This is a genomic window from Ensifer sp. Root278, from assembly GCF_001429285.1.
Taxonomy (GTDB): Bacteria; Pseudomonadota; Alphaproteobacteria; order Rhizobiales; family Rhizobiaceae; genus Ensifer.
On the sequence record NZ_LMJJ01000043.1, the window covers coordinates 1 to 57,174 of the forward strand.

51 protein-coding genes and 3 pseudogenes are annotated in these 57,174 nt (G+C 59.6%); 20 read left to right on the plus strand and 34 right to left on the minus strand.

Annotation, left to right across the window (positions count from 1 at the left end):
• A partial coding sequence (locus ASE60_RS29240) for a hypothetical protein (protein WP_057255113.1) occupies positions 1-358 on the minus strand: 358 nt, incomplete at its 3' end.
• Between the two features lie 140 nt (positions 359-498).
• A pseudogene (locus ASE60_RS35885) lies at positions 499-600 on the minus strand (biotin/lipoyl-binding protein); the annotation flags it as partial.
• A 330-nt stretch (positions 601-930) separates the two neighbouring features.
• On the opposite strand from ASE60_RS35885, the gene ASE60_RS29245 reads away from it, so the two are divergent.
• The 3 genes from ASE60_RS29245 to ASE60_RS29255 all read left to right on the plus strand — a co-directional run bounded on the left by ASE60_RS29245 (position 931) and on the right by ASE60_RS29255 (position 5,440).
• A complete protein-coding gene (locus tag ASE60_RS29245; RefSeq protein WP_057255114.1) occupies positions 931-2,268 on the plus strand; it encodes a sorbosone dehydrogenase family protein in 1,338 nt (445 codons plus the stop codon).
• 244 nt (positions 2,269-2,512) lie between these two features.
• Positions 2,513-2,869 carry a hypothetical protein gene (locus ASE60_RS29250; protein ID WP_244495726.1) on the plus strand — a complete coding sequence of 119 codons (357 nt, stop codon included), beginning with the start codon at positions 2,513-2,515 and terminating at the stop codon, positions 2,867-2,869.
• 384 nt (positions 2,870-3,253) lie between these two features.
• Positions 3,254-5,440, plus strand: coding sequence for an adenylate/guanylate cyclase domain-containing protein (locus tag ASE60_RS29255; RefSeq protein ID WP_057255116.1), 2,187 nt, complete (start codon positions 3,254-3,256; stop codon positions 5,438-5,440).
• A 20-nt stretch (positions 5,441-5,460) separates the two neighbouring features.
• Here ASE60_RS29255 and ASE60_RS29260 read toward each other — a convergent pair whose 3' ends face one another.
• Positions 5,461-5,973, minus strand: coding sequence for a YHS domain-containing (seleno)protein (locus ASE60_RS29260; protein ID WP_112994301.1), 513 nt, complete (start codon positions 5,971-5,973; stop codon positions 5,461-5,463).
• A 13-nt stretch (positions 5,974-5,986) separates the two neighbouring features.
• Entirely contained in the window at positions 5,987-6,580 is a 594-nt protein-coding gene (locus ASE60_RS29265) for an ankyrin repeat domain-containing protein (protein ID WP_057255118.1), read from the minus strand.
• Between the two features lie 396 nt (positions 6,581-6,976).
• On the opposite strand from ASE60_RS29265, the pseudogene ASE60_RS35890 reads away from it, so the two are divergent.
• A pseudogene (locus ASE60_RS35890) lies at positions 6,977-7,212 on the plus strand (LysR family transcriptional regulator); the annotation flags it as partial.
• Between the two features lie 92 nt (positions 7,213-7,304).
• Here ASE60_RS35890 and ASE60_RS29270 read toward each other — a convergent pair.
• Positions 7,305-7,967 (minus strand): FMN-dependent NADH-azoreductase, encoded by a 663-nt coding sequence (locus ASE60_RS29270; RefSeq protein WP_057255119.1) that lies wholly within the window; start codon positions 7,965-7,967, stop codon positions 7,305-7,307.
• A 322-nt stretch (positions 7,968-8,289) separates the two neighbouring features.
• Here ASE60_RS29270 and ASE60_RS29275 point away from each other — a divergent pair, with 322 nt between their 5' ends.
• Positions 8,290-8,898 carry a TetR/AcrR family transcriptional regulator gene (locus ASE60_RS29275; RefSeq protein WP_057255120.1) on the plus strand — a complete coding sequence of 203 codons (609 nt, stop codon included), beginning with the start codon at positions 8,290-8,292 and terminating at the stop codon, positions 8,896-8,898.
• A gap of 113 nt (positions 8,899-9,011) precedes the next feature.
• On the opposite strand, the gene ASE60_RS29280 is transcribed toward ASE60_RS29275, so the two are convergent.
• On the minus strand, positions 9,012-9,716 hold the full coding sequence (locus tag ASE60_RS29280; protein ID WP_244495727.1) for a TetR/AcrR family transcriptional regulator: 705 nt from the start codon (positions 9,714-9,716) through the stop codon (positions 9,012-9,014).
• 337 nt (positions 9,717-10,053) lie between these two features.
• Between ASE60_RS29280 and ASE60_RS34945 the strand changes: the two genes are divergently transcribed.
• Together ASE60_RS34945 and ASE60_RS29285 are read left to right on the plus strand one after the other, a co-directional pair.
• On the plus strand, positions 10,054-10,254 hold the full coding sequence (locus ASE60_RS34945) for a hypothetical protein (RefSeq protein WP_156414745.1): 201 nt from the start codon (positions 10,054-10,056) through the stop codon (positions 10,252-10,254).
• A 12-nt stretch (positions 10,255-10,266) separates the two neighbouring features.
• Positions 10,267-10,860, plus strand: a complete 594-nt coding sequence (locus ASE60_RS29285; protein ID WP_057255122.1) for a hypothetical protein — start codon at positions 10,267-10,269, stop codon at positions 10,858-10,860.
• A gap of 116 nt (positions 10,861-10,976) precedes the next feature.
• Here the strand turns inward: ASE60_RS29285 and ASE60_RS29290 are convergent, their stop codons facing one another.
• The gene (locus tag ASE60_RS29290; protein ID WP_057255123.1) at positions 10,977-11,606 is read right to left on the minus strand and encodes a TetR/AcrR family transcriptional regulator; all 630 of its coding nucleotides are present in this window, start codon (positions 11,604-11,606) and stop codon (positions 10,977-10,979) included.
• 203 nt (positions 11,607-11,809) lie between these two features.
• Between ASE60_RS29290 and ASE60_RS29295 the strand changes: the two genes are divergently transcribed.
• Genes ASE60_RS29295 through ASE60_RS29310 form a run of 4 tightly spaced genes read left to right on the plus strand, consistent with a single transcriptional unit; the run spans position 11,810 to position 18,320 of the window.
• Entirely contained in the window at positions 11,810-12,874 is a 1,065-nt protein-coding gene (locus ASE60_RS29295; protein WP_057255124.1) for an efflux RND transporter periplasmic adaptor subunit, read from the plus strand.
• 1 nt (position 12,875) lies between these two features.
• A complete protein-coding gene (locus tag ASE60_RS29300; protein WP_057255125.1) occupies positions 12,876-13,973 on the plus strand; it encodes an efflux RND transporter periplasmic adaptor subunit in 1,098 nt (365 codons plus the stop codon).
• Positions 13,970-17,020, plus strand: a complete 3,051-nt coding sequence (locus ASE60_RS29305) for an efflux RND transporter permease subunit (RefSeq protein ID WP_057255126.1) — start codon at positions 13,970-13,972, stop codon at positions 17,018-17,020. Before ASE60_RS29300 ends, ASE60_RS29305 begins: the two co-directional genes overlap by 4 nt.
• A gap of 1 nt (position 17,021) precedes the next feature.
• A complete protein-coding gene (locus tag ASE60_RS29310) occupies positions 17,022-18,320 on the plus strand; it encodes an alpha/beta hydrolase (protein ID WP_244495728.1) in 1,299 nt (432 codons plus the stop codon).
• Between the two features lie 173 nt (positions 18,321-18,493).
• Here ASE60_RS29310 and ASE60_RS29315 read toward each other — a convergent pair whose 3' ends face one another.
• The 10 genes from ASE60_RS29315 to ASE60_RS29365 all read right to left on the minus strand — a co-directional run bounded on the left by ASE60_RS29315 (position 18,494) and on the right by ASE60_RS29365 (position 31,420).
• Positions 18,494-19,558: an outer membrane protein transport protein gene (locus ASE60_RS29315; RefSeq protein ID WP_057255127.1), complete on the minus strand. Its 1,065-nt coding sequence runs from the start codon at positions 19,556-19,558 to the stop codon at positions 18,494-18,496.
• Positions 19,559-19,761: 203 nt separating this feature from the next.
• Positions 19,762-20,772 (minus strand): fumarylacetoacetate hydrolase family protein, encoded by a 1,011-nt coding sequence (locus ASE60_RS29320; RefSeq protein ID WP_244495729.1) that lies wholly within the window; start codon positions 20,770-20,772, stop codon positions 19,762-19,764.
• 24 nt (positions 20,773-20,796) lie between these two features.
• On the minus strand, positions 20,797-21,474 hold the full coding sequence (locus tag ASE60_RS29325) for a VOC family protein (protein ID WP_057255129.1): 678 nt from the start codon (positions 21,472-21,474) through the stop codon (positions 20,797-20,799).
• Entirely contained in the window at positions 21,471-21,905 is a 435-nt protein-coding gene (locus ASE60_RS29330; RefSeq protein WP_057255130.1) for a VOC family protein, read from the minus strand. Before ASE60_RS29330 ends, ASE60_RS29325 begins: the two co-directional genes overlap by 4 nt.
• 106 nt (positions 21,906-22,011) lie before the next feature.
• Positions 22,012-23,973 (minus strand): acyl-CoA synthetase, encoded by a 1,962-nt coding sequence (locus ASE60_RS29335; RefSeq protein WP_244495730.1) that lies wholly within the window; start codon positions 23,971-23,973, stop codon positions 22,012-22,014.
• A 172-nt stretch (positions 23,974-24,145) separates the two neighbouring features.
• Complete coding sequence (locus ASE60_RS29340; protein WP_244495731.1) at positions 24,146-24,787, minus strand: TetR family transcriptional regulator; 642 nt, start codon at positions 24,785-24,787, stop codon at positions 24,146-24,148.
• Positions 24,780-25,655: a 4Fe-4S dicluster domain-containing protein gene (locus ASE60_RS29345; RefSeq protein ID WP_057255132.1), complete on the minus strand. Its 876-nt coding sequence runs from the start codon at positions 25,653-25,655 to the stop codon at positions 24,780-24,782. Before ASE60_RS29345 ends, ASE60_RS29340 begins: the two co-directional genes overlap by 8 nt.
• Positions 25,652-28,645: a molybdopterin-dependent oxidoreductase gene (locus tag ASE60_RS29350; RefSeq protein WP_057255133.1), complete on the minus strand. Its 2,994-nt coding sequence runs from the start codon at positions 28,643-28,645 to the stop codon at positions 25,652-25,654. The genes ASE60_RS29345 and ASE60_RS29350 overlap by 4 nt, the downstream gene beginning before the upstream one ends.
• Positions 28,646-30,036: 1,391 nt before the next feature.
• A complete protein-coding gene (locus ASE60_RS35330) occupies positions 30,037-30,540 on the minus strand; it encodes a hypothetical protein (RefSeq protein WP_200964212.1) in 504 nt (167 codons plus the stop codon).
• A 619-nt stretch (positions 30,541-31,159) separates the two neighbouring features.
• Positions 31,160-31,420, minus strand: a complete 261-nt coding sequence (locus ASE60_RS29365; protein ID WP_057255135.1) for a hypothetical protein — start codon at positions 31,418-31,420, stop codon at positions 31,160-31,162.
• Positions 31,421-32,988: 1,568 nt separating this feature from the next.
• On the opposite strand from ASE60_RS29365, the gene ASE60_RS35335 reads away from it, so the two are divergent.
• The 6 genes from ASE60_RS35335 (at position 32,989) to ASE60_RS29390 (ending at position 36,938) form a co-directional block, all read left to right on the plus strand.
• Positions 32,989-33,726, plus strand: a complete 738-nt coding sequence (locus tag ASE60_RS35335; protein WP_156414746.1) for a nutrient deprivation-induced protein — start codon at positions 32,989-32,991, stop codon at positions 33,724-33,726.
• Entirely contained in the window at positions 33,719-34,138 is a 420-nt protein-coding gene (locus ASE60_RS29380) for a phage holin family protein (protein ID WP_057255137.1), read from the plus strand. The genes ASE60_RS35335 and ASE60_RS29380 overlap by 8 nt, the downstream gene beginning before the upstream one ends.
• A complete protein-coding gene (locus tag ASE60_RS29385; protein WP_057255138.1) occupies positions 34,135-35,073 on the plus strand; it encodes a DUF3618 domain-containing protein in 939 nt (312 codons plus the stop codon). Before ASE60_RS29380 ends, ASE60_RS29385 begins: the two co-directional genes overlap by 4 nt.
• A 339-nt stretch (positions 35,074-35,412) precedes the next feature.
• On the plus strand, positions 35,413-35,535 hold the full coding sequence (locus ASE60_RS36115; protein WP_280137729.1) for a hypothetical protein: 123 nt from the start codon (positions 35,413-35,415) through the stop codon (positions 35,533-35,535).
• A gap of 919 nt (positions 35,536-36,454) precedes the next feature.
• Positions 36,455-36,619: a hypothetical protein gene (locus tag ASE60_RS35340; protein WP_200964213.1), complete on the plus strand. Its 165-nt coding sequence runs from the start codon at positions 36,455-36,457 to the stop codon at positions 36,617-36,619.
• A gap of 73 nt (positions 36,620-36,692) precedes the next feature.
• Entirely contained in the window at positions 36,693-36,938 is a 246-nt protein-coding gene (locus ASE60_RS29390) for a DUF982 domain-containing protein (RefSeq protein ID WP_057255139.1), read from the plus strand.
• 41 nt (positions 36,939-36,979) lie between these two features.
• On the opposite strand, the gene ASE60_RS29395 is transcribed toward ASE60_RS29390, so the two are convergent.
• From ASE60_RS29395 to ASE60_RS34235, 8 genes and pseudogenes are all read right to left on the minus strand, one after another.
• Positions 36,980-37,165: a hypothetical protein gene (locus ASE60_RS29395; protein ID WP_057255140.1), complete on the minus strand. Its 186-nt coding sequence runs from the start codon at positions 37,163-37,165 to the stop codon at positions 36,980-36,982.
• A gap of 938 nt (positions 37,166-38,103) precedes the next feature.
• Complete coding sequence (locus ASE60_RS29400) at positions 38,104-38,301, minus strand: hypothetical protein (protein ID WP_057255141.1); 198 nt, start codon at positions 38,299-38,301, stop codon at positions 38,104-38,106.
• 563 nt (positions 38,302-38,864) lie between these two features.
• Positions 38,865-39,350 (minus strand): adenosine-specific kinase, encoded by a 486-nt coding sequence (locus ASE60_RS29405; RefSeq protein WP_057255142.1) that lies wholly within the window; start codon positions 39,348-39,350, stop codon positions 38,865-38,867.
• 580 nt (positions 39,351-39,930) lie between these two features.
• Positions 39,931-40,407, minus strand: a complete 477-nt coding sequence (locus tag ASE60_RS29410) for a hypothetical protein (RefSeq protein WP_057255143.1) — start codon at positions 40,405-40,407, stop codon at positions 39,931-39,933.
• Between the two features lie 52 nt (positions 40,408-40,459).
• On the minus strand, positions 40,460-40,756 hold the full coding sequence (locus ASE60_RS29415; protein ID WP_156414747.1) for a hypothetical protein: 297 nt from the start codon (positions 40,754-40,756) through the stop codon (positions 40,460-40,462).
• Between the two features lie 199 nt (positions 40,757-40,955).
• Complete coding sequence (locus tag ASE60_RS29420; protein WP_082616211.1) at positions 40,956-41,576, minus strand: hypothetical protein; 621 nt, start codon at positions 41,574-41,576, stop codon at positions 40,956-40,958.
• Positions 41,577-42,286: 710 nt separating this feature from the next.
• A complete protein-coding gene (locus ASE60_RS29425; RefSeq protein WP_082616213.1) occupies positions 42,287-43,672 on the minus strand; it encodes an adenylate/guanylate cyclase domain-containing protein in 1,386 nt (461 codons plus the stop codon).
• 545 nt (positions 43,673-44,217) lie between these two features.
• A pseudogene (locus ASE60_RS34235) lies at positions 44,218-45,196 on the minus strand (IS110 family transposase).
• Between the two features lie 632 nt (positions 45,197-45,828).
• On the opposite strand from ASE60_RS34235, the gene ASE60_RS29440 reads away from it, so the two are divergent.
• Positions 45,829-46,905, plus strand: a complete 1,077-nt coding sequence (locus ASE60_RS29440; protein ID WP_057255531.1) for a septal ring lytic transglycosylase RlpA family protein — start codon at positions 45,829-45,831, stop codon at positions 46,903-46,905.
• 83 nt (positions 46,906-46,988) lie between these two features.
• Here ASE60_RS29440 and ASE60_RS36245 read toward each other — a convergent pair whose 3' ends face one another.
• From ASE60_RS36245 to ASE60_RS29450, 3 genes are all read right to left on the minus strand, one after another.
• Positions 46,989-47,270, minus strand: coding sequence for an SHOCT domain-containing protein (locus ASE60_RS36245; protein WP_348272239.1), 282 nt, complete (start codon positions 47,268-47,270; stop codon positions 46,989-46,991).
• Positions 47,267-47,830, minus strand: coding sequence for a hypothetical protein (locus ASE60_RS29445; protein ID WP_348272240.1), 564 nt, complete (start codon positions 47,828-47,830; stop codon positions 47,267-47,269). Before ASE60_RS29445 ends, ASE60_RS36245 begins: the two co-directional genes overlap by 4 nt.
• Positions 47,831-48,075: 245 nt before the next feature.
• Positions 48,076-49,608, minus strand: a complete 1,533-nt coding sequence (locus tag ASE60_RS29450; protein WP_057255148.1) for an FAD-dependent oxidoreductase — start codon at positions 49,606-49,608, stop codon at positions 48,076-48,078.
• 300 nt (positions 49,609-49,908) lie between these two features.
• On the opposite strand from ASE60_RS29450, the gene ASE60_RS36120 reads away from it, so the two are divergent.
• A complete protein-coding gene (locus tag ASE60_RS36120) occupies positions 49,909-50,034 on the plus strand; it encodes a hypothetical protein (RefSeq protein ID WP_255571468.1) in 126 nt (41 codons plus the stop codon).
• A gap of 75 nt (positions 50,035-50,109) precedes the next feature.
• On the opposite strand, the gene ASE60_RS29455 is transcribed toward ASE60_RS36120, so the two are convergent.
• From ASE60_RS29455 to ASE60_RS29470, 4 genes are read right to left on the minus strand one after another with little or no spacing between them, the layout of a single operon-like run.
• A complete protein-coding gene (locus ASE60_RS29455) occupies positions 50,110-50,850 on the minus strand; it encodes an ABC transporter permease subunit (RefSeq protein ID WP_057255149.1) in 741 nt (246 codons plus the stop codon).
• Between the two features lie 2 nt (positions 50,851-50,852).
• Positions 50,853-51,563, minus strand: a complete 711-nt coding sequence (locus tag ASE60_RS29460; RefSeq protein ID WP_063963368.1) for an ABC transporter permease subunit — start codon at positions 51,561-51,563, stop codon at positions 50,853-50,855.
• A gap of 6 nt (positions 51,564-51,569) precedes the next feature.
• Positions 51,570-52,400 carry a transporter substrate-binding domain-containing protein gene (locus ASE60_RS29465; RefSeq protein WP_162261330.1) on the minus strand — a complete coding sequence of 277 codons (831 nt, stop codon included), beginning with the start codon at positions 52,398-52,400 and terminating at the stop codon, positions 51,570-51,572.
• 34 nt (positions 52,401-52,434) lie between these two features.
• The gene (locus tag ASE60_RS29470; protein ID WP_057255151.1) at positions 52,435-53,829 is read right to left on the minus strand and encodes a M20 family metallopeptidase; all 1,395 of its coding nucleotides are present in this window, start codon (positions 53,827-53,829) and stop codon (positions 52,435-52,437) included.
• A 102-nt stretch (positions 53,830-53,931) separates the two neighbouring features.
• On the opposite strand from ASE60_RS29470, the gene ASE60_RS29475 reads away from it, so the two are divergent.
• Positions 53,932-54,849 (plus strand): LysR substrate-binding domain-containing protein, encoded by a 918-nt coding sequence (locus tag ASE60_RS29475; protein ID WP_057255152.1) that lies wholly within the window; start codon positions 53,932-53,934, stop codon positions 54,847-54,849.
• Between the two features lie 263 nt (positions 54,850-55,112).
• Here ASE60_RS29475 and ASE60_RS29480 read toward each other — a convergent pair whose 3' ends face one another.
• Complete coding sequence (locus ASE60_RS29480) at positions 55,113-55,916, minus strand: L,D-transpeptidase (RefSeq protein ID WP_057255153.1); 804 nt, start codon at positions 55,914-55,916, stop codon at positions 55,113-55,115.
• 277 nt (positions 55,917-56,193) lie between these two features.
• Positions 56,194-56,385 carry a DUF6494 family protein gene (locus tag ASE60_RS29485; protein ID WP_057255154.1) on the minus strand — a complete coding sequence of 64 codons (192 nt, stop codon included), beginning with the start codon at positions 56,383-56,385 and terminating at the stop codon, positions 56,194-56,196.
• Between the last annotated feature and the right edge of the window lie 789 nt (positions 56,386-57,174).

A 57,174-nucleotide genomic window follows, 5' to 3' on the forward strand; every position in this document is an offset into this window, starting at 1 on the left:
CCTTGTCATTGGTCATGGCGATCACCTGGGCCCCTTTGCCGACCGCGCCGCCACCGCCTACCGCACCGTAGACCCCCGTCACATCTCGGGCGCGGCGAATGTGGCGAACGGTACCATGGAAATAGGTCTTAGAAGCCCCGAAGGCGAGGCCGCCCGAGATGCCGCCGACAGAGATGGGATAGCGGCGACCATGGAAGGTCAGCGTGCCCTCGCCGCCAGAACCACCCACAAAGAAGGCAGCCTTGTAGACTGAGAAGCTGATCGTACCGCTGTCGGCATGCGCGGAGCCGGCAAAGCTGATTCCTGCTGCAGCGATAACCGCAGCCGCGACTGAACGAAATCTGGACGAAATCTTCATGATGCGAGTCTCCTCATAATCGAGGCTTACCCAGCCAGGAGGGCGCGTCAGCGTCATGCCAAAGTCACAGCTGAAACAGYCTTGCCCGTCATTAGTTCCAAGCACGCGGCCCGAATCCGGCTGCGAGAAGGCCGCCGGCTCCTGTCGACGGTGAAGAGAACGTCGCCCTTGCGAACCACGGCATTGTCGGCGACCGCAACGCGATCGACGAGCCCGGTGACGTCGGGCGCAAGCGAAACGATGATGCAGCGGAACTATCGCGCTCGCCAGCTATTGTTGCGCGAAAGGAGCGCACCGATGACAGACATCCGAAACGCCACATTCTACGTGTTGGAACAGGACTCACGGCGAGCGGCCGCGCGGTTCACGTCCTTTACACCGAGGATGCAACCCAGATTCAGCTCACCCGCTTTGCCGCGGCTGGCATCAGAACGAGCCTTACTCCGCAAGGGTAGGGTGGATTGGCCGCGCAGGGCGCGAACCTCGGATCACAAAAACCACGGAATAATAACGGCGAGGTTCGTGTCTAAGTTACAAGCGGCGAAAAATGCATTCCGTTCGGAGGACATCCGATGAATACCGGGATCCCGCGACTCTCGATCATTGTCTCCATCATAGGTGTCCTCGCCACCGGTTGTGTCGCCGTTTCGGATCAGAAGACGGGGGCAATTGCCTCCAACGGCGGCTATGGGCCGAACCCGACGCTGCCAAAGCCGCGACCGACGCTTATCCCCACGATCCGGATCGCCGAAGCGAAAGGTTGGCGGGACGGCACGGCGCCGACGCCCGCAAAAGGCTTAAGGGTCAATGCCTTCGCCACAGGTCTCGACCACCCCCGTTGGCTGCACGTCCTGCCCAATGGCGATGTGCTGGTTGCTGAAAGTAACGCGCCGGAAAAGAAGGGCGGCGGCTTCAGCCTCCGCAAGCTGGTCATGGGCGCCGCAATGAAGCGTGCCGGCGCGGCAACCAAAAGCGCCAATCGGATCACGCTCCTGCGCGACACCGATGGAGATGGCGCCGCCGACATGCGCCGGAGGTTTCTGGAGGGACTGAATTCGCCCTTCGGCATGACTCTTTCGAACGGCACGATCTACGTCGCCAACACCGATGCCCTCGTCGCCTTCCCCTACAGGAGCGGCCGCACCCGTATAACTGCTCCGGCGCAAAAGATTGTCGATCTGCCGGCGGGCGATCTCAACCACCATTGGACCAAGGACGTCACCGCCAGCCCTGACGGGCGCAAACTGTACGTTACAGTCGGCTCGAACAGCAATGTCGGGGAAAACGGCATGGCAGCGGAGGCGAACCGGGCCGCTGTTCTCGAGATCGACCGCGCAAGCCGCCGCACGCGCGTCTTCGCCTCGGGCCTGCGCAACCCGAACGGCCTCTCCTGGAATCCGCAGAGCGGCGAACTCTGGGTCGCCGTCAACGAACGGGATGAGATCGGTAACGATCTCGTCCCCGACTACATGACCTCCGTCCGCGATGGAGGCTTCTACGGCTGGCCCTACAGCTATTTCGGCGGGAACGTCGACGCCCGCGTCAAGCCACAGCGTCCCGATCTCGTCGCCAAGGCTATCAAGCCGGACTATGCGCTGGGCTCGCACACCGCCTCGCTGGGTCTTACGTTCTCAAAGGGCGCTTCAATCGGCCCACTCTATCGCAACGGAGCTTTCGTTGGTCAGCACGGCTCCTGGAACCGGAGCGTCTACAGCGGCTACAAGGTTGTCTTCGTGCCTTTCCGAAATGGCAAACCCAGTGGCCGGCCACAGGATATTCTCACGGGCTTTATCGGCCCCGACAACAAGGCAATGGGTCGTCCGGTCGGCGTAGCGATCGACAAAAGCGGCGCATTGCTTGTGGCAGATGACGTCGGCAACGTCATTTGGCGCGTAAGCCGACGCAATTGAGAACCGAGCGCAGGTATAGAACTCATTTTGGCGAAGGGGAGGGGCGTGAGTTCGTCTCCGAAAGCCGACAAAGCGCCTGACGGCGAGCCTAAGCGCAGTATCAGCACAGCCTCAGCTTGTTGCTCAGAATAGGCGCCTTTCGAGAATGACTGCATGTCTCGCGACCCATCGGCGACGCATACTGTCCGATCCCACGACGCGGTAGATCAACCGCCAAGGCTTGTGCGATAGCCCATATTCTATCGTGGCCAACCGCATCGAAAGGAATAACGACGCCAGCAGGCGTGTCATACGCTTCGACAACAAAAAAGATGGAGTTATTGCAATGAGGATCGTTACCTTGATTACCGCCTCGGCGGCCTTGCTGATCTCCTCCGGTGCGATCGCCCAAGCGGACGACCATCTATTCCAAGCGCAACAGAACGGATTGGCGGCTGGCGGCACAGCATCTTCCAACACACACGCTTTCACGACAAACAGTGCAGGCCATAGTGGTACCTTGGCGCCCGGTCAGGGCAGTCCCTTCACCGGCCATGACACCCAGACGCCCGCTACTGATACCGATGCCGCCAACCAGCACGCCAACGTGAAAGTCCGCTAAGGCTGAAGGAATGGCAAGGGCTCCGCGTCTCCCTGCTCTTCGACGGCCCCGTTACATAGGCGATCGAGGCAGCGGCGCCGGCTCCGAATCTGAGGCGAGGCCGGCTGGCTGGCGGAAGGCGAGGAGGTAACGCTCTTGCTGGCTGGCTTGGCGTGGTCGTACTGGCCTGACGGCATTCCTTGATCTGAAGCCGGGCGAAACGTTGCGAGTGTCACCGGAGCGGCAGCATGCGGGCGACAATGGAGTGGAGCACACAGCACAGCACGCCCGCCAAAATCAGGGCTATGCGATGTAAGCTTCGTGATGGCTTCACTAGAACATTGCGATGCCTGCGCGCCCTCGAAGTGGTAGGATAAAGTTGGCCATTGGAGTGTGGGCGGGAAAATGGAGAGGCGGCTCACCGCAATACTCTCTGCTGATGTTGTCGGCTATAGCCGCCTGATGGGAGAGGACGAGGTTGGCACCCTAGAGCGGCTGAAGGCCTGCCGCCGGGAGTTGGTTGATCCCGCCATAGCCGACTTCCATGGCCGCATCATCAAGCTCATGGGCGATGGTGCGCTCGTTGAATTCGCGAGCGTTGTGGACGCGGTTCAATGTGCCGCCGTGATCCAGCGGAGAATGGCCGGCCGCTGCGAGGCTGTTACCGCGGCACAGCGAATTCAGTTCCGTATTGGCATCAATCTCGGTGACGTCATCGTCGAAGGCGATGACATCTACGGCGACGGCGTGAACATAGCCGCGCGACTGCAAAGTGTGGCCCAGCCTGGCGGGATATGTATATCCGGAACCGCGTTCGATCACGCCGTGCACAAGGCCAATGTCGGCTTTTCGGCCCTCGGTGAGCAGCACCTGAAAAATATAGCCGACCCGGTCCGTGTCTATCGCGTTCTGCTCGACCCATCCGAGGGGGGAAAGGTCTTGACGGTCGGCCGCAGGCACGGCCGTCGGGCTATTATCTTGGTAGTGGGCCTCGCCGCGATGCTGATCGGAACCTTGGCGATCGTCTTCGCATGGCAATGGTCGTTTGCCCCGCAGCATACATCGGTTGCGGTGCTGCCATTCGCCAATCTGAGCGGCGACCCGGCCGAGGATTATTTCACCGATGGCATCACCGACGATCTGATTACCGATCTCGCAAGTCTATCGGACGTGGAGGTCACCGCCCGGAATTCGGTGTTCGCTTACAAAGGCAAAGCCGAAGCTGCGGCGGACATCGGACGCAAACTCGGCGTGCATTTTGTCGTCGAGGGCAGCGTTCGTCGAACGGGGGATCAAATCCGCATCAATGCCCAACTGATCGATATCGCAAGCGGCGACCATGTTTGGGCCAAGAGGTTCGACCGCGACGAAGCGGAGGTATTCGTGCTGCAAGACGAGATGAGCAGGCAGATCGCTAAGGCACTCGGGTTAGAGTTGACCCGGTCGCAGACCGAACGGATTGCCCGACCGCCGACCGCGAACCTTGAAGCATATGACAATTATCTGCGGGCCGAGCAGGCGACGAGGACCGGACGCCCTTCCGAGTTGCTGGAGGCCCTAGCCCTGTTTGACAAGGCGGAGGCGCTCGACCCCGGTTTTGCTGAGGCCTTCGCGGCCGACGCGCGCACCACCGCTTACGTCTGGCGAAACGCATTTGACGACGTTCTCCAGAGCGCATTGGCGCGAAAAAGGGCCTACGACAAGGCAAGCCGTGCCTTGGCGCTCGACCCCGCCCTTTCATCGCCGTACGCGGTCCTTGCCGTCATTCAGGTCGTGGAGCGACGCTATGAAGAGGCCATCGCCTCAGCACGGCAGGCGATAGCCCTCGGGTCCGCCGATGCCGAAGCGCAGATGGCCGTCGCATACGTTCAACTGTTCTCCGGAAACCTTGCCGAAGCCGCTGCGGCCGTCGAGACGGCGCTCAAGCTCGATCCGAACCTGTCGGCCATCGACCGGTATACCGCTGGGCTGATTTTCTATCTACAACGCGACTACGTGAAGGCCATCGAAAATTTTGCGCTTGCGCGCGATGGTTCGCCCGGAAACGGCTATTTCGTTACCCCTCTCGCTATGGCCTACGTCCAGGTCGCCCGGCTTGAGGATGCCCGTGCGGCTGTCGCCGAAGGAATCCGGCTGCTCGGCGGTAGCAAATCTGCGGAGTCCCTGGCGGGCTGGCGGATGAGTCATGCCCACTTTCGAAACGAGCAGGACTTGGCGTTTATCCTCGATGCCCTGCGCGAGGCCGGTATGCCGGAGTGGCCATTCGGATTCCAAGGCGACGCGCACGACCGGTTGAACAGTGACGAAATAGCGAGCACGGTCATGGGGAAACTTCTGCGGGGTAAGATCGGCCCCTCCGGAAGCCCGGCACTCCTGCAGGTTAACCGCGATGGCAAGGCGGCATTCCGCTCAGCAACGCAGATGATGACCGAAACGGTTTTCGTCAAGGGGGACTTGCTCTGTGAGCAGAGTGAAAACGCATTTGGTCAAGCCGATTGCGGCCCGGTCTACAAACGTGCAAGTTCGCCCGATGAAGGCGGCTATGCTTACGTGAACTCGAGCAAGGTCTTCTACTTCTCGCCAGTCAAATAGATACGCGCATCCGTGGCGGTTCAGTGATATTGATCCAGCTTGAGGTCGGCCGCGATCTTCGGCCAATTGTCATCGGCTTTGGCCACTGCTTCCACCGCGTGGGTCGCAAACCAGTTCGCACCGCCCTGATCGTAGGTCAAGTAAAGCTTGCCGTCGATAATCTTGAACGCTTCTGGATCGATGTTTACCGTGACTGACCCGAATGCGACCTCGCCCGCGCAGTAGCCGCCATACTGCGGCGCATACTTCATCGGCTCGCTGATAAACATTTCGCGGTGTTTGGCATTGGCGAAATGCCAGGGCGTCCCCAGCCATTCGTAGGAGAATTTTTCGGAACCTTTCATTGCCTTGCCGCGGGTGAAGTAGGCGACCGGGTCGTATCCCATGATCGCTACGCCGCCGAAGTAGCCTGTGTTCACCGAGTCATCGGCGAAAGCTGATGGTCCACCAACATTGGCTGCGATCGCAAGGATAACCATCGCCACAGATCCGCGAAGCCCCCGAGTCGGAGCGCGTTTGCTCATCGCATGCATCGTTCCCTCCTGCTCAATCGTGGATTCCCAAACACTTCATGTAATCGTCGTCGCCCAAAACGCTGGCCGGAGGACAGGTCGCGCCATGCCGCTTCAACAGCCGGACAATGTCGGTATTGCCTTTCCAAAACGCCCGTGTGATGGGCGTGTAGCCGTGAACCTCCACACGGCCGACATCGGCTCCCCTGGCGAGAAGAAACGTAGCGAGAGCGACGTGGTTTTCCTCCCCGGCAACCATCAGCGGCGTCACACCCGCCTTATTGGCCGCATCGTCGAGCGTCGCGCCGTGGGCGAGCAGTAGTTTGGTGATCGGCAGGCTGCCAGAAAAGGCCGCGGCATGAAGCGGGGTAAAGCCGCCAGAGTTTCGCGCCATAACGTCGGCACCTTTATGTATCAGCAACTCGGCGATTGCGAGCTGGTCGGCCAAAGCAGCGTTTATCAGAGGCGTTGCTTGATCGTGCGCCCGGCTGTTGACATCGGCGCCCGAGGCCAGAGCCTTCTCGACAGCGGCGGAATCTCGGGCTGTTACGGCATCGAACACGGAATTCCCCGCGGCGGCGATTGTCGCCGTGAAGATCAGCGTTTCCAATGCCAATAACCCGCGCATGGCTGGCCTTTCTAGGTTTCTAAAATAGCATGGACCCTGTTTTTTGGGTAGGCGGCGACGCGCCTAGTCTCGTGTAAGCCCCTCCTTGTGGGCGATCACAATCATAAGGAGAGTAGTAGGTTTCAAAGCGGGCACGCGGGTCTTTGTCAAACACTGTGCGGCATAGCACCGGCCCTGACTGCACAGCGTATCTAACGCGGATTGTGCCGCGGTGAGGTCCACCAAAGGGGTGCTTGGTGTCAAACGCGTGAATCTGTCCGGCCGGCATTGCCTCAGGCAAAATGGTGCGCTGGCTTTAACTGCGTGGGGGAGGGCGATGCCGGGGCACAGTCGATTGGGGCCCCGACCAGCTGCGCGCGAGAGCCTCGTCAGCACGTCGCGTGTCGTCGCCTTGCCCGAAGCGAGATCGGCGTGGAGGATCTGAAGGGCGAGAAGATCATCTCGTTCTCACGGCAGAACCTCTCTGACACTGAGCGATATTTCACTAAAAAGTTCGAGGAGCACGATCTGTCGAAGAGTTTCGCCTATACTGCGACGACACCTTCTCGCTGGTGTCGTTGGTCTCCGCAGGTCTTGGCATCGATCTGCCCAACAGCAAGTTCGAGCCCATGGAGGTGAGGGGCATCGACTTCCCTGGCCTTCCCGCGGCGCGGCGTGCCGGGTAGTCGGCCCCGGTCCCCGGCTGATGGCTTGGCTCTCCTAATTCTCTTGGCAGACGGCACTTTTAAGCGATTAAGGCCCGCGCGGACGGACTCTCCAACATGCTTTTGCTATCTTCTAGCTCGGCAACCTTTGCCGCTGCCTCCTTCAGCGACGACTTTCTCTGCTCGGAACTTACGTTGACCCCATCTGCAGTGATAACCTCAGGACTGGCGATTCCGATGAAAGTCAGCACGCTCTTCAGATAGCTCAGCGTGTGCTCCAATTTCTCTGCTGGTGAACCCGGTCCGTAGAAGCCGCCGCGCGCCAACGCTATGATGACGCGCTTGTTGAACACCAAGCCTTCGGGTCCCTTTTCGGTGTACCGAAACGTCTTGCCCGGGACGGCGATTCGATCAATCCACGCTTTCAGTTGGCTGGGCACGCTGAAATTATACTGGGCTACGCCGAGAACGACGGTGTCGGCTGCCAGGAACTCTTCCAGAACAGCTTGGCCAAGCGCAAGGTCGGCCTGAAGCGCGGCATCATGGCTCGCTTCCAAGCCTCCCCTGACCACGGCTACGTAGTTGCCTGAGAGGTGTGGGATCGGCTGGGCTGCAAGGTCGCGATACACCACGTCAAAGCCAGGATTGAGATCCTTAAGGCGTGTGACCACAGCCGCCGAAAGCGCTCGGCTGACGGAGTTTCCGCCGAGAATGCTGGAATCGAGATGCAGGAGGGATGGCATCGATGAACCTCACACACGGAATTGAGCGGGGATGGGGCTGAGCAAGATGGAAGTCTCGATCAACAGAAATGATTATAAAGTCATTTCGACGATATAGTCAATATGAAAGTTCACTGATCATCTGGAAATTAGAAATGGGTCACGCCAGCTTTCGATCGCCTCTGTCGCGATTTTGCGGTTGCCCTTTCAGGATGGCTTGGCCTGCTGCATCCGTCGATCGGGCGCGGCGCCGGGAAGCGAAAGCTCCAATACAATTGAACGCAATAGTCAAAACGACTATATGCTCATAGCGAGCCACGGGATTTGCGGAGCAGGTTGACGAATGGCAAAGATAAATATGGAGCGCCGGGCGAAGATCGGGCGCGAAAGGCGGGCCAGGACGCACGCGCAAATCGTCGAAGCGGGGACGATGTTGCTCGCGCAAGGGCCCGCCAAGGCCCTCACAGTGGAAGCTGTTGCAGAGGCAGCGGGCCTCGCCAAGGGCACCTTCTACTATCACTTCCAGAATATCGAGGAGTTGGTTTCTGAGGTAACCGGGCAACTCGGCCGGAGTTTCGACGACGTGCTGTCGCCTGATCGGTTCGAGATGAGCGACCCTATCGCCCGTATTTCTTTCGCCTTCACGCAATCACTGGAAAAAGCGATTTCAGACACTGGCTGGGCGCGGTTGGTCGTTCAGAGCGCGCAAACCCGCGGCGAGTTCGCCCGCAGTGTTCGCGACAATCTCAAAACCGAGATTGCTGAGGCGATTGCCCAAGGGCATATGACAGTGAGGGACCCGGAACTGGCTGTCGACATCCTCGTTGGAATTTGGCTGCAGGTGACCCGTGGCATTCTCCAACGAGTCGCCCCCCCTGAATTGTCCAGCCAGGCCCTGGAAGCGGCACTTCGGGCCATCGGGAGCGCCCGACCCAAGAGCCCGAGTCCTTGATGGGTTCTGGCGAAGCTTCCGTGTCGGCATTATAGAGCATGTACCATGCCCCCGGGGTGTGCCGCTCGCAAAGCAGTCCGAAATCGCGAAGCTTGCTCCGCCCCGCATGTTCGCTACTTGGTCGCGCTTCGCGAGGAATTGTCCGACATGGGAGTTGCCGGTAAGCGCATAAGGACAGACTTGGCCTCCTGGGCATTGAGGCCGATCGCGCGCAGAATCGCGCTGATGGCAGCGTCACGGTCGATCGAGGACAACCTTCCTTCGCCGAGCGCGCGTAAGATCTGGAGCATGATTCCGACGACAATCTCCAGTTTCAGCTCTGCAGACACCCCGTCGTCCGGCAATGCCTTCGAGAACTGCTGTAGGTCTTCGAAGAGGCGGCGGCGGGCAATCTCGCCGCCCTTCGGCGCCGCTGCCGCCAGTCTTGCGACAACGCTGGCCCATAGAGGGTCTTTGAGAGCCTTGTCGATGAATGAGTAGCACCCGAAGGCAATCTTTAGAGCAGGGTCGGTGAGGGAGCCTCGGCCCGGCTGCAGCAGTTCGTCGAAGGACCGCACCAGCTCCTCCGCGACCGCTGCGGTCACTGCCTCCAGGCTGTCGAAATGAACGTAGAAGGTTCCCTTGGCGACGCCGGCCTCCTTGACCACGTCATCCACTGTGACAGATTCCACCGCCTGCCTAGCAAACAGCGAATTGGCGGCAGCAACAAGCTGCGCTCGAGTTCTCGCGCGCTTTTCACGCCCGATTTCGGCGCGTCGGATCGGATCGATTTTGGCCACGTACAGACAACCTGAAAACTTTTCATGCAAATAGGTCATATTGACCAGAATGTCCAGTTATCAGCCCTAACCAGATGCGACGACCTTTCTAAGTCGCGGAGGGGCAGCACCGGCTAGTTCTGTTCGATCGTGCCGCTGCAGCCGTCGTAAAGCTACCGGCAAACCCAGTGCGCAAGAAGTACTATCATCGCGCCCCCGTATTCCCGGCGCTAGGCTCGGCGAGGAGAGAACTCCTGCATCGTACAAAAGCGTAATTCTCATATTGACGTGAAGGTCGAATTGACATATTAGTCAAGTCGAAGGTCAAATTTGATCATGCGTAGGCCTTCTCATCGTCAAACCCTTACAACCTCGAACCTTTCGAGCGGAGGCTTTCATGCGCCCGTCGTCCGGTCAGTTTCTTTGTGTCTGTGTTGCTAGCCTTTATCTCTCTGGCAGTTGCGAAGTCCTCGGACTCGCAGTCGCGACCATGCTGACGCTGGTCTCCTATATCGCCGTCAACCAATTTCGGGAGACGGACGAGCCGGCGATAGATCCGCGTGCACTCGCGGCGCCTGCTGCCGTACGGCTGCACTGAGGCGGAACAGCCATGCCGGAGACCCCAGCCTCGCTCCTTGAGCGCTCTCTTCGATCGGATACCCCGATGTACGTCTCGCCGAGTGAGAACAAGCAGGATTATGTAGACAGGATGCTCCTTGCCGCGTTGCAGGAAACGCAAGTGACGGCGCGCTCCTATGACACCAAGGCGCAGATCGTTGGCGCCGGCTACATCCTGGCACTCAATCTGGTGCTGCATTTCGGCGATCTCCTGCCGACGCGTGCACCGCTTGGCCCGCTGTTCTTCGCCGTGGTCTGGGGCGTTGTCATCCTGCCGATCCTGCAGTTCGGGCAAGTGCTCTATCCGAGCCGAACCCGCGCAGAAAAGGACCTGCTCGGGAAAACGTCCGCTGCTTCCGATCAGCGCGTCTACTATGTCGAACCCGACACATTTGCCGATCTCAAAGACTTCGTCCGAGAGGCGCTGAGATCCGACTGGACCTCGGTGCTCGGCGCCGAGCTGCTCAAGACGTCTCGCGTCAGGATCATCAAACAGGTGCGCTTCCGGCGGGGCCTTATGATGGCCGTCGTGTCTTTCATCGTGCTCGGAGGCGAGCAGTTTATTCGAAGTCTCGCCATCCCCTGATAAGGAACATTCGGTAGGCGGGGACGATCCGGCCCGGTTCGAGTTCCACACCGGAAAAGATAGGAGATTCTATGCGACTTTAGAGGTGCACAGAGATCGGCAAGATCCACCTGGGGCTATGAACGCGGTAACAGTCCGTTTAGGGCCAGGTCGAAATGCGCCTCGATGAAGGCAGGCCCATCAATCGGCTTTCGATCCGCAAACATCAGGCGCCACACGGCAACGTGAAGGATCGAACTGGCGACGACGTCGGGAAACTTTGACGCGGCCCCCTCGCGGAATTCTCCCGATGCCACGCCTTCATCGACGAGCGTACGGACGGCAGCGATCAACGGAGCGATGAACTCGTCATGGTGTCGGTCCACAATGTCGGGGAAGCGCGTCCCCTCGGACAATGACAAGCGCAGGAGTTCTCTTGTTTTCCGGTCGTCGGCGATCTTTTCGTATGCCAGGAGCAGAAGGGCCCGTAGCTGGTCCGCCGTCGAACCTTCGAGTGTGCCGACAGACGCCAGCAGGTCCGCGAACGGGGTCGACATATGGCGGAACATTTCCTCGAAGAGAACGTCCTTCGTCGGAAAATAGAGATAGACGGTGCCCTTCGTCACCCCGAGGCGGGCAGCAACGTCTTCCACCCGCGTCGCCGCGTATCCCTTGACGGTAAATTCTTCGAACGCGGCCTCGAGGATCTCCTGAGGGCGCCTGGCTTTTTGTTCCGCCCGAGAGGTCTTCTTTTCGGTCTTTGTCATCACACTTCCATTTCCTGCTGGATTGGACCGGTTGTTCGGGTCGCCTGGTTGCAAGCAATCCTAGCAGGTTAGCCCGGGTACAGACGGTTCGCCGCTTTGGCAACTGTGATCATCCCGGCGCCTTGCTCAACTAATTGACTAACTCGTTAGTCAGTGATACTAGCGCACCACCCTTTTGATTGCAAACCGCTGTGGAGAAAAACATGAAGCCCTTTCGTTTGATTGGAATTGGTCTCGCCTGCGCCTATCTCGCCGCTTGCGAAGACAAAGCCGAAGTGGCCGCGCCACCACAGCAGGTTCGGGCGGTTCGCGCGTCTGCGGCCGAGTATCAACCGGCCGCAGAGATTACCGGCGAAGTCAAGGCACGGATCCAATCCGATCTGTCCTTCCGCGTCAGCGGCAGGGTTATCGAGCGTCTCGTCGACGTTGGATCGCATGTGGACGCCGGCGACGTCCTCGCTCGTCTCAACGATACCGAACAACGGGCCGATGTGGAGGTAGCCCGCGCTGGGCTCGAATCGGCACAGGCGATCGTCAAGCAAAAGGCCCTGACGTTCGAACGGTATGACGCGCTATTGCGCTCACGCTCGATTGCTCAGGCGACCTTCGATCAGGCTGACAAGGAACTGCGAACGGCACGAGCGTCACTGGATGCTGCGGAAGCGGCGTTGGCAACGGCGAAGGACGCATTGTCGCATACCGAGTTGAAGGCCGGCTCGGGAGGGATCATCACCGCGCGCGAGATCGAAGTCGGCCAGGTGGTTTCCGCGGCGCAGCCTGCCTTCACTCTCGCCCATGACGGCCCCCGCGACGCCGTTTTCGACGTCTTCGAGGCTTTCTTTCTCGAAGGACGGCCATTGGCGCAGGTCGGTGTCGCACCGGTCGGGGATCGCGCGCTCGAAACTCAAGCGACCGTCAGGGAGATCGCTCCTTTCATCGACACGAGAACCGGAACGATCCGCATCAAGGTGGCGCTTGCGGAAGATGCGCAATGGCCGCTTGGCACGCCGGTTGTCGGTGAATTCCGTTCGCCGTCACGCAAGGGGATTGTCCTGCCCGCCGGCGCGATCGCCTCCGCGATGGGCGAGCCCGCCGTGTGGCGCATCAACCCCGTGAAGAACTCCGTCTCGCTGCAAAAGATCGCAGTCGCTAAGTACCGGCAAAGCGATCTGATCGTGGAGGGCGGGATCGCTCCGCAAGACCTGATCGTCACAGAGGGCGGAAAGTTCCTCAAGCAAGGCCAAGTGGTGGCCTGGGAGGGCAAGTAAGATGGTTGCTTATCGTCCCCAAGTCTCGTTTTCACTCCTGGCAGCGCTGGCGATTCTTGCCGGCTGTAGTCAGGATGCCGGCGCAGGTGAGACCGCCAGGCCGCGGCCGGTCAAGTCCGTTGCGGTGAGTGCAGCGCACGTGCAGCTAGTGCGCCTCCCCGGGATCGTCCAGGCCAGGGTTGAGACCGATCTTGCATTCCGAACCTTGGGACGCGTCGTGTCGCGCAAGGTAAATGTTGGCGACCTCGTGCGTGCCGGCGATGTCGTGGCTGAAATCGATCCGTTTGCTCTTCAGCTTGCGGTCCGCAGCGCCGAAGCCGATCTGCGCAACGCTGAAGCGCAGTTCGAGAATGCCTTGTTGACGCAGGACCGCAAGCGGAGGCTTGCCTCGACGAGCGCCGCGAGCACCGCGGATCTGGACCTCGCCGATCAGGCGCTGAAATCGGCCTGGGCGGGCGTCGGCAAGGCAAATGCCAGCCTGGAGAAGGTACGCGAGCAGCTTGGCTATGCTGTGTTGAAGGCCGAGTTCGATGGTGTTGTGACTGCGACCTGGGTCGAAGTCGGACAGACGGTAACTGCCGGGCAGCCTGTCCTGAAGCTTGCGCGTCTTGATCAGCGCGACGTAGTCGTCGACGTTCCCGAAACGTATCTACGATCGTTGCGTCTGGGGGACCGAGCGGACATTGCCCTCCAACTCGATGACGCGCTGCAGACCTCCGGCGTCCTGCGCGAAATTGGCCCGCAGGCGGATGCCGGTACTCGTACTCATCGGCTGAAAATCGCCATCGATGAGGCGCCGGAGGTCTTCCGGCTGGGATCGGTAGTGACCGCGGCACCAGCCGGCGTTCGGCAAGGGGCGGCGATCGACGTACCGGCAACGGCCGTCGTCAAGAAGGACGGCGCCGACCGTGTCTGGGTGGTTGACCCGGAGACACACACCGTCTCGCTCAAAGCCGTGCGGCTCGACGGCTCCTCCACGGACATCCGTTCTGTCCAAGTCCTCTCCGGGCTCAAGGATGGCGAAGAGATCGTCGTCGCCGGCGTGAATGAACTTGCCGAGGGGCAGAGTGTGAGAACTGAACAGGATAATCGCCCGTGAACAAATTCAATCTTTCAGACTGGGCGCTCGAGCACCGCTCGCTCGTCTGGTATTTCATGATCATCTTCGCAGTGGCGGGAGCGTTTGCCTATCTAAGCCTTGGCCGTGAAGAGGATCCATCCTTCACGATCAAGACGATGGTGATCCAGGCCCAATGGCCCGGCGCCTCTGCCCAGGAAGTGACGCAGCAGGTTACCGACCGCATCGAAAAGAAGCTGCAGGAACTCAACAATCTCGAACACACCCGCAGTATCACAACCGCCGGCCAGACGATCGTCTTCGTCGATCTGTTGCCGGATACGAATGCGCAGGATGTAAAGCCCACCTGGTCGCGGGTGCGCAACCTGATCGACGACATCAAACACGAGTTCCCTCAGGGCGTCATCGGTCCGTTGTTCGATGACCAGTTCGGCGATGTCTACGGCAATATATTTGCCTTAACCAGCGACGGGCTAAGTCACCGGGAACTGCGGGACTTCGCGGAAGATGCCCGTACCCAGATCCTCAAGATTGCGGACGTCGGCAAGGTCGACATCGTCGGCGCGCAGGACGAGGTCATCTATCTTGAGTTCTCCACCCGCAAGATCGCGGCCCTCGGCCTTAACCGCGCCGACATTATTTCCACGCTGCAGGCGCAGAACGCCGTCACCCAGTCGGGTTTCATTCAGACGGGACCAGAACGCGTCGCATTGCGGGTCGGAGGACGCTTTATCTCCGAAGACACCTTGCGTGGGATCAACCTACGGGTAAACGACCGATTCTTCCCGCTGACAGACGTTGCCAACATCACGCGTGGCTATGTCGACCCGCCGACCTCGCTCTTCCGATTCAAGGGAAAACCGGCCATCGGGCTCGCAATTGGCATGAAGACCGGCGGTAACCTGCTTGCCTTTGGCGAAGCGCTCGAAAAGACGATGGCCGGGATCGTTCAGGATCTTCCCGTCGGCGTCTCGGTCGAACAGGTATCCGACCAACCGAAAGTCGTTCACGAGGCCGTGGGAGGCTTCACGAAGGCCCTGTTCGAGGCGGTGGCCATCGTGCTCGCGATCAGTTTTATCAGTCTCGGTTTCCGGGCAGGCCTGGTCGTGGCGATCGCGATCCCGTTGGTTCTCGCTATCACCTTTATGGTGATGCTCTATTCGGGCATTTCACTGCAGCGAATCTCGCTCGGTGCGCTCATTATCGCACTCGGTCTTCTCGTCGACGACGCAATGATCGCGGTCGAAATGATGGTGGCACGGCTGGAAATGGGTGACAGTCTCAGGAAGGCCGCCACCTACGTCTACACGTCCACGGCCTTTCCGATGCTGACCGGCACGCTCGTGACCGTCGCGGGCTTCATCCCGGTCGCCTTCAACAAGAGCAGCGCCGGCGAATTCACTTTCACCCTCTTCGTCGTGATCGCCGTATCGCTCGTCGTCTCCTGGATCGTTGCCGTCCTGTTCACGCCTCTCATCGGCGTTACCTTGCTGCCGAAGACTATGAAGAAGCATGCTGAACACAAGGGCCGGTTCGCGAGGGCATTCTCGAGCATGCTGCAGTTCTGCTTGCGCTGGCGCTGGATGACGATCCTCGCGACCGTTCTCCTCTTCGCAGGTTCGCTCGCGGGGCTGACATTGGTGCCGCAGCAGTTCTTCCCAAGCTCTGACAGGCCGGAACTGATCGTTGACTGGAACCTGCCGCAGAACAGCTCGATTGCCGAAACGAGCCGTCAAATGGCTCAGTTCGAGCGCGAGATGCTGGCCGGAAACCCTGCGGTCGATCACTGGTCGACATATGTCGGAAGGGGCGCGCCGCGCTTCATCCTTTCCTTCGACGTGCAGCCGGCAGACGTTTCCTTCGGTCAGACCGTTATCGTCGCCAAGGAGCTCGACGCCCGCGACAAGCTGAAGCAAGAAGCGGAAGCTTACCTCCAGAAGACCTTTCCCGGCACTGACGCCTATGTGAAGCTGCTGGAAATCGGACCGCCGGTCGGCAAGCCGATTCAGTACCGCGTGTCCGGCGAAGACCTCCAGACGGTGCGCGACCTGGCACAGAAACTGGGGTCTGTCATCGGTGCCCATCCTTCCCTCAAGAATCTCGCCTTCAACTGGAATGAACCGGCACGTGTCGTAAAGATCGACGTGCTGCAGGACAAGGCGCGGCAGCTCGGTGTCTCGTCCCAAGACATCGCGATGGCGCTCAACACCGTCGTACAAGGTGACGCCGCAACGCAGGTCCGGGACGACATCTATCTGGTCAATGTCGTCGGTCGTGCCTCGGAAAAGGAGCGCGGCTCGATCGACACGCTGCTCGACCTGCAACTGCAGAGCAGCAGCGGTCAGTCGGTTCCGCTCTCATCGGTCGCAACGTTCCGTTACGAGCTCGAACAGCCGACGATCTGGCGGCGCGACAGGGTCCCGACCATCACGATCAAGGCCGGGATCAGTGGTACGACGCAGCCGGCGACCATCGTGAAGGCGCTCGCCGACAAGGTTGCGGCGTTCGAAAAGACGCTGCCGGTTGGCTATTCCGTTGCAGTCGGCGGCGCGGTCGAAGAAAGCGCCAAGTCGCAGGGGCCAATCGCCACGGTGGCGCCGGCCATGCTCCTTATCATGGCGACCCTGCTGATGATCCAGCTCCAGAGCTTCCACAGGCTCTTCCTGGTCTTCTCGGTTGCCCCTTTGGCGCTGATTGGTGTCGTCGCGGCGCTGTTCATGAGCAATGCCCCGCTCGGCTTCGTCGCTCTTCTGGGGGTGCTCGCACTCGTTGGCATTCTCATCCGCAACTCGGTGATCCTGATCGTGGAGATCGAGGAATTGCGAGCCGCGGGAAAGTCGCCCTGGACGGCGGTGGTGGAGGCGACCGAACACCGAATGCGACCAATTATGCTGACGGCCGCAGCCGCGACCCTGGCGCTGATCCCGATCTCGCACGAGATATTCTGGGGACCCATGGCCTATGCAATGATGGGCGGTATCGTCGTGGGCACGGCACTAACGCTCCTCTTCCTGCCGGCGCTCTATGTCGCCTGGTTCCGGATACCGCGTGAGATCGAGGAGGGCTGACATGACCGGTTCAACGCCTCCCGACCGCCCGCGCAGCATTTGCGCTTTGCAATGGATCGGCCGCAAGCGGCCGATCCTCACGACACATCGAACAAAGCCTCGACAGGTGCTCCCCGCGCTAGTGATAGTGTCCGTCGTCATAACCGGCTGCGCGACCCGGGTGGAGAACGTCCTTCAGCCTCATCAGGTGGCAGCCAACGACGCCAGCCGGGTGAGCATGCTGGTGGCAACGACGCGAAGGCCATCCGACGATCCCGGCCGCCTCTATTCGGGCGAGCGTGGAACGGCGATCTCGCTGAATAACCTCACCGTCTCCATTCCTCCGGATCGAAACCGCAAGATCGGCGAGGTGCAGTGGCCCTCACGCGTTCCGCCGAATCCGGAAAAGGAGTTTGCAGTCCTTGAAGTCGGCAAGGTTGCGACGGAAGGGCAGGCTCTCGCATGGTTTCGCAAGAATCGGAACGCCAAGCGGCAGGTGCTCATCTTTGTTCATGGCTTTAACAACACTTATGCCGACGCCGTCTTTCGCTTCGCCCAGATCGTACACGACTCGGGCACCGATGCGGCACCTATACTCTTCGCCTGGCCATCGCGGGCTCGCGTTTTCGACTACCTCTATGACAAGGAGAGTGCCAACTACTCGCGGCGAGCCTTGGAGGACCTGATCCTTCAGGCCACCCGAAGCCCCGATGTCGACGAAGTGACGATTCTCGCGCATTCGATGGGGACCTGGCTCGCGGCGGAGGCACTGCGCGGTGTTGCCATGCGCGAAAAATCGATCCCGGCCAAAATCAAGAATGTCATCCTTGCATCGCCGGACATCGACATCGATGTGTTTCGCCGGCAGTTTATCGAAATGGGACCAAAGCGGCCGCATTTTGCGATTCTGACATCCACACGTGACAAGGCGCTCGAGGTTTCGGGCTTTCTGTCGGGCGGAGTTGACCGCGTCGGAGGATCCGATCTCAGACCCTATGCCGCTGCGCTCGAGGAGTTGGGCGTGTCAGTCATCGACACAAGCGCCATTGCGTCAAACGACCCGCTTGGCCACAATGCCTTTGCTGACAGTCCCGAGATCGTGCGTCTGCTCGGCCGGCGTCTGGCCGGCCAATCGATTTCGGGCGGCGAGGAGACGTTCGCGGATCGCGTGGGAGTAGCCGCCGCCAATTTCGCCGGGTCGGCAGCCCGCGTGGCCGTTGCGGCTCCGGTATCGGTCATCAGCGGCGATGCGCGCGAAGTCTTGAAACGCGAACTTTCTTCCTCGAGCGGGCAGATCGTGGATGGAAGGATCGCGTATTGACGACAGGTCTGCCTGGCAGACCTGTTTTCTGCCTAGCTGCCTCCATTCATGTTTGGCGCCCCTTAGCGCGCACCGTCGAGATCATCCAGTCGATCTGCGGCATAGAAGCCTGCAGAAACTCGCTCCCAGCAGAAGGTGACGTCGATCTGCGACGCCGTTTCCGGCGGCGAGGATCAAAACGAATACCCCACTTTGACGGCGGCGCTGACGAGATCGTTGTCCGTAAAATTTCCGAATGAACCCGACGCATCACCGAACTGGTGGTAGCTGATAGCGGTGGTTATTTTCATCCCGTCCTTCGTATAGATCGCCCCAAGCGTGGCGCCCCACAAACCGTCGGTTGCGTCGAGCGGCCCTTCAGCCGATACGTCGGTCGAGGGTTCATATGTCAGAGTTGTGAAACCCGACCATTGTTCACTGAACATCTGTGCCACGCCGAGCGTGTAGGTCGTCGTGTCGTTGAAGTGGACGAGTGATCCCAAAGGGTAGCCCGGCGGATTGATCGTGTGTTCGCTCCAATCGGCCCAGCGAACTGTCGCGAAGAGCAACGTGGAAAGGCTGATCGGCGCCTGGAGATGGACGTTGACCGATTGCGGGGTCTCGACATCCGTGGTCCCTTGATAGGCACCGGACGTGTCGAAATCGTAGTCGATCGCGGAATTGTACGTGACTGCGATCCGGACATGGCTTTCCGGGATTTCAAAGGCCGCCCCAACCACGTAGCCCGCCGCCCAGGTGTCGTCAAAGGTGACGTTGCCAATACCGGCGGGCACGCCGCCTGCGAAAACTGAGATATCGGTGTCGCCACCCATACGTTGCAGTCTGGGTCCGCCGAAGACGCTGAAACGATCCGTGAGCTTGTAACGCAGCAAACCTGTGACTGCGATCGACTCGACTTTTCCCGACAGGCCGGACAGCGGCCCGCTATCGTACTCGACTCTGCGCCCATACGGATTGTCTACGATGACCGCTCCTGAGAATTGTTCGTTGATATCGGCCTTGAAGGCGCCATTGTAGAATGGGACCGAGGGCGCCGTATCGCCGGAAGCAAACGGGGGCCCGACGGCAATGATTTGTCCCCCCACGTTCGGACTGCCAAAGCCGATCCCGAATTCGACGTAGCGTCCCGTCTCGAAAAGGGCTTCATTCGGCTGCCCCAGGAGATCGAAGCCTCCTCCCATCGCCGGTGTGACCAAAAGACAGCTGAACAATCCGGTCGACAAATTAATAGCTTTCATGCGGGTCTCCCTCCTCCGAGACGTGTCGCTTTTCCGCAAAGCCAAGGAAATGCGCATTGCTCTCTTTGCCTGCAGCCCTGCGTGTTGCCGGCTGCTCCAGGTCAAGGGGCTAGACCAGAAGGTGACACCCGAGCCCTTCACACCTCCGCCGATTAGACTGTGGTGCGGGCGGCCACGGCGTGCGCGTCCTGGTCTCGCCGAGATCACGCGTCCACGATTGCGAGCAATTGCCCGCCAAAATCGACCGCGCTGTCATCGGTGCGCATTTCGGCACGCATTATGTCGCCCGGTGCGAGGTAACGTGCGTGCGCGGTCGCCTCCTGGATGATCGCTTCCTTCCGCTCCGAATCCTTGAAGAGCTTGGTCGTCAGGATTTGGGCGAGGGGGGCGCTCGCTTGCAGGATCACGCCGCCCGGCGTCCCGGTCAGGACCAGATCGCCCGCAGCCAGGTCCATTAGAGACGCAATGTCGTTGAGGCAGGTTTCCGGGCGAAAGACGAAGTCCCGGGAATGGGCCGACTGCCGCAGTTCGTCGTTCAGCCAGAGACGGATCTCAATCCTGTCGAGCAGATCCGCCACCTCGTCCGCTTCGGGAATGACCAGCCACGGACCACAAGGGCAGAAGGTCCGGGCGCTTTTGCCGCGGAACCACTGCAAGAAGGCTTCACCGAACATGACGTCGCGGGCTGATATGTCGTTGCACAAGACGAGTCCGCCGATGAAATCGCCGAGGGTCTCTCGGGTGACGTGGTCGCCCGCAGTTAGTGGTCGCTTCAGGACAAGCCCAAGTTCCACTTCGTAGTCGAGCATCTGACATCCTGTCGGCCGGATGACGGGATCGAACGCTCCGGATAGCGAGGAGGCGGCCTTCATGAAGAGCAGGTTCTTCTGGCGTGACGCATGCCCCGATTGATCCGCGTGATCTGCATAATTCAGACCCTGGCAAACGATCTGCGCCGGCGCTGTGACGGGGCTCAGAATGGTTGCCGAGTTGATCGGGAAACGTTCAGCGCCTGCCCGCGCCTTGAGCTCAGTGGGAGGAAGGCGCAGGATGTCGGCAGTCGAGACGAAGGTGCCTTCGAGGGGTGCGATCTCTTCTCCATCCAAAATTCCCCACAAGGGTTCTCCACCGATCGCAAATCGGGTCACTTTAACAACCATTTCATTTCCTTTTTTGAGGGGGCCGCTTGGAAAGCGGCTCGAATCTCCGCTCACAGCACTTTGAAGGTCGGCGCGGCGTTAGGCGCGGTCCTTGCCCTTGAGCTCCCCGTATCGCTCGCGATAGTTCTCGATCGTGTCCATTGCCCCGCAGAATTCGACATTGTGCCAGTCGGGGTCGTAGAGATAGCAGGCCACGTTTCCGCCGGTCTCGCCGTCGCCCAAAGGCGGTTCGCTGTTGTGGCGGACTGGACCGTAGTTCAACTGGAATCCGTCGGCCTGCTGTTGCTTGGCAAAGGCCAGGACATCCTCCAGTTGGTTTCCTTTCACCTCGAGCGCGAAATGGAAGAAGCTCATGCCCGAAGGTACGGTAATCCTGCCTGAAGGATCGTATTCCTCGACGAGCACGAGGCATTCCTCGTGGTCAGTTGCACTCATGTAGCAGCAGCGAATGCGCCACCCTTCCTTGAACGGATGCGGCTCCAGCTCGCAGGTGCGGCTATGGATCATGCCGGCAACTTTCTCGTACCAGGCCCGGCTTCGCGCGATGTCGCGCACATAGATGGAGAGCTGTCCGATATGAGAAACGAGCGAAGGCTTGAAGACGCCGTAGTCCTCAGTCTTGTTGGAGAACCGCCGCTTCGTCAGCGTCGGCCACAACAGCACCATTTCGCGAAACCATTTCCGCTTCAGGAGGCCTGCGAAGCGTAGCTTGAATGGGGGCAGGACGTTCGGGGGAACGAATGCGGTATTGCTCATCTGCTGGGCTCCTCAATGATCTCGATCCAGTGCCTGTCTGGGTCCTGGAGGCAAAAAGCACGCGATACAGGGCGCGCGGAGGCGAGCATGCGCCCCTCGCGGATCGGTAAGTCCATGTCTCGTGCGCGGCGTCTGATCTCGTCGAATGCCTCTGCGTCCTTCACGGCTAGCGTGAAGTGGAGCATGGAATTGTTGTCCATCTTCAGCTTGTGATGCTTCACCAGGCAGATGTCGTGATGGTGGAAGCCGAATGAGAAGAAATGCATTTCCTGCTGCGACAAACGCATCGCGGCGCTGCTGTCGGGATGGTTGAGAGCGGAGAACTGCAGGTCGAAGACCTTGATATAGAAAGCCTTTGAGCGTTCCAGGTCGGTAACGTAGAAGACGTGGTGTTGAAGGTGGGTGACGAGGATTCGAGTTGGAGCGTTCATGACTGGTTTCCTGACTGCTGGTTTGCCCATGAGAGTGCTGGCGCCCCGATCTCGGAAAGGGCAAAATTGATCGCCATGACTGGCTTCCTTTTCTTCTCGCGAGTGTTCAGAGGAATTGCGCCTTAAAGGCGTAGTGGCCCAGTTTTTCGCGCAATAGGCGTGGATCGCCCTCTGCTGTAATTCTTGCAAGCAGCCCGAGCCGGGCGTCTTGAATGACCGAAAGCGATTCGAGCTTCACGCCGGACGACGCCGCCTCCTGAAGGACGACATCCTCGATCTCCAGCATCGACAACGCTGGCTTGAAGAGCTTGCCGACGGGTGTGACGGGGAGCGTGGGCAGAATCCGGACGGATTTGGGGTGCGCAGCGCGCTCGGGAATACGGCCGACGGCATGGGCAAGCAGATCCGCCTCCGTTGCGGTCGTCCCGGGCTTCAATTGGACGTAGAGCACCGGCAGTTCTCCCGCGCGCTCATCGGGTCTTCCCACCGCTGCGGCAAGCTGTACCGCCGGGTGATCTTGCACGGCATTTTCGATCAGCTTCGGATCGATGTTATGCCCGCCCCGGATAATGAGCTCCTTCTTGCGACCGGTCAGCCAGAAGTAGCCGTCAGTGTCCTGGCGGGCGAGATCGCCGGTGTTCAGCCAGCGCTCGCCGTCAATCTCAAGCCAGAGGCCCTTGTTGTGTTCGGCATTGATGTAACCGGCAAAGACATTCGGCCCGCGGATCGCGAGCACGCCGACCTCGTCCGTCCCGGCGAACCCGGTGAAGCCCGAATCGTCGAGTCTGACCACTGCCATTTGCTGGTAGGGGAGGCGTAGGCCGATCGAACCGACACGCCGCTCGCCTTCCGGCGGGTTGACGCTGGAAACACAGGCGCCTTCCGTCAGGCCGTAGGCCTCCAGAATGCGGATTCCAATCGTCTCTTCGAAAGTGCGGAACAGTTCCACGGGCATCGGAGCCGCGCCGCAAAAACCGTAGCCGACGCTCGAAATGTCGCGGCCGCCGACCGGCACCTGCATCAGTGCCGAGTATACAGTCGGAACGCCCGAGAAGGCCACGACACGATAGTGTTCGACGATCTCCCAAAAGGACGGAATAACTCCCTCTCCGCGATAGCCGTGCGGCGTGCCCATGACGACATGCCCGCCTTGCGACCACGGGATGAGGCCTGTCACCAACTGTCCATTGACGTGGAAGAGCGGCAGGCCGCAGAAGATCGCCTTGCCCGGTGCGAACACACTCCCGATAAAGGCTTGGGTGGACCAGGCGTCGAACACCTCCGACAAATGGGTGCGCGCGGCGATCTTGGGCAGTCCGGTTGTGCCGCCCGTGCAGAAGTATGAAGAGATATCTCCGGGATTGGGCATCTCGAAGGTCAACCCGTCGCCGCGTTCCCCGGCAATTTCCTGACGCAGGCTGAGAACGGGGATAGAAAGGCCGCCGACATCCCGAGCCTGTGAGCGTACCTCCGTGGCTTCCTCGGTGGTGCCGCGGAAATACGGTTCAAAACTGACGGTCAGAATTCCCTGCAAATCCGGTACATTCGCCGCGGCCTTGATCGCCTTCTGCCAGATGTCTGTTCCCGGAAAGGGGGCCAGTGTGACGAGCCATTTTGCTTTCCCGGCAATGAGGAGCTCGCAGATCTGTCCCGATTCAAGCAGCGGATTGATCGCGAAGGTGATGCCCGCCGCCTCGCCACCCCAGATCACGAAATGCGCTTCGGGCAGATTGGGCAGCACGAAGGCCACGACGTCGTCGCGACCGATGCCCAGCCGCCGCAGGGCATTGGCTGTCCTCGTGATGTCAGCGAGGAGCTCGGCGTGCGTCCAGACGACGGGATCACGGAAGTTTTCAGAGCGCAGAAAGAAGGACAGGGCAAGCTGATCCGGCGCGACAGCGGCGCCGTGCGCAAGCATCTCATAGGTGCTTGCCGGGAGGTTACGCTCCGGCAAAGGGATTTGCTCGAATGCCTCAACATCGGGCAATGTGGCAATGGGGCGACTGACGCCGCCATGGGTTTTTGCGAGCATAGTGATCTTCCTCCCTGTAGGTCTGCGCCGGCTCACTTGGACACCGGCGGCAACTCCCAATTAGCGATGCGACGAGCTTCCTCCGGCTCGATCTCAAGTGCCTGGAGCACGAACTCCGCAGCGTCGGAGCCGCCATCCGCCCAGGTCCTATGGCCCTGCAGCACCAATGGCACTGCAGCGAGACTGGTGCCGGCAATCATCGCCAGCCTTAAGAAGGACCCTTCCGGAGGGCCGCAACACTGAAGGAAATCAGGACTTCGGGCGTGATGAGCGGGTGCCTGAGATTGAAATTCTTTATCGCTTTGGGCTCCCAGAGTGCCGCAGTTGACGCGCAAAGGCATTCAGCGGCCCGAACACTGTCCTGTTGTCGAAATTCCTGTGCATCAACACCCTGTTCGACAAGTTCAGCGACGATGCCCTTAACGCGTTGTGCGTGTGCCTCGAAAGCGGGCCAGCGCTCATCATCGGCGATCGTGAGCAGCTCGAATATTTTGTCCTCATCCCGCATGAGAGCAAGGGCCCCTCCATGCAGCCCCAGAATGAACTCTCGGAGCGTTTCGGCACTCGTAAGGGTTCCGGAGCCGAGTTGGATGACGGGAAAATTGTCTTCGAGCACCCGCGTAACAAGCCTGTCATATATCGCCACTTTGGAAGAGAAAAAACGATAGACGTTTGCTGGCGACATCTTGAGGTAGCTGGCGATGTCGCACACGTTCGTTTTCCTGGAACCATAGAGAGCGCACAATTTCTCTGCCGCGCTTAGAATACGGGCAACATTCGTTTCCCGGTTCTCCTGCCGGCTTGTTCGCCGGTGGGGCATGCCCGAGCGGCAGTTATCACTCTCAAGCATCGGCGCCCCCCCGCGAATCTGCGGCGCCGGGACGGGCCAACCTCAGTTCGCCCAGATAGACGCTCTCGGACAGGACGCAGTCGCGCCAGACGCTGCCATGGGCATGGGACACTTCGACACGATATGTGCTTCCGTCACCCCGCAAACCGTCGAAGCCAAAATCGCCGAAGCTGTTCGTCGTGGCTCTCGCGAGACACTTGCCTGCCTGGGATAGGGTTACCTCCGCCCCTTCGAGACATTCCACCGCCCCGGCGATGTCGGCGCTGACGCTGCCGCCTATGAAGCATGTCTCCCACCGTTCCAGACCCCGGTACCAGATGCGGGGTTTGGTTCCGAGCTCGGGCTTTTGCACCTTGAGCCCCTCGGTGGCCGCCTTTAGCTCCATAGCGGCGTCATCTAGTTTCACCGCCTCGAAGACGTCCGTCGGACAACTCTGCTGGCAGCGAGGCCGCTGCCAGCCCTGATCGAGCAGGTGGGCATCAAAGATCCAGGTCTGCGGCACCTGCTGCTCCTCGTTCCAGACGATTGCCCGGTACGGGCACGAGCCGAGAATGTCCTTGCGGCCCTTAGCCTTCTCTGGATCAATGATAACGATACCGTCGTCGCGTTTGCGGATGGCGTCGCCCGCATATCGCATGCAGGGCGCGTCATCGCAGTGGTTGCACATCACTGGCAAATAGGTGGTCTCCACCATCGGCGCACTGCCCTGTACGCGGCGCAGGATGCGGATCGGACTCTCTCCCACTGCAGCAGCCGGCGCCGCGTAGCCCGGAAAGTCGTTGCCGACATGTTCGTCCCGGTCCGCGATCACGCAATTGTGGCAGTTCTCGCAGCGGCCGACGTTGATGATCAGATTCCATTTGCTCAAGACTTCCTCCTACGCCGCGCAGCCATCTTGAAGGCGTCCGCGTTCTGCCACTTCTCGATTTGCACAAGGCAGGAATTGGGAGCCATGCTGCTGGTTCCGCGGGTCTGCGACCGGTCCGGGGTAAGGATGTTCAAGCAGCCGCCGACCTCTACGGTCTCTCCTTCAACTTCGATAAGCTGGAACTCGGCGCTGGCCTCATAGGACTTGACGACGCCCGGGGTCACCAGGGCCGAAATGTCGGCGGCGCAGATCACGGCTCCGCGATCGTTGAAGATTTTCACCAGGTCACGATGACCAATGCCGCGGGTGGCGGCATCGGCCGGGTTGATCCGCAGCAACCAGAAGCGATGGCCTGCAACCAAGGCACGATGGTCCTCCACCTGATTAACCGCGCTGTTCTTGCCATCCATGCTGGTGTGGAAGCTGTAGCGGCTATGTGTGGCGATCATCTGCAGCGGATAGCGCTCCGTCAGCTCGGTGGTGCTCCGCCCTTCCCAGGAGGGAATGTAGTGATTGATCGGTGGCCGATCCGGATTGTCCGCCGTGTTCCGCTTGAGGATCTCGGGCACGAATTCGAGTTTGCCGCTCGGCGTTTGCAGGCCCATGCCGAACTCTTCGGCATACTGGGATGGCATCGGAAGTGGTTCCGGCAGATCCTTGCGCCTGCCCTCGGCGAACCAGCGCATGTCGACGGGCTGGCGCAGTTCCGGCTTTTCGGGCGGCACGACGTAGTAACCTTTGCGACAGAATTTCTTCCAGGAAATTTCGCCGGGCAGATCTGACGAATCGAACACCCGCTTGACCCAGTCGAGTTCGCTGCAGCCTTCGCTGAAGACGGCGCCCAGGCCCAGCCGGGTCAGGATGGCTGTGAATATGTCGTAGTCGGACTTCGACTCGCCCAAGGGCTCGATGCACTTATGCTGGAGGGTGATGACGCGATGGTTGACCACGTTGACGCCGTGATGGGCGTAGCCTCCGGAATTCGCCCATTCGCCGATGTCCCAGCGCTCCAGCGAAGTGCAGGCCGGCAGGATGACATCGGCAAACTGGGCCTCGCCCTCCATCCAGATGGACTGGTTCACCACAAACTCGATGCTCTCGTGCCGATAGGCGTCCACCCAGCGTCCCGATCGAGTTACGGTGCTGAGGGACGATCCGCCGTAGCGGTAGATCATGTGTATCGGCGAGTAGCCCGGCATAGGATAGCTGAAAGGCGCAAACTGGGCCTCTTGGGCCATGCCGTCCCAGAGATAGCCGGTGGCGTGACCGGTGATGATCGCGTCGGGCAGTTGCTGGCGCGGCACCATCTGCTTGACGGGATTCATCGTCAGGATGTGGGGCATGCGCTGATAATTGTTGACCGCATTGCCGGTCCACGCCAGGTCGCCGGAAATCCCTCCATCCGCATAGCCCGGAAAATAGAAATGCAGGTCGTGCGGGACCCCGATCTGGAGACCGCCGAAATTGACGCCCGGCTTGCCCCAGCCCTGCATGGCCATCATCATGATCATGCAGCGAGCCCACTGGGCTCCGGTCGCGCCGCGGCCTGCGCCGCCGAACCCCGTGCCGGTCATGCCAACAGCTAGATAGACCTTCCTGCCGCCCCACTTGCGGGCCAGGGCGCGCACGTCCCTGGCAGGTATGCCGGTCTCGGCCTCCTGCCATTCAGGAGTCTTCGGAACGCCATCGGTTTCGCCCAGCAGGTACGCCTTCCATTCGTCGAAGCCGGTGGTGCGGGTCGCGACGTATTCCTCGTCATAGAGGCGTTCCGTGACCCAAACATACATGATGGCCTGGGCCAGGGCCGCGTCGGTCTGCGGCCGGACGGGAAACCAGCGTCCGCCCAGCAACTGGGCTGTCGGATTGCAATGCGGGTCGATATGCACGAACTCAATGCCGAGTTCCTTGGCCCATAGACGACGTGTCGTGCCCTCAAACCCCGCATAGGCTCCATTGGTGCTTTCGGGATCGCAGGACCAGAAGACGATCATCTCGGCTTCCTTCAGGCAATCCTCGACCCCGCCATAGCCCGCAGGCACGCCGACCCGCATTGAATTGCCGAAATGATGCATTGCGCCCCAGTACCAGCCTTCCCAACTGTCCGGATTGGCCGCGACCCGGGTGAATCCGTTCAAGTTGGCGAAGCGCATCAGCGAGCTCAGGTAATAGCCCACATTGCCCCACTGGTGGTGGGACGACATCGGGAACGTGATGGAACCGGGCCCGTGGACGCGCTTCTGCCGATTGATCTCCGTGGCAACGATGTCCAGCGCCTCATCCCAACTGATCCGCACGTAGCCGGATTTGCCGCGGTTCTGGGGATTGCGTTCGCCATTGGGATCGAAATCCACCCGCTTCATCGGGTAGAGGATACGCTTGTCCGAATAGACGAGGGATTTCATCGTCAAGGCGTGCGGCGCTACCAGCGCCCGCCGAGGCGGACTGAATTTGCGGCCGCGAGCCTCGATCACCCAGGTGGCCGGGTCGGTATCGTCGAACTCGATCGGCGTAACCCGCAGAATGCGTCCATCCTTGACATAGACGAACAGGGGACCGCCGTTGGTGCAGGTGGTGAAGCGATGGCTGCCATCGGGCATGGGCATCCCCATGGCCACGCCGGCGGTCTCGCTCATGTTGAGAGTCTGCGTGAACCAGACAATCAGTTCATCGGGCCCGGTGGTCACCACCTTAAAGTTCTTGGCCGCGTGGATGATCTCACCCTGATCGCGATTGGGTAGCAAGAGTTTCAAGGCGGTCGCCACGTCCTTGAAGGACATGACCACTTCGCCCTCGGCCGCCGTGCCCGGACGGGAGCGGAATTTGCCGCCTCGGATTTCCACGATGCGGCCGATGCTGCCGTCCTGCAGGCCGATCCACGCGGTGACGTCGTGCTGTTTCAGCCGCTCCGCAAATGCGGGAGCCCGGGACGCCGTGTGGTTGAGCACCTTCGGCAGGGCAAAGAGGATAGTTCGGAGAACCTGCCGGTTCACTCTGGATCTTATGGCTACCATATCGATGCGGTCCGCCAGTCGAAATGTTCGGTTTCGACGGCATGGAAAAACGGCCTGATCGCGACATCGCGCGAGGCTTGCACGTCCATTGATCGCTCTCCTCCAACTCCCATTCCTCAATATTGACTATAAAATCACAATGACTAATTAGTCAATTCCAAAATGAGGGTCGAGCGGCGGTGGAGGGATGAAGGCGTGAGCAGGCCAAAGATACGCCCGCGTCGCTACAGCCCGAGCCCAGCAATCGACGGTTCCAATTCATGGCATTGGAGGAGGGTCGGGGGATGCGCACAAAGTGCTGGAAGTTTGCCGCCGCATTGAAGGGCGGGTCGAGGAAACCCTCTACGAATCCGAGCGGCGCCCTGTGATCGTCCTGTGTTCCGCGGTGCGGTAAGGGGATTCCTGTTCTCGTTGTATGCCTCTAGGATCGCATAACGTATCGTCGGGAACCGCGTGGGCCAGACCCAAGCCCCCCGGGGACCCAGATAGCTCAAGTGCCTTCCGGTTCTGCCGACAAACCGCTGGAGCCCAGCGCGGGAAGGATCGCCCTGACGTTTCGAGGCCGTGACGCCGAGCTGACGGGACCTAAGTCCCCATGGAGGAACATTTTGTCGGCCCTATGTTGAGAATAGGTGCTCGGTCCCCGTGATCGAGACGCCTGTAGGGCCCACCTGCCATCAGTGTCCCCGCTAGAGGTGGGCCTACCGAGGTCCCTGATGCTCGCAATTCTCGACCGGCTAGCGAAAGCCGGGCGCTGTTCACCTCACCGGTACCGCTTCGGCGGGGCGTTTTTTTACCCAGCATGGATGAGCTGGGCGTTCGCCTATGTTCCTCATCCACTTGGGTTAGGGAAAGCTGCGTGGACCTCTTTCGTGCCGCGAGCGTTCCACAACCGTTCGCGCATATTTCAGAAGTTGTAGTTATTCGGAGCGCCGCTGGAATGTGTTCCCGCAAGTTGCAATAGAAGAGCCCCACCTCCGCCCGAACGTCGATGGAGCTCTACCTTGATCCGGAGGGATTTTGGATCATTGGCGAGCCTAACAACGCGCGTGTTCTCGGAATGGTTCCTTAAAAGAAATGGCCCCGTCGGGGTGACGAGGCCAGAGGCTACCTTCGGACTTCACTCCGGGGATTTGGTGAAGCCTGCCATGTGATCCCGAGCGGGGGTGTCGGGACCAAGACACGCGAGAAACGCGCATACGGCGGAAAGGTTCCTGCCGGCAGGGAGCGAGCCAAAAAGAATGGCCCCGAAAGGGCAAGCGTGTACCTGGCAGGCTCCGTGGACATAGGCTGCTCCTCGGAGCCCGGTCGATCATCCGGCGTCGTGGATCATCGGCAAAGCAAAGAACGGTCACCGATGCGAATGTTCCCTATGCGTCCGGCCGATACTGAGCAACGTCGGAGTGCTGCTCCTGCCACATGGCGCTCTCGAACAGCGCAGCCTCATCGCTCACCCCGTTGCGGAATTGCTCGATGATATTCCGGGCCAACATTTGAGCGCGCTTTCCGTAGCGTGGAATGCTGCACCAGATGCACACCCGATCGAATGTTCGTTGAAGCATATCAACATCGTCCGGACTTATCTGGACGGATGGCTCTCCTGCGATCTCCTGCATCGAGACTTCCGGATTACCGTGGATGAGCGCTTCAGCGTTCGCTGGCGCCACCGATCTTTTGTCGAAACCGGTCATGTATTTCAGGGCGCCGCTCTCTCGAATGCCTCTCTGGTAACAACTGAGAATGCGTCTTGCGATCACTTCTGCCGTCTCACAATCTCGCGACAGCCCGCGTTCGCGCAGGATGTCTTGGAAGATCCGATCGATCTCGTTCATTTCGTGAGGGAGAAGCGCCATCGATCTAGGCAGGGAATGCATGCGCGACCTCCTTTCCCAGGGGCGGCGCGAGGTTCCCTTCGCCGGAGCCCCGTAGTTTCGAAAATCGAGTGTGAAGAAAAAATAATATCGGCTAATCAATCCGACAAGATAGCCAAAAAGGGTGATTGAGGCCGCTCATAACGGATCGGAGCGGTCGTTATTGTGGCGCGTCAGTTACTCGACGGCGGGGCTGCTCGAGTACGCGCGAGTGTCGCGTTTTCGGCCAAGTGGTATCCACAAACCTCCCGATCGACCGCAAATGGGCGTCAATCTCCAGTTTCTGTAGATTGCGGTTGCCGTACTTCTCTCCAATGCAGTTGAGCTCTTCGATCGCGACGTCCTGTTCGTCGTCATCGCCAATCACATACTTATCGTGCCTCACAGCGCTGGTGTCACACCCAGCCTCGATCACGTCCGACGAATGCAGGAATTTCGCCCTCGCTCATCAGGCGCGTCAGAGGGCTTTGCTCATGCTGGTTTCCTCCCGATGTGGGATCTGAAGTGAGGTAGGCCGAGGCGCCGAGTGGTCGCTGGGCGCAAAAGTGCTAGCAAGATTTCGGGGCATGGGCCACGTGTGGGATGGACCCTGGAGCGCGGAGTTGATTGGGACGGGGACTTGCTAGAATTTTGCCAGTTCAGCTCCTGTGGTCTGGTCCACAACGGCGGAGAAGTCAGCCAAGATAGCAAGAGAGCAGAGGTGCTCGTCAGCGATTTGGATCAACGCTATGGCGACGTCATCATCAGACCAGCCCGCTGCCGTACAATAATCGACGAACACCCCGAACGCCTCTCTGAGGGCTTCTTGGCATTCATCGCTGCTCTGTTCGTATTTGGTTCGGCGGGTTGGAGGGGCGATTATCGGTAGAGTTACGTTCTTCATTGCTTCACCCAAGCAGCCTCATTGATTTTCCAGTGGCCCACAGCGGCCCGGACGGGCGGGCGGCTCTGGAGCCGCTTAAGAGACCTTGGCGCTGAGGCGAAGACGCCCTGGTTGAATCAGAATATGCCGTAATCGAAATACGCGACAATTGACCTCAGACCATTGGCGGACCGGCTGGGACTTAGGTCGTTACAGCAAATGGGTGGTCACGGAGTAGCTCCTTAACTCGAAGTGGCTATCCGGAATCCAAAGGGATTAACTGCCATGGCCGCGAGGGGCGGGAACCTCTGCGTCAACCACTTGTTTCCGTGTCCTGCGAGCCCACCTTTGAACGCAAGATCGACCCAATCAACCTCGCTGCCAACGGCCTCGCACCGAACTGGACAGCAACAGTGTCGGCTACATCGGGCGTATCAGGAAGGAGACCGGCGGCAGGTCAGATCACGACCATGTGTTCTCGCCCCGAGGAACGTCACTTTCGCTCGATGGTTGGCCCGACGCCAAAGCGATTGACCACCTCAGGGCACGGTTGCAGCTCTTCGGATTTATTGCTGGTTGCTCACTGTACATTCCAGACTCAGCTCTTTGATGTTCCAGACTCGTGCTCTTAAGCTGCGGGGTCGGTAGATGGGGACGCCACCCCGCCCAAGAGCCTTGCCGGACCGGCTGCTATCGCGAAGTGGCCACGGAGAGCTTCGGAAGGACAGTGGCGATCGGACGGCCGCCGTCGCTCAAAGCGCCCCCGACCAGCAGGTAAGCAGCGATTACCGCCATTGATAGAAGCATTACTCCGATTGGGAGGGCCGTCGTAAACTTCCTCTGTGGCGTTCCGTAAGTGTGTCGTTCGTACATTCGCAAATCCTCAATCCTTCAATTGGGCAACGACATCAAAGCTGGTCCCTGCTGACTGCAAGGGGCGCTCCGGCGCCGTTGCCCGCCCAAGGCAGTTAAGGGCTGTGCTGCTTGGGCTAAGAAGAAAACTAACGCGACGGTAGGGTGCGACAACGAACCTAAGACCTTTGCGCTGGCCGTCTGGGACTGAGGTCCCATGGCGGAACCTTTTCCGCCGCCCTAGGTTTGGATATGTTCTCGATCTTCGACCCGATCGAGGCGCCTCTGGGCCCCGCCTGCCATTAGTGTCCCCGTTAGATGTGGGGCCCACCGAGGTCGTTAATGCTCGCAATTCTCGACCGGCTAGCGAAAGCCGGGCGCTGGTTCACCTCAGGTCCCGCTTCATCGGGGCCTTTTTTTACCCAGAATGGATGAGTTGTGGGCTGATCTTGTAGTCGCACACAGCCCCGGGGAGCTTCCACCCCCGGAGGAGGCTCCCCCATCTTCCATTCGGGAAGGGACAGCCGACCGCCGCCCGAACCTACCTTGGCTGCAGCGGTCACACCCAAGCAGGCAGAAAGACTGGCGCCACCCGGTAGCGCCCTCACGCAACAACGAGTCAAGTAGCCACTCGTTGGCAATTCCTGCCCACCGCGAGACGTAGGGCAGCGTCCCGGTTGGTAGGTGCGGGCGGACCCTCCTCGCTCCACGCCAAGCTCCCGCAGGCGGGTACCACATTGAAGCTATCGCGCCTGTTCAAGTCACTAGGAACCGAGGGTTTACAGCTCCTTGAAGTCTGGTTCGTCGAGCAATCCGGACTGCGCCGATATCAAAGGAACAAGGATCAAATTCGCTGGTTTGAAGCTCAATGGATCGGGCTCGCGCCTGACCAAGAGGAGGCGCAAATGATCGACGACCCAAAGGACCGCAGACCCCAGCAACAACAAAGTTTCTCACCGTCCGAGGAGCGCGGTCGATACCGGGAAGGTCTTGGAAATCGTTCTGCCGAGTGGCTGGATGAAAGCCAGGCTGATGAAAGCTCACCCGGTGATGATCAAGTCAATCAAGCGAAAAGAGCCGCAATGCGGGCCGTGGATGACGAAAAGAGCGCGCTGGCCCGCCAACTGCGCGGTTTAGCAAGCGCCGTGGAAAAGGTCGGATCCGAACTTCGCCAGTCGGAGCAACCGGCGCTTGGGCGCTACACACAGCAAATTGGGAATTCAATCGGACGGCTGGCGCGCGATTGTGAAAACCGAGAACTGGGCGAAATAGCGGCTATGGCAGAAGATTTCGGGAGAAAGCAGCCTCTCGCCTTTCTCGGAATCGCAGCAATTGCTGGACTGGCGGCAAGCCGATTCCTGTCTGCCTCGGCCGAACGGTCCCACATCACCCCGAATGTTGCCCAACCGAATTCCGCTGCGACACACCGCAAGGAAGGCGACTGGGACTTTGAAAAGGAATTGCGCGATGCTTGACCCTCGTGATGACCGCTCCTTATCCGACCTCATGACAGGATTGGTGACAGACATATCCGGGCTTTTCCGAAAGGAAATCGATCTCGCGAAGGCCGAGGCAGGCGAGAACCTAAATCGGGCTATCGGCAGCATCGAGACGTTTGTCGTTGGGCTTATCTTCGCAATAGCGGCCGTTGGTGTACTCTTGGGCGCGGTCGTGCAAGGGCTCGGCGCCTTCCTCATTGCGCAAGGAATGCAGGAGGCGAACGCTGATGCCCTATCAGCGGTCGTCGTCGGTCTCGTCGTGGGTCTTCTCGCATGGGTGATGATCTCGCGTAGCCTCGCCGGGCTCGGAAACCGCAGCGTGCGCTTCGACAAAACGACGGCGTCCCTCCACCGTGACCTCGAAGTGGCGAAGGAGACAGTACGATGACCGTGGACACGCATTCGTCTGCTCAGTTGCAGCGCGAGATCGAAGCCGATCGCCAAAGGATCGAAGAAAAGCTTCACGCTATCCAGGAACGGATGTCGCCTGGCGAACTGATGGATGAGTTTCTTGCCTATGCGAGGAGGAGCGGAGGAGCAGAATTTCTCAAGAATCTCGGCGGCGCGATGAAGTCGAACCCCATTCCGGTAGCCCTGACGGGCATCGGCCTTGCGTGGCTGCTGGCGGATCCTGCGTCCCGTGCACCTCAAGCTTCGGCCCCCGATAACGGTGTAGACAACTATCCACTCGCTTTCGTGAACGGCAGTCTTCGGCGTGTTGGGCCGGTCGAGGCAAGTTTTGGCGAACGATACAGCCATTTCGAAGATCAGGGAGGCAGTCGCTTTCGCGCCCGAACCGATGCGGCCGGCCACAGGGCCGGTCATTTCGTGGATCCGAGTGGCGCCGTCTATCGCGGCTTCACCGACGCATCCGGATCACCGATCGAGGACATCCGTGATGAAACGGGAAGGTTGTTCGACGAAGCCTCCGGCTGGGGGTCGGCTACCTGGCGAGAGATGAAGAGCGCAGCAAGCGGCATTTCCGATACGATTGCAGAAGCCGGCCGATCGGCGGCGGACAGTGCTCGCGGCGTCCGCCAGATTGCTCAGACTCAAGGAGCACAGCTGAACGCTGCCATCCTCAAGAACTTTCGCGACCAGCCTCTCGTTGGCGGCGCGCTTGCGTTTGCGATCGGTGCAGCCATTGGAGCAGCGCTGCCTGCAACGGCGCTGGAGGATGTTACCGCCGGCGCGGCCTCGGACCGCGTGCGCGACCATCTCGCGGCTACGGCCGATGCCGCCGCAGAAGGAGCGATCGAAGGTGCCAAAGGAGCCTTGGACGAGACCCGCAGAACGACACCAGGCGAGACGCCTAATGGATGACGCCCGACCGGGTCATCCGGCCGGCCCATTTCGATGATGACGAGATAGGTGCTGCTGCAAGCGGCCGCCGTGGTCAGGAGACATGACCGAAGCGACCATGGAAGCGAAGAAGCGCCGACATTCGAACCGGCAACGCTCAACTCGTACTGCTCACACTCCTGGGGCAACCGTCGCCGGAGTGCACAGGCGGCCCAAATATTCCTCAGATCCAAACGGGCCAGGATACCATTTTCGTAGCCATGGCGTTCTCATACCGTTCGATGAGCATTAGAGAATAAACCCTATTTCCCGTGTCGTTGCTGCCCGTCGTAGATCGCCAACGACCACCGGAACAGCCGCATGCGTATAGTCGTGATTGCAATTGTCGCCTCGATCATGAGCATACTTGTTTTCAAGTATGTCGAGGGCACGTTCGGTAATTCCGAGGTCGCAGCGACGGCAGAGCAACTTTCGGAAGATTAAACGCCCAACAAAAAGGCCGAAGCGATCGCTTGCGACGCGGACTTCGCCCTCGCCCAGTTTACCTGTTCATCTCCGGTTTTGGTTGCCGTGATACAATTCGCGAGTCGGATGCATCCAAGAGGAGCCAAGCATGAGCCGAAATACCGTCCTTGGAATAATTCTTGCCGTGGTGGTCATCATCCTCGTCGTCCTTCTAATGCCAAAGAAGGAAACGACCCCGGAGACCGCAACACCGCCTGCGACCACGACTGAGCCGACGACATCTCAACCGTCGACGACCACGCCATCTACAACAGCACCGTCGACCGCTGAGCCGTCAACCACCCAACCGTCGACGACCACACCGTCCACTACGGAGCCGTCAACAACGACACCGTCGACTGCGCAGCCGTCTACGACGCAACCTTCAACTACGACGCCTGCTCAGTAGAGCTTTTACGTGTCGCGACCACCCCTAGACCGCGGTCCCTGGGTGGTCGCGCTTACCCAGTCGGTACTCTTCTGCTCATCGTTCGCAATGTTGAGGGCCTGTCGCGCGTGTTGTTCTTGAACTTGGAGTGCCGTCCAACCCGCAGAGATCTCGTCCATGCCGGCATCGACACGCAAGCGCGATCTCTTCCGCCGGCGCGCCGGCCTCGGCATCTTGCGAAACAGTTCGGCGTTGCTCACTTGACCATCTCGACTTCCAAGCCGTGGCAGGCCTTCATGAGCTTCTGTTTAATACGGAGTAGCGGGGTGACGACGCCCTTCGATGACGCGGCGGCGCCTCATGACGACATCAGAGGTTGCGCTTGCGGCCTCTCTGTTCCCAGCCTGTCGACGGGTGGGAGACGGAGCTTAATCATGCGGCCACCTCGATCGAATCTTGGAACAAACACAGTCCGGTATCGGTTGACCTCCTAAACAGGAGTCGAAAACGATGCCGACTGAACCGATCCCGAGGCCCCCCGATCCCGAATTTCCAGGCATGCCGTCGGACGTGCCGCAGCCGCCCATCGAGGAACCAGAGCCCGACGTCCTTCCGGACGAGGTTCCCAATCCGAACCCGGATGAGAATGACAAGCCACCGAAGCTGAAAGCGTGAATCCAGCCAGCACAACCCTGACGGAACGAAGGTTGCATCCCGCGGTTAATTCAGTAAGGAAACGGAGGCGCCGATGATCGAAACTTGGAACGAATGCGTGATCATCCAGCTTCCGGAACTCGACGGAGTTCAAATGGTGTGGACTCCCGCCAGGGCAGCTATGCTGCTTAGCGAGAGTTGGCCTGTCGACTATGGCGTCGCCTATTTGGCCGCCCTGAACAAATGCACGGACGCCATGCTTGGCACCTACCCGTGGGAGCAAGCGCGAGATGCGTTCGCGGCGGCCATTGCCGAGGCTAGGGTCACAAAGCTGCATTGACTTCATGCGGCTTTCGCCGGGACCGGGGAACTTGCTCGCGATTATGCTGCCGCCCCGCGCTTTTCGAGGGTTGCCAGAGACCGATTAAACCGGTCACGAAGGCGGGTGATCACCGCGAGCTTCTGCAGCTTCACGCCGTTATCGGCTTTGTTCATGCTGTTCTTGATGCGGAGGATCTGGGCTTCGAGCTCGGCAATTTCTTCGCGAAGGAGGTCTACCTCGCTCATGCTGCCTCCATCATCCGTACAAGGCGAGTTGCGCCGGCGGAGCCTCGTGCGCAAGCCGAGTTGCAAGAGTGCGGATACAGCGCGAATTTCGTGTCAAGGGGCCCAAATGAGCAGTTGATGCGGAATTCTCCTTCAACACGCATCCCAAGTGCTTTGCAGGGCCTTCCGACTGCTGTCACCTCATCACCACTGAACAAATGAAGTGCCCCGCGCGGTGATGGGAGGGAAAGAGGTCGAGTGATAAAATGGTGGTCTCCCTTAGAGGTGTGTGGACGCATTCTGGTGCGGGGGTACTTCAATGATTGTACGAATTTTCCGTGTTCGCGTTCTGCCAGGCAGGCTGGCGGATTGGAAGAACAAGGTTGAGGGAATTTCGATACCGTGGCTCCGCCAGCAGGAAGGTCTCATCGCATTTTATCCCGGCAAGCCGATCGACCCACGGGATCGGGAATTCTGGATGATCTCGATTTGGAAAGATGTTGAGTCAATTAAGAAGGCTGCTGGACATGAATGGCAGTGCCGATTCTACTAGAGGACGAGGCGGACCTCGTTGAGACCGTCGAAATTCATCACTTCGAAATCTTTGGAAACAAACACACCTGAAGCTCTTAAAATCGAGCGGCTGAAGAAGCTTTGCCCCCGCTTGGGGTCGGCTCCGGTATTATCCCCTTACCCTACGCTGAGAGCGACTCGGATGCTTCCGTTCTGGATAAAAAAAGCGGAACGTTCGAGAGGCGGCCCGCGCCGCTGCTTTACGGCTTCAACGGCGCGCGCACACCACCGAGGTCTAGATATTGTCGATCCGGTACTCGGGCAGGGCACCCAACTTCGGCCTGGGACCAAATAGTTAGATGCGAACCTTTGGGCTTGATGAGCTTACCGGTTCGCCGGTACTCGTCAGAGAGAAAGAGCGCCTGATGCAGTCGGCGAAAGGTCTGTCAGTCATTGCTGCCTTGCGCCAGAAATTGTACGAGCGCCGAAACAAGGGCTTCTGCGCTGTAGTAATCCAAAGGGACTTCGATGTTCGCGCCCGTGAATGAGGTCAGTTCAAGTGTCCCAAGAAGCGGCTCCCGTGAGACAATACTGATTTCGAAACCCTGAAACTCCGCGGTTATTGTGGTCCGATCGTCTTCCATCTCTATCCCCCTCCAGGCAAGTAGCTGGCAATAGAGCGCTGAAAGGTTGGCACATCTCACCGCACTCCCTTGTATATAAGCGATGCGTAATATAACTCACCTTCAAGGCCGACGAAAGCCGTCCCCCGGCCAGAAGAGCCGCGTCTCATTAAAGGCGGAGATTGCGGGTGCGATTGTGGGGTTGTTCCGGAACTCCCCCAATCAAGCTTCTATATAGGGGCCCCGCGGAAGCGAACGCCGCTCGCCCATGCGATATATTTTAGGGGAAATCTGGTTCCAGCATTCGCGCAAGGGGTAGGGGTGGCGGATGCTCGAAAGTCGGGCCATCAATCGACGACAACCGACGAACCTTCGGGTCGCAAGAAACGTCTCTCCGAGTATGGACTCGTACTGTGCTGCAAATCCATCCTCGAACAATGAGAGTGCCGCCAGGCCCCCAGGGAGATGGCGTGCGGCCGACCGCATGCACCATAACGTTGGCGTCGCACGAACGAGTCCCTGCCTGGATCATGGGCTTGACGGTATTGTCCGTAAGGGCACCCTGACGTCTCCTAATCCAGACACTAAAGCTTGTAGCCGATCTTTCGCAGCAGGTCTTTCCGCCACGTAATGTCCGCGTCGGTTTCGACACCCAGCGGTGAGGCGCCATCCACCACGCCGAGCACGCCGCGGCCCAGCTCCGTTTCAGCGACTATCACCTGCGTCGGGTTGGCCGTCGCGCAATAGATGCGGCAGACCTCTGGCACCGCGCGCACCGCAGCCAGCACGTTGACGGGAAAGAATCCATCGCCCAGAAAGATCAGGAAAGTGTGGCCGGCGCCAATGGCCAATGCGTTGTCACGTGCGAGGGTGAGCATGGCTTCTTCATTACCCGACCAGCGCACCAGCCGCTTACCGGAGGCCTCGCAGAAGGCCAGCCCGAAGCGGATGCCAGGAACCGCGCCCACCAGCGCCTCGTGGAGGTCTTCCACAGTCTTGATGAAATGCGACTGGCCAAAGATGAAGTTGGCGGCGTCCGGCTTGACGATGGGCACCACGGTGAGTTCCATGGCTGCGCTCCTTCAAGGTGGGCAACGCAATGGTAGGTAGGACCACGGAAGGCGATTTCAAGCCGCCATATGCGACCGCTTTGGCCCCCCAGCGCTGTCACCTTCACTTCTTCGCGGATCGACCAACACAAGGGAGCCGAAGACCAAGCGTGAGGTCAGTTTTCAAATGCTGGGGATCGTCGTTTTATGGGTGAATTCGGTATCCGATATCGGGAATATCCGACGGCTCCCTCCCCGCCAGACGGGGTCTGTTGGCCGCTTACTTGAAATCAGTGAATTTCCAGCGATAGATGGCGCGTCTGTGAATTCGAACGCTCAGACGGAAGGCTCCAGATCATCCTCGTGGCGTTCTGGGCCCTTTTTCAATCTCAGATCGCATTGCTCACAACGTGAGCTGCGACAACGCCAGTAGGGCCGCGCCAGTACGATGGCCGTTCTGTATCGCGCCAGAGAAGCGCTAACCCTTCCGGATTTCGCCGGCGCGCTCGTCGTAGCATGACTGAGCCTCTGCTCGTGGACGGCATTCGCGGCACTGCATCCGTCCGCAAGCCAAAGGTCCAGTAACCCGATGGTTGGGTCCTCAAACGTTAAGCCACGCAAGCAGTAAGAGAAGGACCAGCCCGGCGCTCACGACTCGGACCCAATGATTGTGAGTGATTTGGCTCAGTAGGCTAGGGGAACCAGGCTTACCGTTGACATAGCTGGTGGTGACGTCTTTGCCGGCATAGGCAATGTCGTCATCGTCCCATCCATAGCCGGCTGACGTCATGGATGCCCACTTTCGCTGTCGCCTAAACTCCTCTATCCGCCACAAACTGCGTTCTTGCACCGCCTTGAGAGCTTCGTCCTTCACATTCGGCGTTTCGATGATCCTGACCGCCGTGAGCTCCGTGGCTTTCAGAACTTTCTGCTGCGCAAAGATGTTCCCGCCGGTGTGATAGGGATTGAGAAATTGCCTTTTGAGCTGCTTTTCACTCAGGTCCCCGAACAGAAAAATCGGTTCGTCACCACTCTGAGCGGTCCAAACGACGACGTGGAAATAGTGCTGTTGCTCCATCGTCTGCCTCTAGCGTTCGAGGGTGAAGCAAACAGTGCGAAGGGAAGCAGTGTCAGATCGCCGAGAAAGTCACAGGCGAAGAGGCGGGCACCCAATTAACAAAGCGGGCACTGATATTGGTGAGCAATCTCACCACTTTGTCTTCGATCGCCTGACAGTTGCTTTCGTATTGGGCGATCAGAGATTCGCCTGAGATCGTGTGTCCTTGGAGTTCATCCCGGGTGATCACCGCGATGCCACAAGCCTCTAACAGGGTACTCAGCGAAAGGAGCCTTAGCTTCGCAAGCTGTTGCCGATGCCTCGGCAGCCGCACCATAAGGCGTGTCCGTCCGATCTTCTCGAAATCCATCGTTTCCGCCTTCAGGCGACGCCTGAAAGCCAGTGTCCTCCACAATCCGATAGGTAGCAACATGAATATGACGCACAGGCTCTGCAGCGACGACATGTTTTTGCCCGAAGGCTCAACAGTCGCCTCGAGTAACCGGCGCTGTATCTGGCGATTGACCACATCTCTTTGGATATCGAGGAAACCCCTGGCTCTCGCGGTTTCAGGCGGTGATGCTGGCACACCTGTCGCGCCGGTCGCGCATGACGAGAGTGGCGATAATAAAACCCTGGACTAAGAGCAGCGCGTAGCCTCCGAGTATGATCTCGCACGGCACCACAAAATTCAGTTGCGGCGCGGCGCCGAGGATGACCGGCACGCTCCAGGAGACAATCGAAATTACGCCGCATCCTATCAGAGCGGTCTTCGTGGCGGGTCTGATTTCCGAGAGGAGCGTGGAGCCGATTTGGCGGCGGATGAACGGTATCACGAAGCGATGGATAGCGAAGCCGTTGACAGTGAGGATGCTGACGATCGTCACCTTGGCCCAGATCTTCGGGTTGAGCAGCTTCTCGGGTTCGGTCACTTGATAGAGAAGGAGAAATCCCAGGCCCGAGGCCCAGAGCAGCAAGAGTCCGGCCGCGATAAACCGGCTGATCCATTCGACGTGTTCGACGAGTTCCGAGCTGACGATCATCCGACGGTAGCGTGACAACATCAGATCAAGAAACACCGCGCCGCCGAGCCCGAGAACCAATCCCGAGAAATGGACTAGCCGTAGCGTTGTACGGATGTATGAGGCCAGCTGCGGCGCTGACGACAAAGAAAGATCCAGAACACCCATTTCCCAACTCCCCCAAGAAAACGCGCAAATGCATTCGCACCCCGAAACAGGGCACGTCCGATGCTTCGGACTGTTGTGATTTGCTGCTCCGAAACGCGATCGGGACCCGGTCTCGGAGCGAGCCCGTTCTATGAAATGGTGAGTTCCATTGTCAAGTATGATGCCGCGCTAATTCAGCAATTTGTAGATTGAAGGTGCGGCTAGCCGCCTTTGCTGCTTCGGGCTTGATGGCGGCTGATCCTGGCGATCGCCACCAGGATCAGGAAGCTCGCAATGCGGCTCGTGCTTCAGATTTTGACGAGTATTCCAGTGGTTTACACAAAGGCAGCACCGGATGCCAAACCAGCGAAGGAGGCGGCGTAAGGACTGCCTTGATGCCTTGTCTGTTCGAGCGCCCGATCAGGCCGCACACCTCCACGACGACCTGGTGCGATCGCGCCGGCTCCGACGGCAAGCTCGAGTCCACTGCAGCGAGTAGGCGAGGCGTCCGGTCCAGATCCCGATGACGGCCGGGCCGCCCGCAAGCAGAGCCAGGCCGACAAACGACAGCGGGCCCGTCGTATGGCAGATAGCGCTTACAGCGCGGGTCCGCTGACGAGGCCATAGGCTACATCCCGACAGCCGAAGGCGCGGAGCAGTCTTACTGCAGGCCGATCGAGCCAGCCATGGTCGGAGCTTCACCCACCCGGTCTCCGGCAAAGCTAGGGCGGTCAGTCCAAGCCGATCCAGACAGAGCCGTCCTGTACGCGGCACGGGTAAACAACCAGCTTGGCGCGGTTTTTCGAAATGTCGCCCGCGTATTCATAGCCAGGCGCGGTGCCATCCTGCTGCAACTGCGCCCACTGCCTGATTTCGCCTGTGAGCAGATCAAAACAGCTGTGATGCCATCGGCAAACCAGGCCAAGATCGCTGGTAATCGCACTTTCGGTGTGTGGGAGTTGCAGCCCTTTTGTCTGGGCTGGACTGCGACGCTCGTATAAAGGCAGGTGAAGATGTGGGCAGGCGTTGTTGAAGGCACAATAGCCATCCGCTTCGCGAACGATGACGATGTCGTAGTCCTCGAAGTCGAGGATCCGTCTTTCGTGGAGCTGAAGGTCTTGTTCAGCAAGAGCGCAAACCCACCTTCTGCCGCCATGTCGGATGGTTTCGCGGGAGGGCTTGGCGTTGAGTTCGGCGTCGATTTCGGGCCTTAGCCTATCGACTTCGAATAGCGTCGTGCGCTCGCTCGTACCGCGAAGGCGCACCCTGACAAAGTCAGCGATTTCAACTTTATCGGCAAGTGCGTTACGGAGCGGTTCGGATATCAGCAGCCGCGTACCGGCATCCTTGTTGGCGGCCTCGATCCGGCTCGCCACATTCACAACGTCACCAACGGCGGTCAGTCGTCCATGTCCGGAAAAACCCAATGTCCCGATGACAGCCTCGCCGTAGTTGAGGCCGATGCGGATCTCGAAGTCGATGCCATACATCGAGGCAAAGAACGGCTTCAATCGATCCACGGTGCCGAGAGTCTGGAGGGCTGCATTGACGGCACGGAGCGGTGCGTCAGGTTGACCATCAATGCCGAATATGGCCATGAGCCCGTCACCAATGAAACTGTCGATGAACCCGCCATTCTTCTCGATGATGTCGCCGACCTGGGCGAAGTAGCGATTGAGTAGATACATCACGTCGTAGGCAGAGAGCTTCTCCGACAGCGCCGTGAAATCGACAATGTCGCTGAAGAACACCGCGACGTGCTTCGCTTCCCCAGAACGTGTCGCGGCTGTTGCGCCAAGTTGGTTGGTGATCATCAGGTCGGTTTCGTCCAACACCAGTCGCCGGATACGAAGGTCGCCTTGAGGTTTAAGCTGGCAAGCCAACCGAACTTCGTCCGTCAAACTCAATCGGTCCGCCATCGAAGCCTCAGCGGCATTCCGATTTGGGCAGGCCTCCAAGCCAGAGAGGATCCAGACACGGCAGGTCGAGCATTTCGCCCGCCCGCCGCATGCATGCGCGAACGGCACGCCCGATCTCAAGGCCGCCTCCAGCAAGGTCTCGCTGGCGGTCACGTCGAAGTCCGTCTGATCAGGCAGGGCGGTTACTCTGGTCGTCATCTTCGACTCCGCGGGTTGGTCCCAATTCTAACACCAAGGGAGCAGGCGATCGAATCCTGTACGGGGCCGGGAGGCCGCAAAGTCCATCGGTGGTCTCGGAGGTGTCGGCTTAACGATTGGCGCTGATCGCGAAAGTATCGCAAGAGGGAAGTGCCCTGCACAAAGGCAGCGCCTCTTGCATTGTTCAATAGCGGAAGTGGCTTAAGCGACGCGACAAAACGCCATCGGTTCGATTCCGTTCACATCAGGATTTTTGTCAATGGTTCATTCACGTGGCATCGAATTGTTCCTTCGTAAGCGGATCCACGGTCTGAGCCCATAGCATTTACCGGCCCGTCCCCGGACCTGTACAATCTCACATCCGGTCGCCGCTTGTTACGGCTGCACCACTAACCCGCTTTCGACGGGAACGGGCTCAGGAGAACGGGACCAATCTCAAGGTCGGCGGGTAAAGCCAAACGGAATCCCGGTCCGTCCACCTGGATCCGTCAGGGCTGATCAAGCCCTGAGGATTGGAATTTAGGTCTATTGGCTGGTTTGATGGCTTAAGCGCTTTTCATGATCGCGCCCTCGATGACGACGCCAGAGCTCACGTATTTCCAAAGTGCAACCAGCAACTTGCGAGCCAAAGCCACGATCATCGGCTGTTTGAGACGGCCGCTGTTGCGGGCAATGCGCTCCTTGAACCAGAGAGCGAGCGCCGAATTTGGTTGGTGACGCAGCCACAACCAGGCAAGCTCGACCATCGTCGCTCGCAAACGCGGATTTCCTGCCTTCGAGACACCTTGCTCACGATTAACGTTGCCGCTTTGCCAAGGCGAGGGAGCTAGTCCCGCGTAGGCAGCGACTTGGCGCCGATTGTCGAAGTGTCTGAACAGACCTTCCGAGTAGAGGATCGTCGCGAACTCAGGACCTATTCCCCGGATTCCTAAGAGCGCGGCGGCTCTTGGCGGTGTCTCGGCTGTCTCGCGAGCGATCAAAGCATCCCGGTCTGCTTCCACAGCCTTGATCGGTGTAAGTAGCAATTCAAGGCGATCGAGTTCTCGGCAGATTTCGGCTTTCAGGTGCTTTGATAGCATCCGGCCATCGCCAGTACGAGCTTCCTCCAGTCGCTGACGGCGATCGCGACGCAATGGCTCGTACTCTCGTATTCCTTGCGTAAACAGCAGCCCCTTTATGCGATTGACGTGGAAAACACGCTCCGCAATCAGGGTTTTTCGCTCCCGTCCAAGCCTGCGGATGTCTTCCTCATCCGGGCGTAAGCAACTTGACCATTGAACAAGCACGCGGCTCGCCGCGTTTCCAGGCCATCAAGGCGCGTATCAAGGTTTCGCCATCGATGCGGTCCGTCTTTGCGCGGCGATGACGGCGCGGCATGGCAATGGATGCGGCTTCCACAATATGGCTCTCGATCCAGGTTTCCTTGCTGAGCACTCGCCCCAGCCAGAAGCCATCAAGCCCGGCTTCTTGGATCACGACCAGCGGGTAGAGCCTGTCCTTGCGCCGCTGGACTTTCTGGCGCAGGGAGGCAAAACATGAGAACAAGCCGGTGATGTCGCCTCCAGCAACAGCAAAACGAGACATCTTTTCGCTCCCCGGCGAAAGCGCCGTCACGAGCCATGTGGATTTGCGCAATTCCAACGAGACGAAAATTGCGCCAAGATCGATGTGGGTAGCGGCCCGTGCTTGAGTTTGATCTGCTGTCATCGGCATGGTTGGCCTCCAGAGAGTTTTCTAGCGACCTCACTCTGCCACGGTGCAGGCCGCTATCCACCCCTGATGGGATCTCAAGGCGAGGGAATCGTCGGTCGTGGGGCGTGCAGGTTTCAACTGGATGATAGGCAAGTGGGCAGCCGTTTCCTCCCCCCAAAGAGGCCTCAAGCGTAGCGAGGCCGAGGCGACTCCAACAACGTCGTGTGTGTGTGTGTGTGTGTGTCCCCGTGGAACTTTTTGGCATCAGATCTGATTTAACAGTTACTTTCACGGGAGGAGCGAATTAATGGCGAGACCCCAAGTGCAGTGATGCATCGACGAGTGCCACAGCTGCTATTCCGTCTGTTTCTGGACCCAGTGCACAGACTGCTGGCGCGTGGCCGACATGAGCGCTTATGTCGAGGCTTGCCGCAGCATGGAAGTCCGTCGCCAGCGTTGGACAGATGGTCATTGAGGTAAATACGCCTGCGAAAGGTGTGCGATGGTTGGCGATTACGGTGATCTGCGCCTGCTGTGCTACCTGTACGACCACGCAAGCGCCCAACACGAACCGCAGCAAAGCATACATCTCCGAAAAGGTATACGGAGCGAAGGCTAACCCGTGGGTCGCCCACCGCAAGAATGTCGCCAAGGGCGGTGGCCGCTATGTGGTTGGCAAGCCCTATGTAGTGAAAGGCAAGAGCTATTTTCCGAAGGAGGACCCGAACTACGACAGGAAGGGGGTGGCTTCCTGGTACGGCTCAGCTTTTCGGGGGAGGCGGACCGCAAACGGCGAAGATTATGACCCGAAACACCTGTCCGCCGCACATCCGACCCTTCCCTTGCCCAGCTATGTGCGGGTGACCAATCTTGAAAACGGTTCTTCGCTCATCCTGCGCGTCAACGATCGCGGTCCTTATCGAAAGGGTCGCATCATCGACGTTTCCAGCAAAGCAGCAGACATGCTGGACCTGAAGCACCGTGGCACGGCATCCGTTCGGGTGCAGTATGTGGGGCGCGCCCGCTTGGGTGGGGACGACATGCCCTACCTCCTAGCCTCCTACATCAAGAAGAGTGACCGTTTCCCAGCCGACAATTCGGAGCCTCAAATCGCAACCGGCGTGATGGTGGCCTCGAATCAGTCGATTGGCGACCAGTTGCGAAGCGACAGTCAGTCTTTCTCTCCAACGCGGACGAACCTTGCCGGAAAAACGCCGGGCGCCTCCTACCAGATCGCGTCACACACATCCAACCAACTCGGGATGTTGCCTGATTGGCTGTCCGAATACACACCATCGGTGTCACGAAGCGCCAAGATCGCACCACAGACTCACGAAATGCGCTTCCTGGCGACGCTTGGTGTCAAATATTGCTTGGACGAGGACGGCGATGACGGTCTGCGCGACATGTGTGGAGTTCAAGTTCCCCCTCTGGCGGCCGGCAGCGGCACCAAGCGTCTTGCCGGGGTAATCTTCATAAGGCGACGCCGCTCTTGCCAAAGCGGCTGCCGCTGGCGGGGCACAACATTAGGTCTTACCTAGCGTCGTTGACGGTCGTCATCGCCCGGCGCGGCTCGATGAAAATCCCTCCATTGACCTCCGTGGCAAGCCCCGTTCATCGGATACTATAGTCGGCTGAGCAACTCCGACTTCGTGGCCTCGAATTCCTGATCCGTGAGAATGCCTTTCGCATGAAGTGCCGCGAGGCGTTCGATCTTGTCGAAGATGTCCTCATCCGACCGAACCGCCTCCGGCGCTGGATGTGCCCCCTGTTGTGGCTCGGCGGATTCCGACGCGGACGATGCGAATATCGACGGCGCAGCCGTGGCGGCGGATGCTTCGGTAGTCGGCGTGTCTGCCGGTTCCTTGCCGCCCTGCCGTATCACATCCAGTTCCGAAATTTTCACCCATACTGGGAGGTAAAGCTCAGCGACTGGTCGCCGCTTTGCTGTTGCGAGAACCCGCCAATGCGATGGTCCTTCGTGTCATAGACCATAACCCGGCCGCCGATATCGATCGCTAGCCGTCGGGTTGTCGGGAAAAAGGCATAGCGCAGGTCATTCTGCGCCCCGGTCGAGGCAGGATGCCCTAACTCCTCGGGCCACCAGTTCCCAGCAGACAGCGCGCCAGGCACGAACAGGCTGACGCCGCCGCCCTGACCTTGATATTGGGACTGGGACGGCGTCTGCGGGCCCGGTAAATCCATGCCGCGCACCAAGGCAGAAAGCTCGGAACAAACTCCGGCCACGTTCGCCTTCAGCGCATTGTTGAACATGTCGCCGACCATGATCATCCCGCCCTCCGACCATTGCCCCATTCCACCTAGATCGGGATGGTTGAACTGGGCCTGTGTCGCCTGCCCGGCGATAATCGCCATCAGAAGGTGCTCCACCGCGCCGAGGCTGACCCCGTACCGCTCTGCAATCCCTCCCAGGGTTCGTCGGCCCTCTTCACTGAGTTGTCTCATCGCGATCGCTTCCTTACTCCTCTCCGCTGAGGTCGCCTGTCTGTTCCGTTTGAAGGTCTGCAAATCCGATTTTAGCCGTCGTGGTGAAATCCAGTACGCCGATAATACCCGCGCGTTGCCCTGCCTTTCAATGCAGTCTAGGCGTTTCTCGATTTGAAATGGGCGAAGAGCTTCTCATAGCGTGTTGCGAATGTGCTTCGTCAAACTCGCTATCGCCCTATCGACCAGATAGTAATTCGTCACTCCTAGGCCTCGCCCCGCTCCATCGCCAGTTCTGCCTCGAGGCTCTCGGTGTCGCGGAAGATCGTGGCGACCGCCAGCACACGTCCGCCGCGCTTGAAGCGCAGGAGGCAGTCCTTGGCGGGAATGTCGCCCTCGACCTCGATCTCGTCCCATCCCTCGGCATGGCCGACATAGTTGATCGGAACGTTGTAATGCTGGCTCCAAAAGAACGGCACATCCGTGAACTTCTTCTGGCGTCCGAGCATGTTGAGTGCGGCCGCAGCGCCTTGCCGCTGCGCCACCACCCAGTGCTCCACTCTGATGTTCTCGCCGCTATGGGGATCGGGCCACCGGGCAATATCGCCCGCCGCATATATGCCCGGCACGCTGGTCTCAAGATAGGCATCGACCAGGACGCCCCGATCGGTGGCGAGCCCGGCCGCTTCGGCGACACCGACCCGCGGCCGCACGCCGATGCCGGCAACGACCATGTCTGCGGCCAAGATGCCGCCGCTGCTCAGCTGGATCTCCGTTGCGCCGATGCTCGCCGCGGTATCCCCAAGGTGGAAGATGACGCCATTCTCCTCATGCAGGGCGCGGATGAAATTGCCGATCTGCGGCCCCAGTATCCGTTCCATCGGCCGTTCCTCGGGCGCCACCACATGCACTTTGACACCGCGGCCTCGAAGGGCGGCGGCAACTTCGAGGCCGATGAAGCTGGCGCCCAGGACGACGGCGCCGCGTGCGGTGCCGGCTTGCGCGATGATCTTCCGACTGTCGGCAAGCGAGCGCAGCGTGTGGACATGAGGCTGGTCGGCGCCGGGTATGGTCAGGCGAACCGGTTCGGCGCCCATCGCCAGCAACAGTCTGTCGAAGGCGACCCGCGCCCCATCGGCGAGCAAGATTTCGCTGGCGCGGACATCTATGCCGGCAACCCTGGTTCCGAGGCGCAAGTCGATGCCGTTCTTGGCATAGAAGCCCTCCTTGCGCAGTGGGATCCAGTCCTCCGGCGCCTTTCCGGCAAGATAGTCCTTCGACAGGTTAGGGCGGTCGACGGGCAGCGCCTCGTCATCGCTGATCATGACGATGGCGCCCTGAAATTGTTCGCGCCGCAGTCTTTCGGCGGCAGCAAAGCCGGCGGCGCCGCCACCGACGATGACGATCTTTTCTGGAGCCGCTCCGGCATCGCCTTCGCGTGAGACCGGCGACTGCTTCTTGCGCTTCTCGCCGACGATTATTTTGTCGCCGTGCTGTTCAACCGACCAGCAGGCGAGCGGCGATAACGCTGGAGCACGCAGGGCCTCTCCGGTGCGCAGATCAAAGCAGGCGTGATGCCAAGGGCAGCGAACGGTGTCGTAGGCGACGAGGCCGTCGACCAGCGGCCCACCGTAGTGCGAGCAGCTGGCGGCTATCGCGAAGATCTCGGATCCGCGGCGCACCAGAAGCACCGGCTCGCCATCGCGATGACCGACCACCTTTCCGCCATCGGGGAGATCGGCGAGCGCAATGCCGAAGGCGAGGTCGGGTCCGCTCGGGTCTGAATGGTTACCGGCCATCTTCTCCTCCGTCGAAGGGCAGCTGCCGGTGTCGCCCACTGCGACGCTGGGCTTGTCTACCCAACAGGCAACTCGTCTGGAATTGTCCGCCATTCTGGCTCCCAGGCAAGCGAATTTGACCTGCAGTTGCGCGCAATTTTCGCAATATGCCCCATAGGAGCAACCCGGGCACCGGCGCTGTGCCAATCGCGATTTTCCGAACCATTTTCGACTTCAAGCCGGCGGAGTTGGCCCCGCTCGCAGCTGAACGAGGCGGCGTGTCTTGCGCAGCTGGAAAGGATCAGTGAGGCAAGTAGGGCGGTGAGCGAACTGCCCGACGACTTCGATGCCGCCTTATACGCCCGCATTACCGCCGAGATCTGCAGCTTGAAAGAGGACGCGGCTCTTTGGCTTGATGGTTATCGTAATGCCGGAGTTGCGGTCTGAGGCTGCGGCAAACTATGCGACCGATGGTTCGAATCCGTTCGAGAGCGTCAAGTTTTGACTTCGCTCGGCTTTAACTCATGCATCCGCTGATCTTACTTCAGCCTTTCGATTTCTCCGGCGCTGATGCCTAAGCGGCCGCTCGTGTTGTGGAGCAAGGTAGATTTCCAACAAACGCAACCCGAGGATCAGTGCCGAATTGATGACCAAATATATGGCGGCTACCATGCAGAATACCTGGATGACAGCGAAGGTCTCGCTCATCAGATCCTTTGCTACACCGGTCAGTTCCATCACCGTGATGGTGCTGGCAAGCGACGTCGCCTTGAGCGTCACGACGATCTCGTTGCTGTAGGCCGCCAAAGCGCGTCTCACAGCTATCGGAGCGGTGACGAGAAAAAAGACCTTGATTGACGACAGTCCCAGCGCGCGGGCTGCCTCGATCGCGCCTTTGGGCACGGCGGCCAGACCGCCGCGCATCACCTCGGCCGTATACGCGCCCGAGCAAAGGCTCATGGCGATCACCGCACAGGCGAAAGGCTCCCTCAACAGGATCCAGGCTGGACTTTCGCGCAGCCATGCGAACTGGCTGAGGCCATAGTAAAGGACGAAGATCTGAACCAGCAGCGGCGTGGAGCGGAACGCTAGAACATAGGCTGATGCGATAGCCCGAAGAGACCCATGACGCGAAGCACGCGCCCAAGTGGCAATACCCGCCAGGACGAAACCAAGTGGGAGGGTTGCTGCCGCCAGTGCCAATGTGACCCAGATTGCGCCAGCCAGCTCGCTAGCAACGTGTAGTGTCGTTTCGAAATCCATGATCAGCCCCAGCGCATTCTGTTCTCGACGGCGACGAACACCCGCGAGGATACCGCGACAAGCACGAAATAGATGACAGCCGCGGCGCCGTAAAAGACGAAGGGTTGTCCGGTCGTGCGCCCGGCGAGGCCGACGACCCGCATAAGCTCGGCCACAGAGATCACGGAAAGCAGTGTCGTTTCCTTGATGGCCATGATCCAGACATTGCCCAGGCCCGGCAGGGCCTGCCGGAACATTTGCGGCATGATGACCAAATAGAGTCCCAGAAACGGACGAAGGCCGAGCGCGGCGAAAGCCTCGAACTGCCCGGCTGGAATTGTGCCGTGCGCGCCGCGGAACACTTCGGAGCTATAGGATGCCGAGACGAGCGTGACGGCCATCACGCCGACCGAAAACGCGTCTATTTCGATGTAGCCGGTGTAACCGAAACCGCGCGCGACCCACATCAGCGCCCCGTTGGTTCCGAAAAAGAGAAGGAATATGACGAGCAAGGGCGGCACTCCTCGCATCACCGTCGTATAGAGATTGGCTGCGCCCGCGATCCAGCGATTGCTTCCGAGCTTCGCCAGTGCAATCGCAAACCCAAGGGCGACACCGAGAACGTAGCCGAGGCTCGCGCAGGTTACGGTGACGCCGAGCCCGAATAGGAGCGGCCTGGACCAGCCCTGATCGCCCCAGGCCAGCATTTGAAGAATGGACGCGTCCGCAGCCATCAAAAATCATTCCCCGCAGATTTTCGGGTCGGCCTTGGTCGAGATATCGAAACCAAACCATTGCTGCGAAATCCGTGTGATTTCGCCGTCTTTCTTCAGTTGGCAAAGGGCCACGTCCCATGCTTTGCGAAGCTCCTCGGTATCCTTGCGCATCAGTCCGCCGACACCGACGCCGAGATAGTCGAACTGCTCGAAATCAAGATTGGGCGACAGGATCTCGATCGTTTCGCCTTGTGACGAACCCGTGAGAGCTATCCACGGGGAACGCCCCGCAAGCGCGGCGTCAATCCTTCCAGCCAATAGGTCGAGATTGAGGCTGTCCTGATTGTCGTAGAGGCGGACGTTGACTTCGCCCTTCAGTTCATTGTCCATGAACTTTTGACTTTGCGTGCCGGATTGGACGCCGACCGTCTTGCCTACCAGCGCATTCTTGAGCTCTGCCCAGGAGCTTTTCCCGTTCAGGCCGGAATTCTTGGCGGCCGCAAAATTGATCGGCAGGTTGCCGTAGCTCTGCGTGAAGGCAAGGCGTTTCTGCCGCTCTGGGGTGATCGATATCCCACCGACGAGGATGTCATATTTGCCCTGCTCAAGAGCGGGAATCTGTCCTTCCCAGGGTTGGGCGGTGAAGCGGCAGCTGCGCTGCATCCGCTGACACACGAGCCTTGCCAGTTCAATATCGAAACCGGTCAGCTCTCCCGCAGGCGTCATCGAGGTCCAGGGAAGATAGCCGCCATCCGTTCCGATGCGCACTTCAGGTAAGTCCTCAGCCAAGACTGGCGTCGCGCATAATGCTGCAAGCGTCAACGCTGCGACCAGTTCCGTCCATTTTGCATTCATGATTGTCCCCCTCTTTGTATTTGTGTTGGTAGGCTCAAAAGCGTTCGGGTCGGTCGTCCGTGCCGAGGTCCCAGAACAGGCCTGCCATGATTGCAAGACCCTCTGCGACAAGTGGCGCCAGCAGATGTTCGTCCGGCGCATGCTGACAGCATCCCGAATAGGAGTGCGGCACCCAGACCGTTGGAATTCCTAACAGATCTGCGAAGCAATCGTTCGGTAGAGAGCCTCCGGCATTCGGCAGAATTGTCGGTTCCACCGCCGTCGTCCTTTGAACGGACGCGGCCGCCCAGCGCATCAAGGGATGCTCGGGATCGAGGCGTGTGGCGCCCCATTCCAGTTCCGTTGCCTTTGGGACCACTGCGACATTGCCAAAGCCGTTTTCGTCGAGGTAGGCGCGAATTGTCTGCATGAAGCCCGCCGGATCGGTATCGACGGTGTAACGGATCTGCAGTCGTGCAGATGCGCGGGGCGGAATGGCATTGATCGGTAAAGCCGGCGTGCCTGCCGTCATCGCCAAAACTTCGAGCGCCGTCCAGCCGAAGACGCGTTGCGATGGCGTCAATCCCGGCTCGCCCCACCAGCCGTCAAGCTCCGGGCCGCCGCTCTCGGCTTGAAGCTCTATTCGACCGAGCGCGGCCATGACGCCTTGAGGAACTTCAGTCGGAAGAATTCCTCGAACATTGATTTGACCGGTCGCCGACACCAGGCTGGAGATGGCGTTGGCGAGGATCACGGCCGGGTTGGCAAGCAGACCGCCCCAATTGCCGGAATGATGTGCGCCAGCCCTGAGATCGCAGATCAGATCGAAATCAACGGTTCCACGGGTGCCACCATCAAGTGTCGCGCGATCGCGGGCCAGGCGAGGTCCGTCCGATGAGATCAGCCAATCGGCCTTGAGCTTCGAACGATGTTCCGAACAAATCTGGTGAAGTCCGGCCGAACCGGTCTCCTCAGATGTTTCGATAAGCACCACGACGTTAAAGCCGAGGGATCCGCGCGTCGCCAGAACCGCTTCCAGAGCCAGCATCACGATTGTGTGTTGGCCCTTGTTGTCGGCGGTACCGCGACCGTAGAGGCGGTCGCCCTCGACACTCACTTCCCAGGGATCACGGCCATTCGACCATGCGCCTTCCATGCCAGCCACCACGTCCGCATGTCCGTAAACGAGCAGTGTCGGCAGATGTCCGGCTTCGTCGCGCCGCGCGATCAGCAGCGGGCCGCCTATGGGATCCGGGTTGTCCAGAATGTCGCCAGTAAAGCCGAGGCTTGCGAGATCCTGCCTGAACTCGTTTAAATAACGCACGCATTCCGGGCGCCGTGCGGGATTCTGGCTTTCCGTCGCGATTGCGACCCGGCGTGTCAGATCGGCCAGAAAGCGCCCGTTGGCCAGATAGGCGACGGCGGTGGCTATAGATTGATCCCTAGACATAATCCTGCTCATTCATTGCGTTGACAGCACGATGTCACGGGGACGAATATGCAAGCAAACCAAAAGTTCTCTCGGTTACCCTTAGCTGGATTGAGTCTCGACATGGCCCGTCATTTGCCACCGCTGCCCGCACTGCGCGCTTTCGAAGCTGCGGCGCGCCACCTGAGCTTCGCCAGGGCGGCTGGTGAGCTGAGCGTGACCCCGGGCGCAGTCAGTCATCACATGAAACAGCTCGAAGAGTGGGTCGGTGGACCGCTGTTTGAACGGCGCGCCAATGGCGTGGGGTTGACGGAGACCGGCCGGGTCTTTGCAACGCGCCTCGGTGCGATCTTCGATCAACTCACCGCCGTCGGCGCTGCGGCGCGAGTGCCCGGTGGGCTCAGCACCGTCACCGTTCGTTGCCAGTTTTCACTCGCAACGAAGTGGCTTGCACCCCGCATTGGCAAGTTTCGCAAGGCTCATCCCGACATCTCCGTGGCTGTCATGGCTCTGCCGCACCGATGGAGCGCCAGGGAGCCGGATCCGGATCTTGCAATCTATCATGGCCGTGGAACGATTCCGGGCGTCCGACAGGATACGCTGATCAATGGCAGCCTGGTTGTCGTCGGTTCGCCCGACTTGGCGGCCACCCTCCCGCCTGCGTCGACACCTGCTGACTTGTTGTCCCGGCCCCTGATCAAGGTGGATTATGCCGAACCGGGCTGGCACGATGAAGGGTGGGAAGCATGGTTTGCTGCAACTGGGTTTGGGCATCTCGAACTGCGGTCAACCTTGTCGTTCAATCTGGTGCACCTTGCGATCGATGCCTGTCTGTCGGGCGCCGGCTTCGCTCTGGTTCCAGATTTCCTGGTCGAGACCGAGCTTTGCACCGGGCGGCTGGTCGATGCCTTCGGGATATCGCTGCCGATTAGGCAGCCCTATGTCATCATGACACCCGACGCTAATCTTGCGCGACCAGAGGTTGCGATCCTAAGAAGCTGGCTCTTGGATCAAGGTATTGCGACGGCGAAACTGGGGTAACCGGTCCCGCACGGCTTTCAGTCCGAGTACTGTTTTCGCCGACCCCGTTCGAGCAAGAGACGCATGGCATTGGGCAGAACGCGCCATTCACCGCGCTTGTGGCGGATGACAGCAACGGGTCAAAGGGAGCCGTTCTCCTCGATCCCCGTGCACGGCTTGCTGCGAGGTTGTTCACGTTCTGGGCTAAGAAGATCGCATAATTTATCGACGGGAAGGGACTGTCGTGATCCTTCGATCCCCTACGCACTCAGCGCGGAAGGCTTTCACGCCACCACAATCGGGACTTTGGTCGGCGAAGCCTTGACCCGGTTGTAGAGGTCGATGACGTCCTGATTGATCATGCGCACGCAACCGGAAGATGCTTGAGTGCCAATGGTCCACCATTCCGGTGAGCCGTGCACGCGATAGCCAGTGTCGTGGCCGTCCTTGTAGATATAGTGCGCGCGGGCGCCGAGCGGGTTGTCGAGCCCGCCTGGCTGACCGCCCGTCCATTTCACCAGTTCCGGCTTGCGCGCGATCATCTCTCTGGGCGGCGTCCAGGTGGGCCACTCCTTTGTGTACTGGATCTCCGCGCGGCCGTTCCATTCGAAGCCGGCCTTGCCGATGCCGACGCCGTAACGGATCGCTTCGCCGCCTTCCTGCACCCAATAGAGATGCCGCTCGTTGAGCCGCACCACGATCGTACCCGGCGCCTCGCCGGTCGGATCGATAACAATCTGACGCCGGAATTCCGGCCTGACCTTCTGGAATGGGATTTCCGGGATCACGAAACCATTGTCGACCAGCGAGGCATACATCGTGCTATTGTCGGTGATGTTGCTGTCGACGCTGATCGGTGGGATCGGGCGGATGGACCCGGTCGGCATGTGGTCAACGCCCACAGGCGGCATACCACCAGACGGCTCGATTGGTCCCAGCGAAGGGAGTTCCAGCGTCTGCGAGCAGCCGGAAGCGCCAAGCAGGGTCATGACACCGAGGCCCGAAAGTACGGCGCGGCGGGAGACGATGTACCCGGACTCCGGTATGGGAGCGTCAGAGGATAGCTTCTGATCTTGCGGCTTACGCATGCACTTTTCACCCCAAACGAACGGTCGGCATCATACCCACCGGATGGGCACATTTTCACAATTCATGGTTAAGAAGGCGTGAAACCGGCCGCCCGGCTGCTTGCCATTTGCAAGTGCAGGGTAATTCAAGCTCGAACTAAATATGGCTCTGGTTGCCAGCGATAGGCGAGATATCACTGGCAATTCCAATGTAGTGATAATTTTGAATGGCGTGTTTCTGACGGCCCCGAATTCGTACGAGGGGATGCGACGTTTCACGTAGGAAGCTCGATGCTTCCTATGGAAGTTCGATCTCGCCGGTCACCACGTGGTCGAGGTCGGTGCCTTCCGCCGTCAGCGTCATGCGGACCTTCAGCTTTTGGCCGCCGGTTTGCCCTTCGCGCACCGTCTCCTCGATCTTGCGCTGCGAGGTGATGCCGACTTCCTTCAGGAACTTGCGGATCGACATGTTAAAGGCGTCTTCGCTCATGGCAGAACTCCACTGTGTTCAGAAGGGATTGTAAGGGAAGGGGAGTGGTCAAGGAAGCAGGACGGTGAGGCGCGGTGTGCTACAAACAGACTGCGACCGAAGAAGAGGCGCCGAGGCCCTTTGAACTTAACCGACTCTGGGAGGAGGCGTGAAACCGATCCACGTTATGCGCGGCGGGGGGAGCTCGAAAATCGCATAATGTTTCGTGCTGAACTTGAGTTTCGCGTTGCGCTCGGAGGAGCAATTCGACTTGCTCGGAAGTTTGGTGGGGGATGGTGTCCGGCTCCACACCCGGAAGGGCGACGATCGGTTCGTAGCGGCTATTTTGCGAGCAACCTTGTAGGTTTCGTCCGGCACGCCTGTCGGGACGTAGCCAGAGACGCCGCTGAGGGCTTTGACGACGGACGACCGTGATTGCTGCCCCTGCTTGCTCTCCACCCCGAGAATCCGGCACCACTGTCACGCGGCGCCGTTACGCTCGTCTATCTCGGTAAGTTCTCTGTATGCACTGATGCGAGGAGATCCGGGCGTCCCGCGTCTCCCAGACATCACGGAGGCTGATACTCGTCCACCACTTCGGCGCGACCCTCGTTCGACGGATATGCATGCGAACCACGGGTCTTCGGTTCCGATCCCATCAAGGCAACGGATGCACAGTTCAACTCCCAAGGTCGGTGTCTCTTTGGCCCAGAGCTCAGCTCAGAGCTGGTATCGTCCAGGAAGCGGAGCGGATGCTATCCACGAGAGTGCAGGTCTCCCTCACGACCGAACCGGTATCGGGAAGGCCGA

Bases quoted from the DNA above. Each gene is read 5' to 3' on its own strand.
- ASE60_RS29245 (WP_057255114.1), top strand. From the start codon at position 931: ATGAATACCGGGATCCCGCGACTCTCGATCATTGTCTCCATCATAGGT.
- ASE60_RS29255 (WP_057255116.1), top strand. From the start codon at position 3,254: ATGGAGAGGCGGCTCACCGCAATACTCTCTGCTGATGTTGTCGGCTAT.
- ASE60_RS29260 (WP_112994301.1), bottom strand. From the start codon at position 5,973: ATGCATGCGATGAGCAAACGCGCTCCGACTCGGGGGCTTCGCGGATCT.
- ASE60_RS29265 (WP_057255118.1), bottom strand. From the start codon at position 6,580: ATGCGCGGGTTATTGGCATTGGAAACGCTGATCTTCACGGCGACAATC.
- ASE60_RS29270 (WP_057255119.1), bottom strand. From the start codon at position 7,967: ATGCCATCCCTCCTGCATCTCGATTCCAGCATTCTCGGCGGAAACTCC.
- ASE60_RS29275 (WP_057255120.1), top strand. From the start codon at position 8,290: ATGGCAAAGATAAATATGGAGCGCCGGGCGAAGATCGGGCGCGAAAGG.
- ASE60_RS29280 (WP_244495727.1), bottom strand. From the start codon at position 9,716: ATGACCTATTTGCATGAAAAGTTTTCAGGTTGTCTGTACGTGGCCAAA.
- ASE60_RS34945 (WP_156414745.1), top strand. From the start codon at position 10,054: ATGCGCCCGTCGTCCGGTCAGTTTCTTTGTGTCTGTGTTGCTAGCCTT.
- ASE60_RS29285 (WP_057255122.1), top strand. From the start codon at position 10,267: ATGCCGGAGACCCCAGCCTCGCTCCTTGAGCGCTCTCTTCGATCGGAT.
- ASE60_RS29290 (WP_057255123.1), bottom strand. From the start codon at position 11,606: ATGACAAAGACCGAAAAGAAGACCTCTCGGGCGGAACAAAAAGCCAGG.
- ASE60_RS29295 (WP_057255124.1), top strand. From the start codon at position 11,810: ATGAAGCCCTTTCGTTTGATTGGAATTGGTCTCGCCTGCGCCTATCTC.
- ASE60_RS29300 (WP_057255125.1), top strand. From the start codon at position 12,876: ATGGTTGCTTATCGTCCCCAAGTCTCGTTTTCACTCCTGGCAGCGCTG.
- ASE60_RS29310 (WP_244495728.1), top strand. From the start codon at position 17,022: ATGACCGGTTCAACGCCTCCCGACCGCCCGCGCAGCATTTGCGCTTTG.
- ASE60_RS29315 (WP_057255127.1), bottom strand. From the start codon at position 19,558: ATGAAAGCTATTAATTTGTCGACCGGATTGTTCAGCTGTCTTTTGGTC.
- ASE60_RS29325 (WP_057255129.1), bottom strand. From the start codon at position 21,474: ATGAGCAATACCGCATTCGTTCCCCCGAACGTCCTGCCCCCATTCAAG.
- ASE60_RS29330 (WP_057255130.1), bottom strand. From the start codon at position 21,905: ATGAACGCTCCAACTCGAATCCTCGTCACCCACCTTCAACACCACGTC.
- ASE60_RS29340 (WP_244495731.1), bottom strand. From the start codon at position 24,787: ATGCTTGAGAGTGATAACTGCCGCTCGGGCATGCCCCACCGGCGAACA.
- ASE60_RS35330 (WP_200964212.1), bottom strand. From the start codon at position 30,540: ATGCATTCCCTGCCTAGATCGATGGCGCTTCTCCCTCACGAAATGAAC.
- ASE60_RS29365 (WP_057255135.1), bottom strand. From the start codon at position 31,420: ATGAAGAACGTAACTCTACCGATAATCGCCCCTCCAACCCGCCGAACC.
- ASE60_RS29380 (WP_057255137.1), top strand. From the start codon at position 33,719: ATGCTTGACCCTCGTGATGACCGCTCCTTATCCGACCTCATGACAGGA.
- ASE60_RS29385 (WP_057255138.1), top strand. From the start codon at position 34,135: ATGACCGTGGACACGCATTCGTCTGCTCAGTTGCAGCGCGAGATCGAA.
- ASE60_RS36115 (WP_280137729.1), top strand. From the start codon at position 35,413: ATGCGTATAGTCGTGATTGCAATTGTCGCCTCGATCATGAGCATACTT.
- ASE60_RS35340 (WP_200964213.1), top strand. From the start codon at position 36,455: ATGCCGACTGAACCGATCCCGAGGCCCCCCGATCCCGAATTTCCAGGC.
- ASE60_RS29390 (WP_057255139.1), top strand. From the start codon at position 36,693: ATGATCGAAACTTGGAACGAATGCGTGATCATCCAGCTTCCGGAACTC.
- ASE60_RS29395 (WP_057255140.1), bottom strand. From the start codon at position 37,165: ATGAGCGAGGTAGACCTCCTTCGCGAAGAAATTGCCGAGCTCGAAGCC.
- ASE60_RS29400 (WP_057255141.1), bottom strand. From the start codon at position 38,301: ATGGAAGACGATCGGACCACAATAACCGCGGAGTTTCAGGGTTTCGAA.
- ASE60_RS29405 (WP_057255142.1), bottom strand. From the start codon at position 39,350: ATGGAACTCACCGTGGTGCCCATCGTCAAGCCGGACGCCGCCAACTTC.
- ASE60_RS29410 (WP_057255143.1), bottom strand. From the start codon at position 40,407: ATGGAGCAACAGCACTATTTCCACGTCGTCGTTTGGACCGCTCAGAGT.
- ASE60_RS29415 (WP_156414747.1), bottom strand. From the start codon at position 40,756: ATGGATTTCGAGAAGATCGGACGGACACGCCTTATGGTGCGGCTGCCG.
- ASE60_RS29420 (WP_082616211.1), bottom strand. From the start codon at position 41,576: ATGGGTGTTCTGGATCTTTCTTTGTCGTCAGCGCCGCAGCTGGCCTCA.
- ASE60_RS29425 (WP_082616213.1), bottom strand. From the start codon at position 43,672: ATGACGACCAGAGTAACCGCCCTGCCTGATCAGACGGACTTCGACGTG.
- ASE60_RS29440 (WP_057255531.1), top strand. From the start codon at position 45,829: ATGGTCATTGAGGTAAATACGCCTGCGAAAGGTGTGCGATGGTTGGCG.
- ASE60_RS29445 (WP_348272240.1), bottom strand. From the start codon at position 47,830: ATGAGACAACTCAGTGAAGAGGGCCGACGAACCCTGGGAGGGATTGCA.
- ASE60_RS29450 (WP_057255148.1), bottom strand. From the start codon at position 49,608: ATGGCCGGTAACCATTCAGACCCGAGCGGACCCGACCTCGCCTTCGGC.
- ASE60_RS29455 (WP_057255149.1), bottom strand. From the start codon at position 50,850: ATGGATTTCGAAACGACACTACACGTTGCTAGCGAGCTGGCTGGCGCA.
- ASE60_RS29460 (WP_063963368.1), bottom strand. From the start codon at position 51,563: ATGGCTGCGGACGCGTCCATTCTTCAAATGCTGGCCTGGGGCGATCAG.
- ASE60_RS29465 (WP_162261330.1), bottom strand. From the start codon at position 52,400: ATGAATGCAAAATGGACGGAACTGGTCGCAGCGTTGACGCTTGCAGCA.
- ASE60_RS29470 (WP_057255151.1), bottom strand. From the start codon at position 53,829: ATGTCTAGGGATCAATCTATAGCCACCGCCGTCGCCTATCTGGCCAAC.
- ASE60_RS29475 (WP_057255152.1), top strand. From the start codon at position 53,932: ATGGCCCGTCATTTGCCACCGCTGCCCGCACTGCGCGCTTTCGAAGCT.
- ASE60_RS29480 (WP_057255153.1), bottom strand. From the start codon at position 55,916: ATGCGTAAGCCGCAAGATCAGAAGCTATCCTCTGACGCTCCCATACCG.
- ASE60_RS29485 (WP_057255154.1), bottom strand. From the start codon at position 56,385: ATGAGCGAAGACGCCTTTAACATGTCGATCCGCAAGTTCCTGAAGGAA.